The 57,671-nt window shown below is 57.3% G+C and carries 47 protein-coding genes (2 of these 47 running past the window's edge); 25 read left to right on the top strand and 22 right to left on the bottom strand.

The window, feature by feature from the left end; translation table 11 throughout:
• On the top strand, positions 1 to 482 hold the final stretch of the coding sequence (locus tag MUN80_RS24545) for a T9SS type A sorting domain-containing protein (protein ID WP_244717352.1). It extends 1,195 nt beyond the left edge of the window; the window shows 482 of its 1,677 coding nt (coding positions 1,196–1,677); the start codon falls outside the window, past its left edge; its stop codon occupies positions 480 to 482.
• A gap of 110 nt (positions 483 to 592) precedes the next feature.
• Here MUN80_RS24545 and MUN80_RS24540 read toward each other — a convergent pair whose 3' ends face one another.
• Together MUN80_RS24540 and MUN80_RS24535 are read right to left on the bottom strand one after the other, a co-directional pair.
• Positions 593 to 1,921, bottom strand: a complete 1,329-nt coding sequence (locus MUN80_RS24540; RefSeq protein ID WP_244717349.1) for a T9SS type A sorting domain-containing protein — start codon at positions 1,919 to 1,921, stop codon at positions 593 to 595.
• Positions 1,922 to 2,117: 196 nt separating this feature from the next.
• Entirely contained in the window at positions 2,118 to 2,405 is a 288-nt protein-coding gene (locus tag MUN80_RS24535; RefSeq protein WP_244717346.1) for a hypothetical protein, read from the bottom strand.
• Between the two features lie 178 nt (positions 2,406 to 2,583).
• On the opposite strand from MUN80_RS24535, the gene MUN80_RS24530 reads away from it, so the two are divergent.
• Complete coding sequence (locus MUN80_RS24530) at positions 2,584 to 4,251, top strand: T9SS type A sorting domain-containing protein (RefSeq protein WP_244717343.1); 1,668 nt, start codon at positions 2,584 to 2,586, stop codon at positions 4,249 to 4,251.
• Positions 4,252 to 4,329: 78 nt separating this feature from the next.
• Here the strand turns inward: MUN80_RS24530 and MUN80_RS24525 are convergent, their stop codons facing one another.
• On the bottom strand, positions 4,330 to 4,773 hold the full coding sequence (locus MUN80_RS24525) for a hypothetical protein (RefSeq protein WP_244717340.1): 444 nt from the start codon (positions 4,771 to 4,773) through the stop codon (positions 4,330 to 4,332).
• Between the two features lie 81 nt (positions 4,774 to 4,854).
• Positions 4,855 to 5,193 carry a winged helix-turn-helix transcriptional regulator gene (locus tag MUN80_RS24520; RefSeq protein ID WP_244717338.1) on the bottom strand — a complete coding sequence of 113 codons (339 nt, stop codon included), beginning with the start codon at positions 5,191 to 5,193 and terminating at the stop codon, positions 4,855 to 4,857.
• 149 nt (positions 5,194 to 5,342) lie between these two features.
• Between MUN80_RS24520 and MUN80_RS24515 the strand changes: the two genes are divergently transcribed.
• Entirely contained in the window at positions 5,343 to 6,104 is a 762-nt protein-coding gene (locus MUN80_RS24515; RefSeq protein WP_244717336.1) for an MBL fold metallo-hydrolase, read from the top strand.
• Between the two features lie 243 nt (positions 6,105 to 6,347).
• Here the strand turns inward: MUN80_RS24515 and MUN80_RS24510 are convergent, their stop codons facing one another.
• On the bottom strand, positions 6,348 to 6,650 hold the full coding sequence (locus MUN80_RS24510; protein WP_244717334.1) for a GIY-YIG nuclease family protein: 303 nt from the start codon (positions 6,648 to 6,650) through the stop codon (positions 6,348 to 6,350).
• A gap of 128 nt (positions 6,651 to 6,778) precedes the next feature.
• Positions 6,779 to 7,492, bottom strand: coding sequence for a hypothetical protein (locus MUN80_RS24505; RefSeq protein WP_244717332.1), 714 nt, complete (start codon positions 7,490 to 7,492; stop codon positions 6,779 to 6,781).
• Positions 7,493 to 7,807: 315 nt separating this feature from the next.
• Here MUN80_RS24505 and MUN80_RS24500 point away from each other — a divergent pair, with 315 nt between their 5' ends.
• Positions 7,808 to 8,488, top strand: a complete 681-nt coding sequence (locus MUN80_RS24500) for a hypothetical protein (RefSeq protein ID WP_244717330.1) — start codon at positions 7,808 to 7,810, stop codon at positions 8,486 to 8,488.
• Positions 8,489 to 8,710: 222 nt separating this feature from the next.
• Here the strand turns inward: MUN80_RS24500 and MUN80_RS24495 are convergent, their stop codons facing one another.
• Together MUN80_RS24495 and scpA are read right to left on the bottom strand one after the other, a co-directional pair.
• Positions 8,711 to 9,286, bottom strand: a complete 576-nt coding sequence (locus tag MUN80_RS24495) for a hypothetical protein (RefSeq protein WP_244717328.1) — start codon at positions 9,284 to 9,286, stop codon at positions 8,711 to 8,713.
• A 68-nt stretch (positions 9,287 to 9,354) separates the two neighbouring features.
• Positions 9,355 to 11,511 carry a methylmalonyl-CoA mutase gene (gene scpA, locus MUN80_RS24490; RefSeq protein ID WP_244717326.1) on the bottom strand — a complete coding sequence of 719 codons (2,157 nt, stop codon included), beginning with the start codon at positions 11,509 to 11,511 and terminating at the stop codon, positions 9,355 to 9,357.
• 192 nt (positions 11,512 to 11,703) lie between these two features.
• On the opposite strand from scpA, the gene MUN80_RS24485 reads away from it, so the two are divergent.
• Positions 11,704 to 12,933, top strand: coding sequence for an outer membrane beta-barrel protein (locus MUN80_RS24485; protein WP_244717324.1), 1,230 nt, complete (start codon positions 11,704 to 11,706; stop codon positions 12,931 to 12,933).
• 58 nt (positions 12,934 to 12,991) lie between these two features.
• On the opposite strand, the gene MUN80_RS24480 is transcribed toward MUN80_RS24485, so the two are convergent.
• Positions 12,992 to 14,770 carry a methylmalonyl-CoA mutase family protein gene (locus MUN80_RS24480; RefSeq protein WP_244717322.1) on the bottom strand — a complete coding sequence of 593 codons (1,779 nt, stop codon included), beginning with the start codon at positions 14,768 to 14,770 and terminating at the stop codon, positions 12,992 to 12,994.
• A 178-nt stretch (positions 14,771 to 14,948) separates the two neighbouring features.
• On the opposite strand from MUN80_RS24480, the gene MUN80_RS24475 reads away from it, so the two are divergent.
• The 4 genes from MUN80_RS24475 to dnaA all read left to right on the top strand — a co-directional run bounded on the left by MUN80_RS24475 (position 14,949) and on the right by dnaA (position 18,712).
• Positions 14,949 to 15,197 (top strand): hypothetical protein, encoded by a 249-nt coding sequence (locus MUN80_RS24475; RefSeq protein WP_244717319.1) that lies wholly within the window; start codon positions 14,949 to 14,951, stop codon positions 15,195 to 15,197.
• Positions 15,198 to 15,239: 42 nt separating this feature from the next.
• Positions 15,240 to 15,998, top strand: a complete 759-nt coding sequence (locus MUN80_RS24470) for a 5'-nucleotidase C-terminal domain-containing protein (protein ID WP_244717316.1) — start codon at positions 15,240 to 15,242, stop codon at positions 15,996 to 15,998.
• A 150-nt stretch (positions 15,999 to 16,148) separates the two neighbouring features.
• Complete coding sequence (locus MUN80_RS24465) at positions 16,149 to 17,075, top strand: bifunctional metallophosphatase/5'-nucleotidase (protein WP_244717313.1); 927 nt, start codon at positions 16,149 to 16,151, stop codon at positions 17,073 to 17,075.
• A gap of 143 nt (positions 17,076 to 17,218) precedes the next feature.
• Positions 17,219 to 18,712, top strand: a complete 1,494-nt coding sequence (gene dnaA / locus MUN80_RS24460) for a chromosomal replication initiator protein DnaA (protein ID WP_244717310.1) — start codon at positions 17,219 to 17,221, stop codon at positions 18,710 to 18,712.
• Between the two features lie 72 nt (positions 18,713 to 18,784).
• Here the strand turns inward: dnaA and MUN80_RS24455 are convergent, their stop codons facing one another.
• Positions 18,785 to 19,285: a hypothetical protein gene (locus tag MUN80_RS24455; protein ID WP_244717307.1), complete on the bottom strand. Its 501-nt coding sequence runs from the start codon at positions 19,283 to 19,285 to the stop codon at positions 18,785 to 18,787.
• A gap of 142 nt (positions 19,286 to 19,427) precedes the next feature.
• A complete protein-coding gene (locus MUN80_RS24450; protein ID WP_244717304.1) occupies positions 19,428 to 19,856 on the bottom strand; it encodes an OsmC family peroxiredoxin in 429 nt (142 codons plus the stop codon).
• 167 nt (positions 19,857 to 20,023) lie between these two features.
• Between MUN80_RS24450 and MUN80_RS24445 the strand changes: the two genes are divergently transcribed.
• The 9 genes from MUN80_RS24445 to MUN80_RS24405 all read left to right on the top strand — a co-directional run bounded on the left by MUN80_RS24445 (position 20,024) and on the right by MUN80_RS24405 (position 28,033).
• Positions 20,024 to 21,520, top strand: coding sequence for a GH3 family acyl-acid amido synthetase (locus MUN80_RS24445; RefSeq protein ID WP_244717301.1), 1,497 nt, complete (start codon positions 20,024 to 20,026; stop codon positions 21,518 to 21,520).
• Between the two features lie 16 nt (positions 21,521 to 21,536).
• On the top strand, positions 21,537 to 22,163 hold the full coding sequence (locus MUN80_RS24440) for a DUF6915 family protein (RefSeq protein ID WP_244717299.1): 627 nt from the start codon (positions 21,537 to 21,539) through the stop codon (positions 22,161 to 22,163).
• Between the two features lie 44 nt (positions 22,164 to 22,207).
• The gene (locus MUN80_RS24435; RefSeq protein ID WP_244717297.1) at positions 22,208 to 22,726 is read left to right on the top strand and encodes a hypothetical protein; all 519 of its coding nucleotides are present in this window, start codon (positions 22,208 to 22,210) and stop codon (positions 22,724 to 22,726) included.
• An 81-nt stretch (positions 22,727 to 22,807) separates the two neighbouring features.
• Positions 22,808 to 23,251 (top strand): hypothetical protein, encoded by a 444-nt coding sequence (locus MUN80_RS24430; protein WP_244717293.1) that lies wholly within the window; start codon positions 22,808 to 22,810, stop codon positions 23,249 to 23,251.
• A 118-nt stretch (positions 23,252 to 23,369) separates the two neighbouring features.
• A complete protein-coding gene (locus tag MUN80_RS24425; RefSeq protein ID WP_244717290.1) occupies positions 23,370 to 23,960 on the top strand; it encodes an SMI1/KNR4 family protein in 591 nt (196 codons plus the stop codon).
• Positions 23,961 to 24,012: 52 nt separating this feature from the next.
• Positions 24,013 to 24,378, top strand: a complete 366-nt coding sequence (locus tag MUN80_RS24420) for a hypothetical protein (RefSeq protein ID WP_244717287.1) — start codon at positions 24,013 to 24,015, stop codon at positions 24,376 to 24,378.
• A 54-nt stretch (positions 24,379 to 24,432) separates the two neighbouring features.
• On the top strand, positions 24,433 to 24,894 hold the full coding sequence (locus MUN80_RS24415; protein ID WP_244717284.1) for a 3-oxoacyl-ACP synthase: 462 nt from the start codon (positions 24,433 to 24,435) through the stop codon (positions 24,892 to 24,894).
• Between the two features lie 4 nt (positions 24,895 to 24,898).
• Positions 24,899 to 25,585 (top strand): hypothetical protein, encoded by a 687-nt coding sequence (locus tag MUN80_RS24410; RefSeq protein WP_244717281.1) that lies wholly within the window; start codon positions 24,899 to 24,901, stop codon positions 25,583 to 25,585.
• A 159-nt stretch (positions 25,586 to 25,744) separates the two neighbouring features.
• Positions 25,745 to 28,033: a GH92 family glycosyl hydrolase gene (locus MUN80_RS24405; protein ID WP_244717278.1), complete on the top strand. Its 2,289-nt coding sequence runs from the start codon at positions 25,745 to 25,747 to the stop codon at positions 28,031 to 28,033.
• 27 nt (positions 28,034 to 28,060) lie between these two features.
• Here MUN80_RS24405 and MUN80_RS24400 read toward each other — a convergent pair whose 3' ends face one another.
• Positions 28,061 to 28,543, bottom strand: coding sequence for a hypothetical protein (locus MUN80_RS24400; protein ID WP_244717275.1), 483 nt, complete (start codon positions 28,541 to 28,543; stop codon positions 28,061 to 28,063).
• 135 nt (positions 28,544 to 28,678) lie between these two features.
• Here MUN80_RS24400 and MUN80_RS24395 point away from each other — a divergent pair, with 135 nt between their 5' ends.
• From MUN80_RS24395 to MUN80_RS24385, 3 genes are all read left to right on the top strand, one after another.
• Positions 28,679 to 29,845: a 1-deoxy-D-xylulose-5-phosphate reductoisomerase gene (locus MUN80_RS24395; RefSeq protein ID WP_244717272.1), complete on the top strand. Its 1,167-nt coding sequence runs from the start codon at positions 28,679 to 28,681 to the stop codon at positions 29,843 to 29,845.
• A 158-nt stretch (positions 29,846 to 30,003) separates the two neighbouring features.
• Positions 30,004 to 31,344 (top strand): RIP metalloprotease RseP, encoded by a 1,341-nt coding sequence (gene rseP, locus MUN80_RS24390; RefSeq protein ID WP_244717269.1) that lies wholly within the window; start codon positions 30,004 to 30,006, stop codon positions 31,342 to 31,344.
• 95 nt (positions 31,345 to 31,439) lie between these two features.
• A complete protein-coding gene (locus MUN80_RS24385; protein WP_244717266.1) occupies positions 31,440 to 31,958 on the top strand; it encodes a DUF6702 family protein in 519 nt (172 codons plus the stop codon).
• Between the two features lie 233 nt (positions 31,959 to 32,191).
• Here the strand turns inward: MUN80_RS24385 and MUN80_RS24380 are convergent, their stop codons facing one another.
• Entirely contained in the window at positions 32,192 to 34,219 is a 2,028-nt protein-coding gene (locus MUN80_RS24380) for an OmpA family protein (RefSeq protein WP_244717263.1), read from the bottom strand.
• A 269-nt stretch (positions 34,220 to 34,488) separates the two neighbouring features.
• Between MUN80_RS24380 and lon the strand changes: the two genes are divergently transcribed.
• From lon to MUN80_RS24360, 4 genes are all read left to right on the top strand, one after another.
• Entirely contained in the window at positions 34,489 to 36,990 is a 2,502-nt protein-coding gene (gene lon, locus MUN80_RS24375) for an endopeptidase La (protein ID WP_244717260.1), read from the top strand.
• A gap of 328 nt (positions 36,991 to 37,318) precedes the next feature.
• A complete protein-coding gene (porQ, locus tag MUN80_RS24370) occupies positions 37,319 to 38,383 on the top strand; it encodes a type IX secretion system protein PorQ (RefSeq protein ID WP_244717257.1) in 1,065 nt (354 codons plus the stop codon).
• A 117-nt stretch (positions 38,384 to 38,500) separates the two neighbouring features.
• Positions 38,501 to 39,913, top strand: coding sequence for an ATP-dependent protease ATPase subunit HslU (hslU, locus tag MUN80_RS24365; protein WP_244717255.1), 1,413 nt, complete (start codon positions 38,501 to 38,503; stop codon positions 39,911 to 39,913).
• 117 nt (positions 39,914 to 40,030) lie between these two features.
• Entirely contained in the window at positions 40,031 to 40,759 is a 729-nt protein-coding gene (locus MUN80_RS24360; RefSeq protein ID WP_244717253.1) for an SDR family NAD(P)-dependent oxidoreductase, read from the top strand.
• A gap of 57 nt (positions 40,760 to 40,816) precedes the next feature.
• Here MUN80_RS24360 and MUN80_RS24355 read toward each other — a convergent pair whose 3' ends face one another.
• The 9 genes from MUN80_RS24355 to prfB all read right to left on the bottom strand — a co-directional run.
• The gene (locus MUN80_RS24355; protein WP_244717251.1) at positions 40,817 to 42,508 is read right to left on the bottom strand and encodes a RagB/SusD family nutrient uptake outer membrane protein; all 1,692 of its coding nucleotides are present in this window, start codon (positions 42,506 to 42,508) and stop codon (positions 40,817 to 40,819) included.
• A gap of 20 nt (positions 42,509 to 42,528) precedes the next feature.
• Complete coding sequence (locus MUN80_RS24350; protein ID WP_244717249.1) at positions 42,529 to 45,687, bottom strand: SusC/RagA family TonB-linked outer membrane protein; 3,159 nt, start codon at positions 45,685 to 45,687, stop codon at positions 42,529 to 42,531.
• Positions 45,688 to 46,005: 318 nt separating this feature from the next.
• Positions 46,006 to 46,596 (bottom strand): hypothetical protein, encoded by a 591-nt coding sequence (locus MUN80_RS24345; RefSeq protein WP_244717247.1) that lies wholly within the window; start codon positions 46,594 to 46,596, stop codon positions 46,006 to 46,008.
• A gap of 39 nt (positions 46,597 to 46,635) precedes the next feature.
• Complete coding sequence (locus tag MUN80_RS24340) at positions 46,636 to 48,261, bottom strand: SusD/RagB family nutrient-binding outer membrane lipoprotein (protein ID WP_244717245.1); 1,626 nt, start codon at positions 48,259 to 48,261, stop codon at positions 46,636 to 46,638.
• Between the two features lie 22 nt (positions 48,262 to 48,283).
• Positions 48,284 to 50,233 (bottom strand): outer membrane beta-barrel protein, encoded by a 1,950-nt coding sequence (locus MUN80_RS24335; RefSeq protein ID WP_244717243.1) that lies wholly within the window; start codon positions 50,231 to 50,233, stop codon positions 48,284 to 48,286.
• Positions 50,212 to 51,522 carry a carboxypeptidase-like regulatory domain-containing protein gene (locus MUN80_RS24330; RefSeq protein ID WP_244717241.1) on the bottom strand — a complete coding sequence of 437 codons (1,311 nt, stop codon included), beginning with the start codon at positions 51,520 to 51,522 and terminating at the stop codon, positions 50,212 to 50,214. Before MUN80_RS24330 ends, MUN80_RS24335 begins: the two co-directional genes overlap by 22 nt.
• A gap of 267 nt (positions 51,523 to 51,789) precedes the next feature.
• Positions 51,790 to 53,232, bottom strand: a complete 1,443-nt coding sequence (locus MUN80_RS24325; protein ID WP_244717238.1) for a SusD/RagB family nutrient-binding outer membrane lipoprotein — start codon at positions 53,230 to 53,232, stop codon at positions 51,790 to 51,792.
• A 12-nt stretch (positions 53,233 to 53,244) separates the two neighbouring features.
• Positions 53,245 to 56,487 carry a SusC/RagA family TonB-linked outer membrane protein gene (locus MUN80_RS24320; RefSeq protein WP_244717235.1) on the bottom strand — a complete coding sequence of 1,081 codons (3,243 nt, stop codon included), beginning with the start codon at positions 56,485 to 56,487 and terminating at the stop codon, positions 53,245 to 53,247.
• Positions 56,488 to 56,766: 279 nt separating this feature from the next.
• Positions 56,767 to 57,671, bottom strand: a protein-coding gene (gene prfB / locus MUN80_RS24315) for a peptide chain release factor 2 (RefSeq protein WP_244717232.1) (it continues 173 nt past the right edge of the window). Within the gene, positions 56,767 to 57,671 belong to an annotated coding region that runs on past the window's edge; the region does not span the whole gene.

The raw sequence follows: 57,671 nt of genomic DNA, 5'->3' as shown, positions 1-57,671 counted from the left end.
TTGATGCGGCCGGTAACGTGCTGTGGGCCGACCAGGTAGGGGGCCCTGCTGAGGATGCTGCCAGCAATAGCTCGGATGTCGCCACAGACGCTGCTGGCAATATTTTCGTGACCGGAGCCGTGGGCGGTACCGTTAGCTTTGGAGGCATTACCTCCGTCCGGCAAGGCACGTTCAATGGGAGTCCTATGGTTCCGTACGTGGCCCGACTTACAGCTGGTGTGCCTCTGAGTACTGCCCGCTTCGTCGGCGCTGCGCTAGCCTTATACCCTAATCCCGCTTCTGCATACACGCAACTAGTGCTGCCCGCCGGCGCGCAGGTAACGATAACCGATGCCCTGGGCCGACAGGTGCGCGAGCAAACCTTTGCTGCCACTACCCAGCCTCAGTTATTATCGGTAGCAGGTCTCACGCCGGGGCTATACCAGGTGCGCGCCACGCTCACCACCGGCGAAGTAGCCCAGGCGGCCCTCACGGTCCGCTAGTCACGGCTCGCAAGGTTGATGGTAAGAAAAGAGCCCGGCTACACAGCCGGGCTCTTTTGTTGCTAAGGAAGTAGTCGGACCAAAAGGCTGCTGACCAAGACCGAGGTTGCTTATTGCTTAACCAGGCGCTGGGTGGCGGTACCGGCCGCAGTTTGCAGACGAATCGAGTAAACGCCGGCGGGCAGCGCACTCATATCGAAGGTGTGGGTCGTGGTGCTAGCGGGCAGCTGTACGGTGCGCACCGTCTGGCCCATTGGGTTGAGCACGGCCGCGGTGCGGGCCGCTCCGTCCCAGCGTAGCGTCACCGAGCCGGTGGTGGGGTTGGGGTAAGCCTCGGCAACTAGGGCCTTAGCCGTTTGGCGCTTATTGCTCAGTAGCACGAAGGCCGAGTAGGTGTACAGGTTGGAGTTGACGTAGGTAGTGGCGCGGCTGGGCTCATATACCTGCGTTAGCAGGCGCAGCACTTCGCCCGTGGCCGCGTAGCGCAGCATCGAACGTTGGCCATATTCCAGGCTCCAGGCATTGTTGCGCCACTCCTCGGAGAGGTATTCCGTGTTGTTGCCCTGGGCGTCGAAAGTGTGCTTTTCGCGGACGGAGTTCTGCCAGTTCCCCGACGCAAGCGCCTCTTCGCCCGTTGCGACGAAGCTGCCATTGGCTCCGAATACGTAGGTGTAGCGTGCCTCTGGCTCCCATTGGCTCTGTGACTTATACTCCACAAGGAGCGTAGCGTACAGGCGCTTGCTCCAGTCGTACCAAGTGTAGGTGTAGCGGGCTGCATCCTGCCACGCGCCTTGCTCCCAGTCCTGCCGTACCATCGAGGTCCACTCATTGGTCGTAGCCGATACGGTGTACGTCAGCTTCTGGGAGTTGACAAAATTTCCCGTGTCGAAGTCCTGCACCACTTCAGTAAGGAGCACGCCCGCCGAGTTATACGTCAGCAGGTAGCGGTGTCCGTCGTTGGTAGCCCAGGCCGAGCCGAGCCAGTCCTGGTACAGACGCTCGGTGATATTGCCGTAGGCGTCGTAAGTAGCCGCGAAGCGGCCGGTATTAACCCAGCCGGTGCCGCTCCAGCTCTGGTACACTTCCTCGGTGTTCAGGCCCTGGGCGTCATAGCTGTAAAGGCTGCGGTACAGGGGAGTCTGGGTGGCGGAGTCAGCCACTGTTTCCTGGGTCAGGTGGCCCTGGGTGTCGTAGCCGTAGGTTTCTACGGTAGCCTTGGTCCAGCTGTTGGAGCTTGAGTCCCAGGTGTGGTGCACGGCCCGGCCTGCCTTCGAGGCGCTGGTCGGGCGGCGGGCTACTGCCGGGGCAGCGGGCTGGCCAGGCTGCGGGTACGTATGGTGACGGGCCGGGCCGGCGGGCGAAGCAGACCACGACGTTTGGGCTGCCGATTCGAAAGCGGCGCTGAGGAATAGCCCGGTAAGAAGAGTAATAAGGCGCATAAAAAGAATAAGTGAAAAAGGAAAGTGGGGCAAGGTACCACCATTCGGTGGTGCTGGTGGGAGCCTAATGCGCCCCCAAAGGTTGCTTGGCTGCTGGTGCTGGTTGCTGGCGCTAAAAAAAGGCCTAGCTAAGCAGCCAGGCCTTTTTAGGAGTGTGGAAGAAGGAAATACGTAACAGTAAAATAATGTGGCCCTGCTAGTCCCAGATAGGCTGCCAGGTTTGCTCGGCCACGGCGGCAGTGTTAGTAGAGAGGTAGTCGTTGTAGAGCTGCTCGGCCCGGCCTTGGCTGATGATGGGTGGGCCTTCGATGGGCAGCACCAGCAGCGCTGCCTCGGGACCGAGCTGCAGGGCCGAGCTGAGCTCCTGCTGCAAGTGCGCAACATCGCCCGGGTAGGCTTCCTGTATTTTGACTACGGTCAGGTGCTGGCCTTGGTGCTCGATACGGGCAAACACGCCGGCCGGAATAATAGGGTTGGGTTCCATTGCGAGTGGTTCGAAAAGAAGTAACTAGTAGACTCCCGTACGCAGAACCGGCCCGGCGTGGCCGGATTGATTCCGTCTGCTCCCACCCACAAGGAAAAAGGGGTAGCCTGATGCAACGAAAAAGCCCTGCGCGGACCCTTACCTTTACAGCCCTCTTTGTACCTCTAGCTTCGCGACTATGCGTTTTTCTACTGTTCCCTCCATTTTTCTAGCATCCCTCGCCGCGCTGAGCCTGGCCCCGCAGGCCGTGCAGGCCCAGGTAGCCCCAGCCTGGAGCAGCGTGGTGCGCGCCGTAGCGCCGAGCGCCAGCCCTAGCCTGGGCAGCCAGGGAGCCAAGGTAGTCGTGGCCCCCGACGGCAGCCAGATTGTCAGCGGCTATTTCCGCGGCGACTTCACGCTGGGGGGTGTCACGCTGGTTGGCTCCGCCGTGGCCAATGCCGTAAACGTATTTGTGGCCAAGTTTAACCCCGATGGCTCGGTGGCCTGGGTTCGGCAGGGCACCAGCAATTCCAGCCAGGCCAACCAGCGGGCTTATACCTCGGTGGATGCCGCCGGCAACGTGTACCTCAGTGGCAGCTTCAGCAACCAGCTGCAGTTTGGTACCACCACCCTGACCGCACCCGCCGACGTCACCGATGCCTACCTGGTGAAGTACGACCCCCAGGGCACCCTGCTCTGGATTCGCCGCGGTGGCATGCAAACCGGCAGCGTGCTAATGGAAGTGAACACCGGCACCGATGCCGCCGGCAACGTTTACCTGTCCGGTGGCTTCTCCGGGGGCAGCCTGAACTTTGGCTCGACCACCGTTGTCCGGGCCTTTGCGTCGAGTGCTTACCTGGCCAAGTTTGATGCGGCCGGCACCTTGCAGTGGCTGCGCCAGGACGGCGGCAACGACAGTGGCGGCGCCAACGGACGGGGCATCAGCGTCGATGCGGCCGGCAACGCCTTCGTAACGGGTACCCAACGGGGCATCAGCACCTTTGGCACGTTCACGCTAAACTCCGGCGCCACGCCCAACGACAATCTCTACCTGGTGAAGTACAGCCCCCAGGGCACCCCGCTATGGGCCCGCTCGGCCGGTGGCGCCGGCGCCGAATCCGGGGCCGACGTGGCCCTCGATGCGGCCGGTAACATTGCCGTCGTGGGCATCAGCCAGCAGCAAGCGTCCAGTATGTACCTGCTGCGCTTCGATGTCCAGGGTACTTTACTGTGGGAGCGGTTCGTAGAGCCCGTCGGCCCGACCTTCCTCATGGGCAGCGGCGTAGCCTTCGATAACCGGGGTGGCCTCTACGTTACGGGTACGTTCCAGTCGTCCATCCGCTTCGGTACCACGACCCTGACGGCACCTTCTGGGGCCTACAACCTGTTTCTGGTGCGCTACGACCAGCAGGCCAGCGTGGCCTGGGCCGGCAGCGTAACTGGTCCCACCTTCAACGATGGCGGCAGCGGCTCCGACGTGGCAACCGACGCGGCCGGCAACGTCTTCCTAACCGGCGCGGTGGGCGGCAACGTGACGTTCGGCCCCATCAGCTCGCCCAACACCGGCACCAACGTCTTTCTGGCCCGCCTCACGGCTGGCAGCATCCTAAGCCGTACGGCCGCCGCGCGCACCAGCCTGGCCTTGTATCCCAACCCGGCCACAGGCACGACTACCCTCACGCTGCCTGTTGGTGGCGGCCACCTCGTGCTCAGCGACGCGCTGGGCCGCCCCGTGCGCGAGCAGGTGCTGCCCGCCGTAGCCGGCACCTGCCCCGTCGCCCTCGACGGGCTTGCGCCCGGCGTTTATCAGCTGCGCGCCACGCTCGGCAACGGCACCATGGCTACGGCCCCGCTGCTGGTTCGCTAAGACGACCCTTACCTAACTCTGGCCCGGCCCGCCTACCTGCAACTCCTGAAAAGGGTTGGAGCTAGGCGGGTCGACTGGTTATAGCAGGGCTGCGGCGTCGAGGGTGCGCAGCATGGCCACGCTGCCCGGCAGCTGGGTGCGGGCCAGCAGCTGCGCCAGGCGTTTGGGCAGCTGTTGTATGGTAAGGGGCAGCAGGGGCCGGGCAACCAGATGGTAGCGCGTGTCGGCCCGCTCGTGCAGGCGGGTTTTCTCGAATGAAAATAGGCCACGCTGGGCGTAGCGGGCAAAACTCTGGTAGCCGCCTGCTTCCTCGGCCCCGTCTTCCACTTCAGCGGCCTCAGCCGTGGTAGCGTTGGGCAACGTCAGGAAGTACTGGTGCAGCTCCAGCAGCACCTCCTGGGACGCCGCCACCGATTCGGGCAGGATGCCACCTCCCGAGGCCACGTGCAGGATGTGGCCCTGGCCGTCCACAGCAAACCAATCAATGTCGGCGTCTTCCTGATCTAGTTCGTCGATGCGCATAGGGAGCAGAAGGGTAGTTGAGCGAGCAAAAGTAGCCCGAAAATTTGGCCGCGGGGCTGGTTCGGCGCAGGGTCGTGGCGCTTACGAAATCTGCACCACTCCCTCGATGTGCTTGACGGCCCACTGGTCGAGGCGGTGCAGAATGGGGCCCAGCTCAGCGCCCTTGGCCGAGAGCTGGTAGCTGACTTCGGGCGGGAAGCCGTTGTGCACGGTTCGCTCCACCAGGCCCGCCGCTTCCAGCTGCCGCAGCTGCTCCAGCAGCACTTTCTTCGACACCCTTGGGATGTCGCGCCACAGCTCGGTAAAGCGCCGCGGGCCGGCAAACAGGTGGAAGAAGAGGATGGGCTTCCATTTGCCCGCCAGCATACCCAGGGCCACGCGGGTGGCGCAAAATTCGACGTCGTGGTAGGTATGGCGCATGGCTGGCAAAGGAAGTAGGAAACAAAAAGGTGAACAGGTTACCAGCAGGTAACCTTCTTGGGCGGCGGGCCGGGGCCGGGTACTTTTGACTTGTTCGGAAGAAGCTGGTTCCGACTGGTCCCGTAACTGCAACTTAACCCGCTTTTCACATGCAAGTTCAATTAATTCGCAATGCCACGCTGCTGCTCCAAGTAGCCGGCAAAACCCTGCTCGTCGACCCGCTGCTGGCGCCCCGCGCCCAGTACGACCCGATACCGCAGACGGCCAACGCCGTGCGCAACCCCACCGCCGACCTGCCCTTTGCCGCCACTGAGCTGCCCGCCCTGCTGGCTTCCCTCGACGCGGTGCTGCTCACCCATACCCACCTCGACCACTGGGACACGGTAGCCCAACAGCTGCTGCCCAAGGACCTGCCCATCCTCTGCCAGCCCGCCGACGTGGAAACCCTGCAAGCGGCAGGCTTTACCCAGGTGCGGCACATCGACACCCAGCTCGACTGGGAAGGCATCCGCTTCTTCCGCACCGGCGGCCAGCACGGCACCGGCGAAATTGGCAAGATGATGGGCACCGTGTCGGGCTTCGTGGTGGAAGCCCAGGGGCAGCGCCTCTACATCGCCGGCGACACCATCTGGTGCGAAGAAGTGCAGCAGGCCCTCGACCTCTACCACCCCAATTCTATCATCGTCAACGCCGGCGCCGCCCAGTTCCTGCAAGGCGGCCCCATCGTCATGACCGCCGCCGACGTAGCCCAGGTGGCCCGCCACGCCCCGCAAGCCACCGTGTACGCCGTACACCTGGAAGCCGTGAACCACTGCGCCGAAGACCGCGCTACCACCCGCGCCTACCTGGCCCAGCAGGGCCTCACCGCCCAAGCCCACGTGCCCAATGATGGCGAGTGGCTGACGGTATAGCCCTGTTATCAATGTACAAAAGCCCTTCACCATCTGCTGGTAAAGGGCTTTTTCACGTTGGCAGTAGCCTTAGTGGGGTAGGCGAGGAAGGTCCTTCGCTGCGCTCAGGATGACAGAAGATTATTTTGATATAAAAAAGCCCTTGGTAGTGAATCACAAAGGTCCCTCCCTCGTCTGTCATCCTGAGCGCAGCGAAGGACCTTCCTCCTCTAAGTGACAAGGCCCATTCAACGCGCAAAAAGCTCACAGCTCCGCATAATTCAGCGTCAGCCACTGCGGATTCGCCACCGCAATCAGCGCATCCTTCTTCGCCCGCGTCCAGCCTTTAATCTCCTTCTGCCGGGCAATAGCACCCTCGACGTGCTCGCAAAACTCCACATACACTAGGTTGTAGCAGAAATAGCGCCCGGCAAACGTGCTCGGGTTGCCCCGGTTGTCGAAGTGCTCCTGCATCCGGCGGCGCACATCATTCGTCACGCCGGTGTAGACCGAGGTCTTGGCCGGATTCGTGACGATGTAGACGTAGTAGCCGTGGGCGTTTAGCACGTTGGCAGTGGCCTTAGTGGGGTATGGGAGGAAGGTCCTTCGGCTGCGCCCCAGGAAGACAGACGAAAAAAGCAGACGGGAAAAGAAAGCCAGAGAAGCCGGGGAAAATAGTAGATAGTATGGCCGGGCTACTTGGCGGTCACACCCGGCTTGGGGCCGGCGCTGCCGACTGCTACCTCGGCTTCGGCCAGGCGGTAGCGCTTCTGCTTGAGTGGGTCGGACTCGAAGGCGCGTTTGGCGGCTTTGCTGAGCTGCTGGCCGAAGCTGTAGGCGTGGTTTTGCAGGCGCACGTAGTCGTTCGAGCCTTCCGTATTCGCGCCCTTGCGGATTTCCTGGGCCGTGTCGGCGCGGTCGAGGTCTTTGGTGAGCTGTTCCAGGGCTTCGAGCTTGGCGGCCGTGAAACCGTGCTTGCTCAGCTCGGTCAGGTCGCGGGTGGCGGCGCTGAGGGCGGTGGGCAGCAGGGCCCGCATCTTGTCGTGCTTTTGCCGGGCCTGGGTGTATTGCTTTTTGCCGTACTGGTCGAGGCGGCCGGGGTTCTTGGGAAAGGCCTGCTCCACGTAGTAAAACAGGGCCTGCACCTGGGTTCGGGCCTGTTCCATGAGGCTTTCCACGGTCTGGGTGTCTTCTTTCAGGTCGCCGCGCAGGGTGGTGCCGGAGGTGGCTTGCTCGGCCGCTTCCAGGGCCGCGAGCCACTGCTGCCCGAAGGCGGCGGTAAAGGTGGGATTGAAGGCGGTGAAGGCCGCCAGATCGGTAAGATAATGCCCGTGCATGGTGCGCATATCCTGGCGCATTTTGCTGTCGGTGCTGAGGTACTGCCGCACCTCGGGCTTCTTCTTGCTCATATGATTAGAATAGTGAAAATGGATACTGCACGTAATAGTAAATAAAGCCTGACGCGTCGTCAATAGTCTATAAGCCAACACGGTATGTAGCGGCCTATTGCCACGACAAACAGGAGCAACGCCGGTACAAATCCTCTGCACGGCAGCGTGAATGATCTACTAAGGGCCGTGAACGATCTTCTAAGCAGCGCAAAGGCCTTACTAAGCGGTGTGAACGACCTTCTAACAGGCGTGAATCACGTTCTAAGCGGTGTGAACGACCTTCTAAGACCCGTGAAGCACGTTCTAAGGACCGTGAATGATCTTCTAAGCAGTGTGAAGCAGCTTCAAAGCAGCGTGAGTGGCGTACGAAGCGGCGGGGGCGAGGGTAGAAATGAAACCGGCCCGCTGGTGGGCGGGCTGGGGCAAAGACAATGTGTCGTTTGCGTAACCAGAGCCGTATTCCATCAAGGAAGTTTTGGTTTAGCTTTACCTACACAGTTATTACTCGATAAAGAGGTTTTTATGAATGCGTCACAGTTACTACAGAACTTGAGCTTCTCTTGCGCTATTTTCTTATTTATTGCGGCGTGCGAGTCAAAAGAGTCTTCTCTGCAAATTATCAAGCCGCAACCTTCAGATTTGATAGGTTTATGGCACTATGACTCAACGGGCGGCGACTTTTATAATTCTAACCATAAGTTCATAAGCGGTGGTACTGAACCAATGAAAGCAGGAGCATTCCTTACCATTGGCGAAAAAAGCTGGGTGTATTCAGGCAGTGTACGTGAAATACACGATTACACTTGGACAAACAATCAATTAGTTATTCGGCGTATTATTGACCCTCAGCTGATTAAAATAGGTTATGCCAAGCCGGAAAGCCTTGGAAAGCCATCTGGTTATCCTAATAAAATGGATGTAAGGCTACTGACTCCGCACCAAATGATTCTGCGAGATAGTGCTGCTGATCCCGATGGATGTATTCGTGTGAGTAAATATTACTACTCTCGATAGAGTAAGTCTTTTTTAAAACACCAAGAGCATTAAGTCTTACAGCTGCTGGGATAAATCTGACTACTGCGGCATTCTACCCATTTTCTTGGACTGTATTACTAGTCACCTTTTTTAGAGAAAGGGGTAACTGTTCTAGAAAATGATAGACTAGTCTGGGGTCTTTCAGCAAGCCTGGGTTTTCATCCAAATACGTCATTAGTTTAGGGGAGACGGTTTCTACGCTCATGACAGTTCTATCCCCGGTTTTTTTGTTTTAACTAAGATGATAGCTCCTGTACGAAGAACAATTTCGTCTACATTCTGACAGGCAGCTATCAGTTGCGCCGCTGCAGTTGACAATTGTGAGGTGGCTTCTGCCACTGGCTTTCCTAAGTAGTTAGCTTCTAAAGCAGCTTTGCCTTTAGCATATACTTCTTGAACTTCTTGCTGTGTTTTGGGACTTTTCGTCCAAAAAAATAGCCTCTGAAAAAAAGATCCATAGACTGGCTTTTCCTCGGCTTTATATTCAAAGCCACAAGCATCCATAAATCTTTCAGTGCTTGATAGAATCTCTTCCAGGAATACAGTATCAATATATTCTTGAGGGATATTGATATCAACGGATATTTGCTGTTTGCTGCTTTCCTCTGTGGGAGAGAATCCTAAGTCTAGGCTTTTTATATAAGCATAAAGCATTTCCTCCTTAGGCATTTCACCCTGAGAGGTGTAAATCTTGGCCTCACTTTCGCCTTTACTATTCAGTCTAAACTCGGTTAGAATTTCCTGAACAATACGTTGCGCGGCTACCTCCTTATCCATGACCTTACATAGCTAAACTTGTCTTTAATACAAAAGCCAGGTGAAAGACCCGGCTTTTGTATTCTGTTTTATTCCTCCAGCTTCCGCAGAATCTCCTGGGCCGCCACGGCAATGACCGTTCCCGGTCCATAGACGCCGACGACGCCGGCATTGTAGAGGAAGTCGTAGTCCTGGGCGGGGATGACGCCGCCGGCAATGACGAGGATGTCTTCGCGGCCGAGCTGCCGCAGCTCCTGAATCAGCTGGGGAATCAGGGTTTTGTGGCCGGCAGCGAGGCTGCTCACGCCCACTACGTGCACGTCGTTTTCGGTGGCCTGGCGGGCTACTTCGGCGGGTGTTTGGAACAGGGGCGCGATGTCCACGTCGAAGCCTACGTCGGCAAAGGAGGTGGCAATGATCTTGGAACCCCGGTCGTGGCCGTCCTGGCCCATTTTGGCGACCATCATGCGGGGGCGGCGGCCCTCGGCGGCGGCAAAGGCATCGGCGGCGGCCCGGGCCTTGGCAAACTCCTCGTCGTAGTTCATCTCGGCCGAGTACACGCCCGAAATAGCCCGGATAGTGGCCTGGTGGCGGCCGTACACGGCTTCCAGGGCGTCGGAAATCTCGCCCAGCGTGGCGCGCAGCCGGGCGGCATTTACGGCTAGCTCCAGTAAGTTGCTAGTTGTTGGTTGTTCGTTGTTAGTTCCCTGGCGGGCCGCATCCGTCAGGGCTTGCAGGGCAGCTTTTACCGCCTCATTATCCCGCTCGGCTTTGATCTTGGTGAGGCGGGCAATCTGGGACTCGCGCACGGCGGCGTTATCGATGTCAAGCACGTCGATCTGCTGCTCCTCGCCCAGCTGCCGGTCGGTGAGGCGGTACTTGTTCACGCCCACCACTACTTCCTTGCCCGAGTCGATGCGGGCCTGCTTGCGGGCCGAGGCTTCCTCGATGCGCATCTTGGGCAAACCGGTTTCAATGGCCTTGGCCATGCCGCCCAGGCTTTCCACTTCCTGAATCAGGGCCCAGGCTTTGTCGGCCAGCTCGTGGGTCAGGCTTTCCACGTAGTAGGAGCCGCCCCAGGGGTCTACGACGCGGGTAATGTCGGTTTCGTGCTGGAGGTAGAGCTGGGTGTTGCGGGCAATGCGGGCCGAGAAGTCGGTGGGCAGGGCAATAGCCTCGTCGAGGGCGTTGGTGTGCAGGCTCTGGGTGCCGCCCAGGGCCGCGGCCAGGGCCTCGATGGCGGTGCGGGCCACGTTGTTGAAGGGGTCCTGCTCGGTAAGCGAGTAGCCCGAGGTCTGGCAGTGGGTGCGCAGGGCCAGGCTTTTGGGGTTCTGGGGGTTGAACTGCTGCATGAGCTTGGCCCACAGCAGGCGGCCGGCCCGCAGCTTGGCAATTTCCATGAAGTGATTCATGCCGATGGCCCAGAAGAAGGAGAGGCGGGGCGCAAACTGGTCCACGTCCATGCCCACGGCCAGGCCGGCGCGCACGTACTCTAGGCCGTCGGCCAGGGTGTAGGCCAGCTCAATATCGGCCGTGGCCCCAGCTTCCTGCATGTGGTAGCCCGAGATACTGATGGAGTTGAACTTGGGCATGTACTTCGCCGTGTAGGCGAAGATGTCGGCAATGATGCGCATGCTCGGCTCGGGCGGATAGATATAGGTGTTGCGCACCATGAACTCCTTCAGAATGTCGTTCTGAATGGTGCCCGCCAGCTTGTCGGGCGTTACGCCCTGCTCCTCAGCGGCGGTAATGTAAAAGGCCATAATCGGCAGTACCGCCCCGTTCATGGTCATCGACACCGACATCTGGTCCAGCGGAATCTGGTCGAACAAGATCTTCATGTCCTCCACCGAGTCGATGGCCACGCCGGCCTTGCCCACATCGCCTTCCACGCGGGGGTGGTCGGAGTCGTAGCCCCGGTGGGTAGCCAGGTCAAAGGCTACCGACAGGCCCTTTTGGCCCCCGGCCAGGTTGCGGCGGTAGAAAGCGTTGGATTCCTCGGCCGTGCTGAAGCCCGCGTACTGCCGGATGGTCCAGGGGTTCTGCACGTACATCGTGGCATAGGGGCCGCGCAGATAAGGCGCCGTGCCCGCCCCGAAACCCAGGTGGTCGAGGCCGGCCACATCCTCGGCCGCGTAGTGACTTTTCACCGTGATACCCTCGGGCGTAGGAGTGCCTTCCGTAGCGGAAGCCAACGGGGGCAGGGGAGCGGCGTTATAAGGAATGTGGGCGAAGTCGGGTTTCATCGGGGCAAGCGGTAAGCCGGGTGGTCGGAAGCGAAATGTGGCAGGAAAGATACTGGGTTTAGACGGAAAGAATATTTCCAATCCTATTAGCAACCACAGGAATTTATTCTATATTTGACTATTGGTATTACTCACATATTATTCAATAATTGAATGATAAAAACCCTACTTTCTCAATATACGTGTACTTTCTTGTTGTTAGCAGCAGCCCCAGTACTTACTCCGCATGCTGTTCAGGCCCAAGGCGGCCCGCAGAAAGGCTACATCGTACCCCTAGTCGGCGACACGGTACGGGGCACTATCGTGTTGGGTCGGGCCCAGCGCAATGCTCTGCAGTGCGAGTTTAAAGCCACCGGCCAAACCGAAACAAAAACCTATAAGGTTGGAGAGCTACGGGGGTACGGCTCCCCGTTTTTAACCTATGAAAACCAGCTGGTGCCTCGCTCCGCAGATACAGCCACGGTGCTGGTGCCCCGTTACTTAGAGGTGGTTACTCGGGGCCCGCTGACTTTGTATGCGCTGAGCTACGAGGGTAAGCCTCGGTTCTTTATTAGTGGCTACCGACCCGGCAAAATGGTCGAGCTAATTCAGCGCACGAACACGGTGCGACGGGGAGAGCAGCAGTTTGTAGTTACTCAGCGCCTCTACCAAGACACGCTAGCCAAGGCGTTTCAGAGCTGTCCGGAGCAAGCCCGCAAGGCCAAATATGTTGGGTTCGGGGTCAATGAACTGGGGAAGATTGTGCTCAAGTACAATGCTTGTGTGGCGCCTGGAGCAGCCATTAAAGCCAATTCCCAGCACGGCAACCTCGCCCTGGGCGTCGTAGGTGGAGTGTCAGTGGTTAACCAGTTAATACTGGGAAAAAACACCGGAGAAGATGAAGTACACTGGAAGTATGGCGGCAATGCTTATATCTCCGCCGGCTTGGCAGCCGTGTTTACGCCTGGTTTCAAAGGAGCCCCGTTTACTATTCACTCGGGTCTGATCTATGAACGGAGCCGTACGTTCACTTCTGATCATAATTTCTTCCCGACAATAGCCAGCAAGCAGTCAACGGAGCTGCAGCTTAATTATCTGGTAGTGCCAGCAATGGTGCGCTACTCGGTCGGGCACGGCGTGGTGCGCCCCTATGCCGAGGTCGGCCCTTCTGTCCGTTTCTTGCTGCATGTAGGCAAGGACGAAAAGGTCTATACGCTAAGCTCGGGCTCCACCCAGCTGCCTGTTGTCAGTCCCTTACTGGGTGAGTACAACAACTTTAACTTTGGCATAGGTGGTGGGCTAGGTGCAGAAATGCACCTGCCCAACGGGCAGCAGATTGGCCTGGGAATTCGGGCCGAGAATGTTTTTGGCCCCTCAACCTATACTTCTGGCTCTTCGGTACGCAGCGCCGTGGTGGTGCTGGAGTACATCTTCACAAAGTAACCCGGCCTCGTCCCTACCAAAAGGTCCGGTAGCAAGCTTGCTACCGGACCTTTTGGGTTTAGCGCCGGCCCTGCAAGCGGGCCAAAACGTCTTCGGTACTATAACCCTCCACGTTGAACTCCTTGAACCCAAACAGCGACACGGCTTCCTGCATGGTGTCCAGATCGGCGGTGAGCAGGGTGGGAGGGATAAAGTCGGGCTCATCTACGGGCACCCGGCATACCACCCGGGCAAAGTGGCCAAACTGGTCGGGGGTGGCGTACATGAGCGTGGCGGCTTCGGGCGTCGAGAACAGTACCGAGAGCGTGCCTTCGGGGTGGCTGGCCTTCAATGCCAGCCGTTCCTGCTGCGGCAGCAGGCGCAGAAACGACTCCAGAATGTGCTGATTGGTGTGGGTGCCCAGCAGCACTACGGCCGCGCGGCGGCGCTTTTTCTCCCGGCGCTGGAAGTGCAGGGCCGTAGCCAGCCGCAGCACTTCCGACGGATACGCGGCCCGGGTCGAGTCGAAATCTTTGCTGCGCAGCAGGCGCTTGGGGTTGTAGTCGAACTGCTCCTGAGGGTTCTGAAACCGGTTGGTACCCACAATAACCTGCTCCCCGGAGGCAATGCGCTGAAATTGGCTTTGGGCCACCAAGTGCAGCTCCTGCAGCACCATGCCCAGGGCGCTAGGTAGCCCACCGGCAGCTTCTACCCGCTGAAACAACGCCCAGGCCTCCCGGGCCAGTTGGTCGGTAATCGTTTCCAGATAATACGAGCCGGCGGCCGGGTCGGCCACGCGGTTCAGGCCGGCTTCTTCACGCAGAATTACGGGCAGGTTGCGGGCCAAACGACTCGAAAACTCATTGGGTCCCTGGTACAGCCGGTCAAACGGCGCCACACTGACGGCCGTAGCGCCACCCAGTACGGCGGCCATGGTTTCGGTCGTGACGCGCAGCAGATTGGTGTGCGGGTCCAGCGTGGTCTGCGACCAAGTGGAAGTAACGGCGAAAATGGGTAGGGCCGGAGCCAGGTCGGCTGGCAGCTCAAAGGCGTGCAGCAGCGTGGCCCACAGGCGTCGTAGGGCCCGCAACTTCGCTATTTCAAAGAAGTAATTCGGATTCAGGGCCACCTGCACCTGTAGGGCTGCCGCTACTTGCGCCGCCGTCACGTCGGCCGATGGCAGCTGCTCCAGATACGTAGCAGCGGCGGCCAGCACAAACCCGATTTGCTGGGTAACAGTACCACCACGGTTGGCAAAGAAGGCTCCGTTGAGCGTCAGAGCTCGAAAGTCAGGCATGTGTTGGGTGAGTCCCAGTACCGTGCGCAGCTCAGCCAACTGGTGGGGCAAGTCAGGCGCGTGGTCCGTCACGGGGTCGAAGCGCAGGAAGCCGCGTAGCGTGGGCGTGCCCGTGGCCAACAGGCGTTCCACAAAGCTGGCTGAGCCCAGCCGGATGGAATAGCCAACGTAGGTAGTGGCCAGGGGCAGCTTATCGTGCAGGTAGGTTACATCGAAAGCCGCCGCGTCGGTTAGTTCAAAATAAGCCCCGTCGGCCCCACGCTGCAAAGCGTCGGCAGCCCGGTCGATGGCCGCGTGGCCCTTGTCGGCAGCGCCTACGGCGTAAGTGGGCACATTTAGCCAATCGGTGCTGGTGCTGGTAATAACTCCGGGGGCCGGCAGCGCCTCCAGGGCTTCGCGGTGATAAAAAGGCTGCACCACCAAGCCGTCCGGCGTGTGCCATTCCAGCGTCGCCGGGTCGGCGCCCTTCAGGTCACGGCTGATGCGCTGCTGCCAGGCCGCGGTGCTGATGGGGGCAAATTCGGGAAAGGAAACGGGCGTAGCGTGCGGAGTATCGGCCATGGGAAGGGTGATGTTGCCAGAAAAAGGAGCTGGCGGATCGGACGGGTTAAAGATACCGGATTGGGCTTAGAACGGCCACCACGCAACGGAATTGGCCGCCATTGTTTTCGCCGTAGCGTTACCAGCTTGGGAGTACTCCAATACCTGAGGGTGTATGCATCTGCCGGTTTTTGCGCTCATGTCAAGGTCTTTAGCCTGGCTGAAGCTGTGGCTGGCCGCTATTTCATTTGGGGCCCAGGTCCGAACGGATTTCCACTCCCGCTACCTCATGCAGCTTTCCGACGATACCCTGCAGCACCAAATCGACAACCGCTGCCCTGTGCGCAATGCTATGCCGAGGCGCTTGCCCGGCTTTCTTGCCGTTGCCAGAATTGACTATAACCGCTGGCACTACCCCGTTATGTTCGGCGTTATCCTCACCAAATAAGCGCCGCCGCCGTACCTTTGCCCTCCGTATATTCCAACCCGCATGTCTTTTCCTCGCCCTAACGTCTCGGCTCTGAGCATTCTGCTGGCGGCCTCGCTTACCTTCGGCTGCCAGCGTGGCGCCTACCAGGCCACGCCCGCCCTGGCGCCCGTCACCGGCCAGCCCGTCACTAAAGCGCTGCCCGAAGACCCCAAAGCTACTGCCACTATTGAGCCCTACAAGCAGCGCGTCACCCAGCAGATGACCGAAGTGCTGGGCGTGGCGCCGGTGGCCATTACCAAGAATGGTGGAGAGTCGCCGCTGGCTAACCTGGTGGCCGATGTGCAGCGGGAGCGGGCCAGTCAGGCCCTGGGCCAACCCATCGACGCGGGCGTGATGACCAACGGCGGCCTGCGCGCGGCCCTGCCCGCCGGCCCCATTACCATGGGCTCTATCTTCGAGCTGATGCCGTTTGAAAACGAGTTGGTCGTGCTCGACACGCCTGGCCCCGTAATGCAGGAAATGCTCAACTACGCCGCCCGTATCAAGATGGCGCTGTCGAACGTGACGTATACCGTGGCCGACGGCAAGCCCACCAACGTGCTTATCGGCGGCAAGCCCTTCGACCCGACTCGCACCTACACCATTGCCATTTCCGATTATTTGGCTGGCGGCGGCGACCAGATGGTGTTCTTCAAAGCCATCAAGCCCCGCAGCACCGGTGTGCTCCTGCGCACGGCCATCGTCGACCATATCCGCAGCCTGACTAAAGCCGGCAAACCAGTAGAAGCCAAAGTCGAAGGCAGAGTGAAAGTAATGTGAGGCTAATGTGCCCATGTGAAAATGTGCTGATGGGAGGTTCGTAAACCACCCACGATACTCATTAAAAGGGTGACACCAGCTCATTTTTACATTTCTCACATTCAAACCACGTTAGCACAGCAGCACATTAACAACTAGCACATTAACACCATGAATCGTCGCGATTTTCTCAAGCATACGTCGTTGGGGGCTGCGGGCCTGGGCCTGATGGGCCTGAGTTTGCCCGCGGTAGGCCGCGATACCAAAAACGTGCGCCTGACCATTCTGCACACCAACGACATGCATTCGCGCATCGAGCCGTTTCCGGAAGGCAGTGCGCAGTGGGCCGGTATGGGGGGCATGGCCCGGCGTGCTACCCTGATTGAGCAGATTCGCAAGCAGGAGCCCAACGTACTGCTGCTCGACTCGGGCGACATCTGGCAGGGCACGCCTTACTTCAACTTCTTCAACGGGGAGCTGGAGTACAAGCTCATGACCCAGATGGCCTACGACGCTAGCACCCTGGGCAACCACGACTTTGACAACGGCCTGGAAGGGTTGAAAAAGCAGTTGCCCAACGCCGGTTTTCCCTTCCTGATTGCCAACTACGACTTTTCTCAGACTATTCTGGCTGGGCAGTTCAAGCCCTACAAAGTGTTCGAAAAGGCCGGAATGCGCATCGGCGTATTCGGTATCGGCATCGAAATGCAGGGCCTGATTTCGGACCGCAACATCGGTGGCACCAAGTACCTCGACCCCGTGGCCGTGTCGCAGACCATGGTAGCTACGCTGCGCGGCGCCGAGCGGTGCGACATGGTTATCTGCCTTTCCCACCTGGGCTACAAGTACGAAAGCGCCAAAATCGACGACCACAAGCTGGCGGCCCAGGTGCCCGGCATCGACCTGATTTTGGGCGGGCACACCCATACCTTTTTGGAGAAGCCTGACGTAATCCTGGGTTCCGGTGGCCACCAAACCCTGATTAATCAGGTGGGCTGGTCGGGCATCCACCTCGGCCGCCTCGACTATAGCTTCGAGCACGGGGCCAAACGCCTGGCCGTAGCCAACTCAGCCGTAGTGCCTGTGACGGTGGCGTGAGAAAAGCAAGAAAAACAGCGTTTTTTTGTGTCCTGACTTTTCCACATTTTTGTCTCCCCCTAGAAAAAACGGCTCTGAAAAGGACCGTTTCTGACCCTATTGTCCGCCCGCTAAGCACTTGTTGCTTTTGTCTTAACTAATTGATGCTGAAGGATTGCCGAACTGTATGGGCCAACTGTCTTCGCGTCATCAAGGCTAATATTGGTGAGCAGAGCTTCCGCACGTGGTTTGAGCCAATCGTGCCGGTGCAGCTCCACAATAACGTTTTGATCATCCAGGTGCCCAGCCAGTTTTTCTACGAATGGCTGGAGGAGCACTATGTCGATGTATTAAAGAAAGGCATCTACCAGGAACTCGGGCCGGAAGGGCGGCTGGAGTACTCTATTGTCGTGGACCAGGGCAACAGTCAGAACAAGCCCCGTACGGTCAATATCCCGACGGCCCGCAAGGCAGCCGCGCCTACCCAGGCCGCGACACCCGCCGCGGCCATTGCCGCCAGTGCCCTGACAGGCTCGGCCCGTAACGTAGCTGCTGCCGCCGCGGCTCCGGCTAATCCCGATATGCTGCGCAACCCGTTCGAAGCCACCAAGGCCATCGACCGGAACTACGTTAAATCCCAGCTCAACAACACGTACTCGTTTGAGAACTACGTGGAGGGGGACTGCAACCGCCTGGCCCGCTCGGCCGGTCTTGCCGTGGCCAACAAGCCGGGCACGACCAGCTTTAACCCGCTGATGATCTATGGCGGCGTGGGCTTGGGCAAAACGCATTTGGTGCAGGCCATTGGCAACCACATCAAGGCCACTTCGCCCGATAAGTTTGTGCTCTACGTCTCGGCCGAGAAGTTCACCAACCAGTTTATCGAGAGCCTGCGCAATAATGGGGTGCAGGATTTTGCCAACTTCTACCTGCTGGTCGATATTCTGATTCTGGACGACGTGCAGTTTCTTTCGGGCAAGGACAAAACCCAGGAGATGTTCTTCCACATCTTCAACCACCTGCACCAGGCCGGCAAGCAAATCGTGATGACCTCCGATAGGCCGCCGCGCGATTTGAACGGGTTGGAAGACCGACTCCTGTCGCGCTTTAAGTGGGGTTTGACCGCCGACTTGCAGAGTCCCGACTTCGAGACCCGTATGGCCATCATCCAGAACAAGATGGAGCAGGATGGCATCGACATTCCGCCGCAGGTGGTGGAGTACCTGGCCCACTCGGTGAATACCAACGTGCGGGAGCTGGAAGGCGTGCTGATTTCGCTCGTGGCCCAGAGTAGCCTGAACCGCCGGGAAATTGACCTGGAAATGGCCAAGCAGGCTTTGCGCCACATCATCGAAGAGGTAGAGGCCGAGGTCAACCTGGACTTCATCCAGAAAACCGTGGCCGAGTACTTCGGGATTTCCCTGGATTTGCTCAAGGCCAAAACCCGCAAGAAGGAAGTCGTGACGGCGCGGCAGGTGGCCATGTACTTCGCCAAGGAACACACCAGCCACTCGCTCAAAAGCATTGGTTTCCACTTCGGCGGCCGCGACCATAGCACCGTCATCCATTCCGTGCAGACCGTTTCAGACCTGATTGACTCCGACAAAAACTTCCGCAACACGATAGTGGACCTGCGCAAGAAGTTTGCGGGTAAGTAACCTCGCCCTTATTGCTAAGTCATAAAAAAAGCCCGCTCGAAGCGGGCTTTTTACATTGTACTTGGGCAGCAATTAAATCCGGGGAGCCGGGGCGGTTTCGCGCAGCAGGATGTTGTACTGGGCGGCAAACTGCCGGATTTCGTTGCGGAAGTTTTCCCGGCGCTTAGGGCCTTTGACTTCCCGCAGGTTCAAGGTGTACAGATCATTGGAACGCAGGCGGATGCGCAGCTGCATGGGAGCCAAGTCAATGGCTTCGATTTCTTCGGCGGCAAATACCTGCTTAGGCCGGAATAGGCCCCCCTTATGCACGATATAGCCGGGGGTAAACTCCAGGTAGCTCTGGGTCCCGAAAATAGGCGCGTTATGGACCAGTACGTAGCCGATATACACCAGGCTGAAAACCAGAAACACGTAGTGCAGGAAGTGGTAATCCTGCTCACCCTGGCCGGCGACAATCAGAAAAACGGTGTAGGCAATCCAGAGGAAGCCGATGAGCAGCTGGCCCCAGAACGGAACCTTGGACGTGTCGGCGGGCCGCAGCCGGATGCGGGTGGTTTTGGTAGCGCGGGGCATAGAGAGTAGAGGTCTGACCACAAAGTAAACGAAAAACCGGCAAGGCACGGGGCGCTGCCGGTTTCTAGTTGTCAGTTGGTCGTTGTCAGTTGTTCGTAACAACGAGCTAACAACTGACAGCGACCAACTGACAACTAGAAACCTACTTCAGCGTGGCTGAGGCCAGTTCCATTTCCGGTACGGCACTCAGCAGCTGCGAAATGGGGCAGTGCAGCTTGGCATTTTCGGCCTGCTGCTGGAATTCCTCCTGGGTAATGCCTTCCACCTCGCCTTCGGTGGTCAGCGTAATTTTAACCACTTTGGGCACGTCGCCAGAGGTGTCGAGCGTCACTTTCGACTCGGTCCGTATTTGCTTGACCTGGGCTCCGGCTTTGGTCAGCTGCCCGGTCAGGAACATGGTGTAGCAGCCGGCGTGGGCCGCCCCGATGAGCTCCTCGGGGTTGGTGCCTTTCTGGCCCTCAAACCGGGCACCGACCGAATACGGGGCTTTTACCGTGCCGCTCTGGGTCGAGATTTCGCCGCTGCCTTTGATGTCGCCGTTCCAAACGGCATTTCCGCGCTGATTAATCATGATAAGGAGATTGTAAGGGGTGAAGTTGGTTAAACTCGTCTATTAGGTACGGCGGAACCAGGGAAAGGATAAGCAGTACCGATTTGGCGGGAAGTGTACCTTTGGCAACCTGAATTGCCGTGCAAGTGGTGAGAACTCACCATTTCACCACCTCACCATTTCACCGCATGGGTCTAAAATCTGCCCTGAGCCGCCCGCTGGCCGCCTTTATTACCAGCCGTTACCACAAGTGGCAGCAAGACCCCGTCGCTACCCAGCAGCGCGTATTTCGGGAGCTGATTGCCAAAGGCCGGAATACTGCCTTTGGGCGCGACCATGACTTTGCTGCCATCCAGACGCCCGCCGACCTGGCCCGGCTGGTGCCCGTGCGCGACTATGAAGCCCTGGCTCCGTACTTCGAGCGGGTGAAAGCCGGCGAGGCCGATGTACTCTGGCCCGGCAAACCCGAATACCTGGCCAAAACCTCGGGCACCACGTCCGGCGCCAAGTACATTCCCCTGACCAAGGACAGCATCCCCAACCACATCAATGGGGCCCGGGATGCGCTGTTTCACTACATCCACGCCACGGGCAAAAGCCGCTTTCTAGACGGTAAGCTCATGTTTTTGTCGGGCAGTCCGGAGCTGGAAAAGGTGGGCGGCATTCATACCGGGCGGCTGTCAGGCATCGTGAACCACCACGTGCCGGCCTATTTGCGCCGCAACCAACTGCCCAGCTATTCTACCAACATTATCGAGGACTGGGAGACCAAGCTCGACCATATTGTGGAAGAAACCTTGCCCGAAAACATGACGTTGATTTCGGGGATTCCGCCCTGGGTGCAGATGTACTTCGACAAGCTGGTGCAGATTACGGGCAAGCCGGTAAAGGACATTTTTCCGCAGTTTGACTTGTTCGTCTACGGCGGCGTCAACTTTGAGCCCTACCGGGCCAAACTGTTTGAAACCATCGGCCGGCCCGTGGACAGTATCGAGCTGTTTCCGGCCTCGGAAGGGTTTCTCGCTTTCCAGGACGAGCCCGGTAACTCTGGCCTGCTACTCCTGCTCGACGCGGGTATTTTCTACGAATTCATTCCTGCCGAGCAGTTTTTCGAGCCCAACCCGCCCCGCCTCACCATCGGGGAAGTGGAGCTGGACCGGCAATACGCTTTGGTGCTCAACTCCAACGCCGGCCTATGGGGCTACAGCCTCGGCGACACGGTGCGCTTTGTGAGTCTAAGTCCGTACCGCGTCGTGGTCAGTGGGCGCATCAAGCACTTCCTGTCGGCTTTCGGCGAGCATGTCATCGGCGAGGAAGTAGAGCAGACGTTGCGCGCGGCCATGAACCAGTTTCCCGAGGTGGAAGTGGTCGAGTTTACCGTGGCCCCGCGCGTGAGCTCCGACCCGCAGGAACCCAGCCGGCACGAGTGGCTGGTCGAGTTTGCCCGCCCGCCCCACGATGCTGCCGCCTTTGCCACCGCCCTGGACGCCGGGTTGCGCCGCCGCAATGTGTACTACGACGACTTGCTGGCGGGCAGCATTCTGGCCCCGCTGCAGCTCACCCAGCTGCCGGCCGGGGCGTTTCAGCGCTACATGAAAAGTCTGGGCAAGCTCGGTGGGCAAAACAAAGTGCCGCGCCTGAGCAACGACCGGAAGGTAGCCGAAGGCTTGGTGGCCGCCGGGTAGCCGCTTACTTACGAGTATGAATATCTGGAAACACTGCCTGCTCTCGGCGCATAAGTTTGGGGGCCTGCCCGCCGATTACCTGCCAGTTCACCGCTTTCTGGACAGTAGTAAGCTGTTTTGCTTTCATCCCCGGCACCGGCTTTTGCTGCATCACACCACCGGCATTGAGTGGGCCACCGAGCTGCTGGGCCACGTTCTGATTACGGCCGATAACCGGCAGGTGCTGGTGCGCGACGTGGCCGCAGCCCACTGCCAGGAAGATCTGTCGGGCCGGGTTCCGACCCTGCACGACTGGCTGCTGGGCATAGAGCCCGAAGTGGTAGCCGTGTTGCCGGTCACCACGCCGGAGCAACTTTCGGCCGGTTTGCCCGAGTCTGTGCGGAGCCTGGTGCTGCGCCCTTACCTGCGCACCGGGCTGCCGGCGGCCTTCTTACTGACTACTACCACCTTTGGCCTCTATCTGGCTGAGCAGCTTCTCGGGCTGTCGGCGGCCGAAGCGCTCCTGCAGCAGCTGCCGCGGGTAGTGCCCGTCGCTGAGCCGCTGGGGTATGTCACGCTGCGTCAGCCCTGGCAATACCGTCCCGATCCTAGGGCGCTGGCGTGGCTGCAGGAACAGGAAAAGCAGGCGGCAAGCCGCGTCTGAAGCTCGGGCACTTATTTCCTTTTCTTTGCAAAAAACCATTATCTATGCCATCTACCCTGAAGCCGCTAGAACTCCAAATTTTATCTATCCTGCAAAGCGGGCAAACCCTCACCGTGCGCTGGGACTGCGGCGGCGACGAAGGTTTTGTGTACACGGAAGTAAATGGCCAAGAGCAGGAGTTCAACTACGAAGCGCCTAATGACCTGGCGTATGGCATGGAGCGCTACCTGGCCGGGCTACTGGAGCTTCCCAGCGCCGGCGAGTTTCAAATGAGTGGTACAGGCCGCATTTTCCAGCAGGGTCCGGAAGTCATTCTTGACTACGAGTCGAAAGCCTACAGCTATGAGGATGACTCCTGGATGGAAGGCTTCAGCGACGAGGACTTGGCCGATATGGGCTACACCCGGCCCACGCCCAAAGAAGCTGATGAAACGGAGCCGGGAGCGGAAGCAGAAACAGAAACAGAAACAGAAACAGAAACGGAAGATGACGATGCTGAGTACCTGGATCAGGAAATGAGCGACGAATACAGCGGCCGCCGGGTATTGTTCCGGGTCGAGTAAGAAAGCGGCGGAGCAAGGTAAGCCCACACGCCCCGTTTGGGCCGGGCGTATTGCCGCTGCGCTTTTTCTCGTTTAGAAGCCATGCGCATTGCCTTCGACCTCGACAACACCCTCATCCGCTGTGCCCATAACTTCCCGTTGGAGCGGCCCATATGCCCCGTCTGGGCCCGGCTGCTGGGCGGGGAGCCGCTCCGGCAGGGCATTATTGGGCTTCACGACTTTTGCCGGAAACAGGGTTGGGAAGTATGGGTGTATACCACTTCGTACCGCCGTTCCTGGTATATCCGCAAGCTGTTCTGGCGGTACGGCCTGCGGCTGGATGGCGTCGTGAACCAAGAGCGTCACCAGCGCGAGGTCAGGGTACGCTGCACCAAGCACCCGCCCAGCTTCGGCATCGACTGGCTGGTGGATGATGCGCCGGGCGTGGGAATTGAAGCGCAGCGGCATACCTTTCGGGTCGTTCTTATTCCGCCCGAAGCCGATGACTGGGTCGACTTAGTAAAGGCGGCCCTGCTGGAAAAATAGGCCGGTGGTGCCCAAGCCGCGCCCATTGCGGGGCTGGTGCCCAGCTCCATCAGCTGGGAGAAGTGCATAGCAGGTTTAAGCAAGTACCAATATGTCAAATGCCTTAAACTGGCCGGATATGCTGCACCAAATCAGCCGGGAAATTCTAGCTGATCCGGCCTTTAGCAGTGGGAGTCTGGCCGACCGGCTGACGGCGGAGCAGCGCCAAAGTCAGTGGCTTGGGGCCCCGGGCGCTACGGAAGCCGAGTTGGACGCCATGGAAGAGCGGCTGCACATCACGCTGCCGCCTTCGTACCGGGCGTTTTTGCAAGCTTCTAACGGTTTCGGCCCGCTCAACCGGTTTATCTGGCGACTCAAGCCCTGCGCGGAAGTCGATTGGCTGGTAAAAACCGAGGCTGAACTGGTAGAAATGTGGGAAGTTGACGTCGAAACCGTGCCGAGCGTGCCGGACGAGGAGTATTTCATTTACGGCAAGAAGCAAAACAGCGTGCAGGTGCGCGGGGAGTATTTCCGAGGCCTGCTGCTCGTCTCGGACTGGGGCGACGCCGGTTTTCTGGCCCTCAACCCCGATGTCCACCACCAGGGCGAATGGGAAGCCTGGCATTTTGCCAACTGGATTCCCGGCGCCGTGCGCTACCGTTCGTTTGCTGAGCTGGTGCAGGCCCATCTGGCGGCTTATCAGGCTATAAAAAATGGGGCTAGGCAGTAAAGGAAGTTATAAAAGTGCAACTCCGGACTGGAGTTGGTAAGCCGGCTGCTGTATGTCTGAAGAAACAATAGTCCTTACTATTTTCTCCCTTATTGGCAGTGCCTTGTTCTTTTTGCACTATCGGTATAGCAGGGCCTTGGTGGCCGATATTCTCAAACACGGCTACCATACCGAGGCAGTTGTTACGGCGTATCGGGAAGATGTGGTACGAGTAGCGGGTAGCTGGACCTCGTTAGAGTACCCCTACTTAACCTATATCAGCGAAGCGGGTGAAGTAAAGTGTGGGCGGCTGAAATATGCCTCCAGCCGTGGCCGACTGCTGTGGATTGACCAGGAAGTTGAAATTGTAGTGTACCAACAGAAGCTATTTTATCTTCCCGAACTCAAGCAAAGCTTCTGGGCCAGGCTTCTGACCTGAATAGGCAAACAGAAGGTGCTGGTCCACTCATGGGCCAGGTAATTATTAAACGTAATGAACGATACTTCCCTCATCAAACTCCAACTCTATACGCTCTGCGAGCAGTACGTTCAGGACCGTCTCAGCGCGGTGCAGGCCGCCGTACAGGCCGCCCAGGAATCGGCCAACAGTGAAACCAAGAGCAGCGCCGGCGACAAGTACGAAACCGGCCGCGCCATGGCCCAGAACGAGCGGGACCGAAACCTGGTGCAGCTCCAGCAGGCCCGGCAACTGCAAGCCGAACTCCAGCGCATCGACCCCACCAAGTCCTGCGACACGGTGCGGCCCGGTGCCCTGGTGCAGACGAGCATGGGCTGGTTTTTTATCAGCATCAGCGCCGGCAAGCTTACGGCCGGCGGCACCGACTACTTTGCTGTATCGGCGGCGGCACCGGTAGCGGCGGCCCTGAGCGGCAAGCGGACAGGGGAGGAGGCCGGGTTTAATGGCAAGCCTGTGCGTATCCTTTCCGTTGCCTAGCCTGATGAAAACTCCCAGCTGGCTTTTACTCGGAGTGTGCGCCGCCTGTGGCCCGGCCCAGCCGCCGGAAAATCCCGCTTCACCGGCCGGCACCGACTCTGTGGCCGCCGTAGCGCCGCCCGCCCCGGCCCCCGTCGACGATTTCCTGAACCCGGCCTGGTTTAAGATGGCCCGGCAGGATACGTTCCGCGTGACGACGCGCACGGGACCGGAAGGCGGCTTTGACCTGGGTACGGGGAAGCTGATAAAGCTCACGGCCAGCCAGGAAAAGCGGTATTTACAGGGCAAGACCCGGCCCCGAGCCCAGCGCGAAATAGCACCCTACTATTTTTACTCCTTGCAGCAAAATACGCCCCAGCGCCAGGAAATAACCATTCTCCACGACGACGGGGAGTTCTTGTTTGAGCTGCTGCGCCTGGTGTACGACGCCCGTCACCAGCTCATCAGTCGGGAAACTGTGGCTCACTTCGGGGCCGATGGTGGTGAGCTGACCCGGGCTTATGGCGTGTTTGAAACGCCCACCCAGTTTCGCCTGACTGCCCTGCACGAAGGCGTAACGGGTGAGGACAGTGTAGCCACCCAGTCCGAAATTGATTCGGTGGTGACGCTCTATGCGGTGGAGGCTGACAAGTTTCGGCAGGTGGGCCGCAGCCGCTACCAACGGCATAAAACAAAGCCCCTTGGCCAGTAGCCGCTAACTACTGGCAACACAAGGGGCTCCCGATGTAGAGTTGCTAAAATGTTTAAGCAAGCTTGGGGAGGTCCGATAAATCCGGATATTGCTGCTCTATGAGCGGCTGTACTGGCCGCTTACAGCTTTGCGTTTACCCGTATCCTTACCTCTGCGCACATGCAAAAAACGTTTTTCGTGCTGGCAGCAGCTTGGCTGGCCGTGACTAGCCCAGCCCGCGCCCAATCGGTGAGCTCCGACCTGGCGCAGTGGATTAACCCGCTAATGGGAACCGATTCCAAGCCCGAACTATCGAATGGCAACACCTACCCGGCCATTGCCTTGCCCTGGGGCATGAACTTCTGGATGCCGCAAACCGGCAAAATGGGCAATGGCTGGGCTTACCAGTATTCGGCCGACAAGCTGCGGGGCTTCAAGCAAACTCACCAGCCCTCACCCTGGATGAACGACTACGGGCAGTTTGCCCTGATGCCTATTACCGGGCAGCGCGTATTTGATGAGGATGCCCGGGCTAGCTGGTTTTCGCACAAAGCCGAGGTGGCCGAGCCCAACTACTACCGCGTGTATTTGGCCGACCACGACGTGGTAACCGAAATAGCACCGACGGAGCGCGCCGCCCGCTTCCGCTTCACTTTCCCCCAAACCGACAGCGCCTACGTCGTAATTGATGCCCTCGATAAGGGCTCCTTCGTGAAGGTTCTACCCCAGCAGCGCAAAGTCGTTGGCTATACTACCCGCAACCGAGGCGGGGTGCCCAAGAACTTCAAAAACTACTTCGTGCTGGAATTCGACCACGATTTCACCAGCACGGCCCTCTATCAGGACAAAAAGTTGGCTAGTGGAGTGCTGGAAGTAACCGCCGTCCACGCTGGTGCTGTCGTCGGCTTCAAGACCCGCAAGGGAGAAAAGGTGAATGCTCGGGTGGCTTCCTCGTTTATCAGCCCCGAGCAGGCTGAGCTCAACCTGCGCGAAATTGGCGACCGAGACTTCGAAACGGTGCGCCAGCAGGGCCGGGCCGCTTGGAATAAGGTGTTAGGCCGCATTGAGTTGGAAGGCGGTACCACCGACCAGCGCCGTACGTTCTACTCCTGCCTGTACCGCTCGTTGTTGTTTCCGCGCAAGCTTTACGAACTGGACGCCAACGGTAAGGTGATGCACTACAGCCCCTTCAACGGGCAGGTGCTGCCGGGGTATATGTATACCGATACCGGCTTTTGGGACACCTTCCGGGCCCTGTTTCCCTTTCTGAACCTGCTGTATCCGGAAGTAAGCACCGAAGTTCAGCAGGGCTTGGTCAACGATTATCGGGAAAGCGGCTGGCTGCCGGAATGGGCCAGTCCGGGCCTGCGCAACGTGATGGTGGGCAACAACTCAGCCTCGGTGGTGGCCGATGCCTACCTGAAAGGCATTCGGGGGCAAGACATGAACGTGCTCTACGAAGCCCTGACCCACGGGGCTAACAACGCCGGCCCGCTGACGGCCGTGGGCCGCGCCGGCGTCGACTATTACAACAAGCTCGGTTATGTGCCCTACGACGTTAAAATCAACGAAAACGCGGCCCGTACCCTCGAATACGCCTACGACGACTTTACCATTTATCAGCTGGCCAAGGCGCTGAACCGGCCGAAAAAGGAAATTAACCTCTACGCCAAGCGCAGCCAGAACTACCGCAACCTTTTCGACAAGCAAACCGGCCTGATGCGGGGCCGTAACCAGGACGGCACTTTCCAGACGCCGTTTAACCCCTTCAAATGGGGCGACGCTTTCACCGAAGGCAACAGCTGGCACTACACCTGGTCGGTATTTCACGACGTGCAGGGCCTGATTGATTTGATGGGCGGCAAGCAAAAGTTTGTGGCTACTCTGGACACCGTCTTTACCCTGCCGCCGGTGTTTGACGAGTCGTACTACGGCGAGGTCATCCACGAAATCCGGGAAATGCAGATTGCCAATATGGGCAACTACGCTCACGGCAACCAGCCCATTCAGCACATGCCTTACCTGTACAACTACGCCGGCCAGCCCTGGAAAACCCAGTATTGGGTGCGCGAGGCCCTTAACCGTCTCTACCTGCCCACAGCCGACGGCTACTGCGGCGACGAGGACAACGGGCAAACCTCGGCCTGGTACGTGTTTTCGGCCCTGGGCTTTTACCCCGTGTGCCCGGCTACCAATCAGTACGTGCTTGGCGCCCCGCTTTTCCCTAAGGCCACGCTACACCTGCCTTCGGGCAAGGACGTGGTGCTGAGCGCGCCCCGGAACTCGGCCGAAAACCGGTATGTGAACAAGCTCACGCTCAACGGCCGGGAATACGACAATAACTGGCTTAGCCACGAGGAACTCCTGCAAGGCGCGGTTCTCAACTTCGACATGAGCCCTACGCCCAACCAGAGCCGCGGCACGCAGGCCGCCGCCGCGCCCTACTCTTTTTCGCCAGCTAAAAAGTAAGTGTTAAGCAGGCTGCTCTAAACAGCCTTACAGCTTGGGCAGCAGCCCCGAAATGCCCTTAATATTAAGCCGCACAAAGTTCTTAACCCGCTCAAACTTGGCGGTGGTTTCTTCCAGCTCCTCATCTTTGTCGAGCTTGCTGGGGCGGTGGGTGTCGAGCAAACCAAAGATGCTGTCGGCAATATCGATATAGCCCAGAATCATGAGCAGCAGCAGCTTTTTCTCGTCTTCCTGGTAGCTTTTGGTGCGCACGGCCTTCACCAGGCTGTCGAGCTGGTTGGTTTCGTCAATGAACAGGTCGCGCAGAAACAGGCGCTGCTGCTGGTAGTCGGCTAGCTGCTCGGGCTCGGTTTGGGCGGCTGAGAAGGGGAAGGAAGTGGTAAAGGCGGTAGCGGCGCGGAAGCTTCTTTCCGCTTCGTACACGGTTTCGAGGTGCTTTTGCAGGCTGGTCCAGAGGCCGTTGCGGGCTTTGTCGAAGGCGGAAAGCGGGGCAGGAGTGGGGGTGTTCATCGGGCTATAGAATACGGTAAAGGCAAAAGTACGCCGTTCCGCGCCGCTTCGCCGCGGCTTTGTACCCACGAACCCAAAGTTCGGCTTACTTTTGTCCTAGGGCAACCCCACCATGCCCGTAGCCTTGCACTCTCCATGTCCTCTCCTTTGAAACGCGTCACGCTGCTGGGCTCTACCGGCTCCATCGGCACCCAGGCCCTCGACGTTATCCGCGCAAACCCCGGCCGCTTTCAGGTCACGGCGCTGTCGGCCCACTCCAATGCCGAGCTGCTGATTCAGCAGGCCCGGGAGTTTCGGCCGGCCGTGGTAGTCATCGGCGACGAGGCAAAGTACGAGACCGTAAAAACCGCTCTGGCCGGGCAAGCCACCGAAGTGCTGGCCGGCATTGCTGCCCTGACCGAAGTAGCCGGCCGCCCCGACACCGACATCGTGCTGACGGCTATGGTGGGCTACTCGGGTTTGCTGCCCACGGTGGCTGCCATCCGGGCCGGTAAGGACATTGCCCTGGCCAACAAGGAAACCCTGGTCGTGGCGGGCCAGCTGATTACGCGCTTGGTCAAGGAGCACGGCGTGGGCCTCTACCCGGTCGACTCCGAGCATTCGGCCATTTTTCAGTGCCTGGTGGGAGAGGAGCGCAACCCGATTGAGAAAATCATCCTGACGGCTTCAGGAGGGCCCTTCCGAGGCCGCACGGCCGAGCAGCTGGCTTCCGTCACCAAGGCCCAGGCCCTGAAGCACCCCAACTGGGACATGGGCGCCAAAATCACCATCGACTCGGCTTCGCTCATGAACAAGGGGCTGGAAGTTATTGAGGCCAAGTGGCTGTTCGGGCTCAACGACGACCAAATCGACGTGGTGGTGCATCCACAAAGTATCATTCATTCCCTGGTTCAGTTCCAGGATGGCTCCCTGAAGGCCCAGCTGGGCTTACCCGACATGAAGCTGCCGATTCAGTACGCCCTGGGCTACCCCGAGCGACTACCGTCCGATTTTCCCCGCTTCTCCTTCCTGGATTATCCCAACCTCACCTTCGAGCAGCCCGACCGCGCCACCTTCCGCAACCTGCCCCTGGCGTTTGAGGCTATGCGCCAGGGCGGCAACGCACCCTGCGTGCTCAACGCGGCCAATGAAATTGCCGTAGCCGCTTTTCTGCGCGACGAAATCGGGTTTCTCGAAATGCCGAGCTTGGTGGAAAGCTGCCTCACGAAGGTTTCGTACCTTGCCGAACCGTCGCTGGACGACTACGTGCAGACCGATCAGGAAACGCGCCGCGTGGCGCACGAACTGGTTGGCCGCCGATAAGTGTTGTCTGGCAGGTAAGGGTCAAGTCGAGCTCAAGCGAGGCATCTCGCGGGCTGACGTTGCCAAGCTAATTTGATTACCATCGCACGCGAGATGCTTCGGCTGCGCCCCTGCATGACTGTTTATCTTCCCTTTTCTCCTCAATACCAAGTTTCGCTTTGGAAGTATTAATCATGGCCGGCCAGATGTTGCTGGGCCTTTCTATTCTGGTGGGTTTGCACGAGTTCGGGCACTTCGCCGCCGCCAAGTACTTCAAGATTCGCGTCGATAAGTTTTACATCTTCTTCGACTTCCTCTTTCCGATGCCGGGCGTGATGAACTTCGCCCTGTTCAAAAAGAAAATCGGGGAGACGGAGTACGGCCTGGGCTGGTTTCCGCTGGGTGGCTACGTGGCCATCCACGGTATGATCGACGAAACCCAGGACGCGGAAAGCCTTTCGGCCGAGCCCCAGCCCAACGAGTTCCGGGCCAAGCCCGCCTGGCAGCGCCTGATTGTCATGCTGGGTGGCATCATCATGAACGTCATCACTGGTATTATCATCTTCACGGCCCTGACGGCTAACTACGGGGAAAGCTACCTGCCCGCTTCCGAAGTGCGCTACGGCGTGGTGCCCAACAAGCTGGGTGAGGAAATGGGCTTCCGCACCGGCGACAAAATCGTTAAAATCAACGGCCGGCCTTTCACCGAGTTCGACGAGGTGTACAGCCCCGACGTGATGCTGGGCAACAACAGCTATTATACCGTGGACCGCAACGGGCAGCTGCTGGATATTCCGATTCCGAAAAACTTTATGGACCGCCTCTCCGACAAGGACCAGACGCCCTTCGTGCTGCCCCTGAACCCCTTTGTGGTGGGCCAAGTGGTATCAGGGAGTGGAGCGGCCAAGGGGGGCTTGCAAACCAACGACCAGATAGCCACCGTGGCGGGCAAGCCCACCCAGTTTTTCCCCGAACTCCAGGAAGCCCTAAAGGCCAATGCCGGTAAAACCGTACCGGTGCAGGTAACCCGCAACGGGCAGCCCGTGACTCTGCAGATTGCCGTCGACGAAGAAGGCCATATCGGCTTCATGCCCAAATCCTTGCTGAAAGAAGCAACCCGCACCTACGGCCTGGCCGAGTCGTTGCCCGTGGGAACCAAGAAAGCATTTGGCGTAATCACAACCCAGATGAAGGCGTTTGGGAAGATCTTCAGCGGCAACGCGTCGTTCAGCAAGTCGATTGGCGGCCCGGTAGAAATTGCCCAGCAGTACGGCGGGCAGTGGGACTGGCAACGGTTCTGGACCCTGACCGGCATGCTGTCCATGGTGCTGGCCTTTATGAACCTGTTGCCTATTCCAGCTCTCGACGGCGGCCACGTCGTGTTCTTGCTATACGAAATGATTGCCGGCCGCAAGCCCTCCGATACCTTCATGGAAAACGCCCAGAAAGTGGGTATGGTCCTGATTTTGGGGCTAATGGCCTACGTGCTGGTTATTAAGCAGGTCCTCAAGTTCCTGTAGGAGGCGCTGCTACCTTGGAATTTTTTCGCGCAAAGCCGTGCTTCTGCAAAGTGGCACGGCTTTTCCTTTCCACCCCAGGCGTGATTTCCAAACCAATGAACCGACTACTGAATTCCGTGGGCCGCTGGGCATTGCTGGCAGCCCTGCTGGTGCTGCTCCGCCTGCCGGCCCTGGCCCACGCCTACCACGCCAGCATCATGGAAGTGCGCTATAACGCGCCCAAGCAGCAGCTCGAAATAAGCCTGAAAGTCTTCACCGACGACTTCGAAAAGGCCCTGTCGGTGGGACAGCCTAAGGCTATTAGCTTCGAGCAGACGCCGCGGCCCCAGGTAACTCAGCTTACGACTGAGCTGCTGCGCAAATCCCTGACTTTCGGCACCCGGCCCGGTGAGACGTTGCCGCTGCAGCTTCTCGGCTTCGAAAAAGACCACGAAGCCCACTGGCTCTACCTGACCGTGAAGCTGCCCAAGCCCACCAATACCATCGTGCTGCGGCACCGGCTGCTGGTAGATACGTTTAGCGACCAAATGAACATCGTCAACCTCGACGCCGGTGGCAAAAAGCAAAGCGCCCTGTTCCGGGACGGTAATGAGGAACAAAAGCTGAGTTTCTAATGGGACGTAGTGCTAGTGCCGCTTCGTGTCCTTGCGAGGCGTGAGCCAAAGCAATCCGTCCTCTAAAATGTGCCGAGTGTTCTAATGCGAAAAGCCCTTTCCTGCCGCGTGCAGGAAAGGGCTTTCTGATAAAAGAACGTTTGTCACCAGCAGAGGACGGATTGCGTCGATCTGCTCGCAAGGACAAATTTTTCCGCGTTCAGCACATTGCTCCACATTTTCCACATTAGAAATTATTTCCAATCCAACGTGCCATCAGCGGGCTTCTTGTCGTCGCCGGGCTTGGGCTTGTCCTCGTCGGGGCGGATGAGGCGGAATTCTACCCTCCGGTTGATACGGGCATCTTCCTCGGTTACTTCCTCCTTGAGCGGCTGGGTACTGCCGTAGCCCATACTTTCAATCCGGTTGGGCTTGAGCTTGCCCTTCGTTTCAATATAGCGTCGGATGGCCTCGGCCCGGTCCTTCGACAGGTTTTCGTTGAAATCCGGGTCGCCCTTGGAGTCGGTGTGGCCCTTGATGCTGAGGCGGAATGTGGGGTGGTCGACCATGAACAGGGCAATACGGTCCAGAACCGGGTGCATAGTCGGCCGGATGTTGGCCTTATCCTGGTCAAACTCGATGTTCTTAAAAATCAGCGGCAGGCCATAGTCAATGGAGTTGGTTACGAGCTTCATCACCGTGTCGCCTTTGAGCTCCAACTGCTTTTCCACGGTGAAGTAGTCTGGGCTCTGAATCAGAATTACGTAGTGGGAGCCCTCAATCAGGTCGAAGTCGAAGGTGCCGTCGGGGCGCACGTACTTGCTGGCTACCTCAATACCGTTGTCGGTATCAATTACGCTGACGATGCCGTTGAGCGGCTTACTACTTACCGAATCCACCAATGAGCCTTCGATGTGCGTAGTAGCCAAGGGCTGGGCTTCCATCGGCAGGGGGAAAGAATAGAGGTCCAGGTTTTTCATGTCCTTGGCCTCTGAGCGGGCATAAAACAGATTAGTCGACTCCGAGTCAATCGTGAAATAGTACTCCGAGCCCTTGCCATTTACCAGCGGCCCAATGTTGCGTGGTTCCTGCCAGCGGCCCCGCACCCGGTAGGTTTTGTAGATATCGAAGTCGCCGTAGTTGAGTAGCTGCCCACGCGAGGAAAAGTACAGCACGTTGTAGAGCGGGTGGTAGTAGGGGCTCACCTCACTTTCCCGGGTGTTCACCACCGGGCCCAGGTTCTGGGCCTTGGTCCACTGCCCGGCCTTGTTTTTGGCCGTAAACCAGATGTCGGACAAGCCGAAGCCGCCGAGCCGGTCGGAGGCGAAGTAGAGCGTGTCCTCGTTGCGCGACAAGGTCGGCTGCGAGTCCCAGGCCGGGGAGTTGACCGTCGTACCCAGCGTTTTGGGCGTGGTCCACTGTCCGTCCTTGAACGTGGACACATACAGGTCGCAGTTGCCGTGGCAGGTAGGGCACTCGCACCGGGCGAAGTAGAGCGTCTTACCATCCTTGCTGATGCAGGCCGAGCCTTCGTTGTACTGGGAGTTAATCGGCTTGGGCAGGGGCTCGGCATCGGTCCACGACACGCCCTCCTTGTGCGACGTGTACAAATCCTCGTCCACGGCATCCTGAATGCCGCGGGTTTTGCGCTTCGACGAGAAAATCAGCTGGTCGGCGCCGGCGTTCAGCGTGGGGCCGTAGTCTTCCCGCTTCGAGTTGATGGCGTCGCCCATGCTGGTGTATACCCCTTTGGGCGGGTGAAACGTGGCAATGCTCTTGCGATACTCCACGATGTCGTAATACACCTTGAGTGGCACGTAAAGGTCGGCTTCCTTGCGCTCCAGCGAATCGTAGTAGAGCTGAATCTTGCGAATGTCCTGGCGGTGGTGCTTCAGGGCCAGGCGGTAGTAGGCTTTAGCTTTTTCCTCGTTGCCGGCCTTCTCCCAGAGCTGAGCCAAGCGCCAGAGCATGGGCGTGTCCTTGGCGAAGTTCTGAATGCCAAACAACGACACGTAGGCTTCGAGCAGGCTGCGGGCCTGGTTGTAGTTGCGGCGCTTCTCGGCCTTCTGAATGGCCTTCAGGGCTTTCTTGTCCTGGAAGTAGGCCAGCTTGTTGATGTTGATAAAGTCGGGCGTGCCGTCGGGGCGCACCCGCAGCTGCCGCGTCACTTTGCCAGTGAGCTTGCGCGTGGCGGGCGCCGTATTTTTCTGCTGGGAATGCCCGGTTCCAAGGAAGCTGAAAAAGAGCAAAAGGGTGAGAAGCGGGCGTAGAGAGCGGGGCATAAATCAATAAAGCACAAGGGCCAGCCCAAACGGCGCGGCACAGGGTCAAAAATAGGGATTTTCTCATCTAAACCGTACGGCCATTTGCTGCCGGACTGGCTGAACTGTGTGCCGCCTTGACCGGTTCAGCTCCCCTAAATTACCTGCTGCCGGCCGTGGCATAGCACTTGACAAAGCCGTATATTCGGAAGCCCACTTGTTTCCGCCCTGCGCGGTGCCGGCTTTTGCTGTCATTCTGGCACCGCCTTCTTTCTCCCGACCCCCGCCTTATGAGTTCATACGATTCGCGCAAGCCCAAACCTAACCTGTTGCTGATGACCGAAGACCCGGCCGAAATGGTGTCCATTGTCGCCTCCGACCCCGACCAGCCCCTGTCGGAGCAGGAGTCGCCGGAGCAGCTGCCGCTGCTGCCCGTGCGCAACACCGTCCTGTTTCCCGGCGTGGTGCTACCTGTCACCGTCACGCGCAAGAAAAGCATCCGGCTGGTACGTAAGGCCTACCGCGGCAACAAGATTGTGGGCGTTGTGGCCCAGAAGAACACCCAGAGCGACGACCCTGCCCTCACCGACCTGTTTGAAGTCGGCACCATGGCCCGCATCCTGAAGCTGTTGGTGCTGCCCGACGGCAACACGACCATTATCATTCAGGGCCAGAGCCGCTTCCGCATTGAGGAGCAAACCCAGGACACGCCCTACCTCACGGCCCGCGTGAGCTACTTCCCCGAAACGTTTCCCAATAAGAGCTCCAAGGAGGTGAAGGGCCTGGTGTCGTCGCTGAAAGACGCGGCGGCCAAGATGCTCAAGCTCAACCCCGAGATTCCGCAGGAAGCCCAGGTCGCCTTGGATAATATTGAGTCGCCGGCCTTCCTCACCCACTTTCTCTCGTCCAACATCAACGTGGAAGTGGGCCTCAAGCAGAAGCTGCTCGAAATCAACGACGGTGTGGAGCGTGGCACCATGCTGCTGGAGATGATGATGAAGGAGATTCAGCTCCTGGAAATCAAGCACGAAATCCAGACCAAGGTTCACACCGATATCGACCAGCAGCAGCGCGACTATTTCCTGCGTCAGCAAATCAAGGTGCTGCAGGATGAACTCGGCTTCGACGGGCCCGACCAGGAAATCGACAAGCTGCGCCAGCGGGCCAAGGACAAGAAGTGGCCCGAAGCCGTAGCCAAGCACTTCCAAAAGGAGCTGGAGAAGCTGGCCCGCGTCAATCCGCAGGCCGCTGAGTTTCCGATCAGCGTCAACTACGTGGAGTTTCTGCTCGATTTGCCCTGGGCCGAATTCACCAAGGACAACTTCAACCTGAAGCGCACCAAGAAAATCCTCGACCAGGACCACTACGGCCTGGAAAAGGTGAAGGAGCGCATCATTGAGTACCTGGCTGTGCTCAAGCTCAAACAGGATATGAAGGCCCCGATTCTGTGCCTCTACGGTCCGCCCGGCGTGGGCAAGACTTCCCTGGGCCGCTCTATTGCCAAGTCGCTCGGCCGCAAATACGTGCGCATGAGCCTGGGCGGCGTGCGCGACGAGGCCGAAATCCGCGGGCACCGCAAAACCTACGTGGGGGCCATGCCCGGCCGCATCATTGCCCAGATCAAGAAGGCCGGCGCTTCGAACCCGGTTATTGTCCTCGACGAAATCGACAAGATTGCCTCCGACTTCCGCGGCGACCCAAGCTCGGCATTGCTCGAAGTGCTGGACCCCGAGCAGAACTCGACCTTCACCGACAACTACCTGGAGGTGGAGTACGACCTCTCGAAAGTCCTCTTCATTGCCACGGCCAACTCCCTGGACACCATTCAGCCCGCCCTGCGCGACCGGATGGAAATCATCGACCTGACCGGCTACACGCTGGAGGAGAAAACCCAGATTGCCAAAAAGCACCTCTGGCCCAAGCAGCTCACCGAGCACGGCTTGAGCCAGAAGGATGTGGCCATCACCACGCCCGCTCTGCAGCGCGTCATTGATGATTATACCCGCGAATCGGGGGTGCGGAGCCTGGAGCGCAAGCTCGGAGCGGTGGCTCGCAACATTGCCAAGAACAAGGCCATGAAGGAGCCCTTCCCCGAAACGCTGGAGCCCAAGGACGTGAGCAAAATCCTGGGCGCGGCCATCTTCGACCGGGACCTGTACCAGGACAACGAAACCGCCGGCGTGGTTACGGGCCTGGCCTGGACCTCAGTGGGCGGCGACATACTCTTCATCGAAAGCCTGCTCAGCCGGGGCCGGGGCAAACTCACGCTGAGCGGGCAGCTCGGCGACGTGATGAAGGAGTCGGCCATAACGGCCCTTTCGTATTTGCGCAGCCGGGCCGAGGAGCTGGACATCGACTACCGCCTCTTCGACCAGTACGACCTGCACATTCACTTCCCCGAGGGCGCCGTTCCCAAGGACGGCCCCAGTGCCGGCATTGCCATCTTCACCAGCATTGCCTCGGTGTTTACCCAGCGCAAAATCCGCAGCCACCTGGCCATGACCGGCGAAATCACCCTGCGCGGTAAGGTGCTGCCGGTGGGCGGCATCAAGGAAAAGATTCTGGCGGCCAAGCGTGCCGGTATTAAGGACGTTATCCTCTGCGAGAAGAACCGCAAAGACATCCTCGAAATCCCGGCCGACTACCTCAAGGACCTGACCGTGCACTACGCCGATCGGGTCGACGACGTGCTCAAGGTGGCTTTGCTCGACGAAAAGGTGGCTCACCCCATCAAGCTCGTGGTGCGCGACGAGCCGGCCGTAGCTCCGGCGCCCAGCGTGGAAGTGGCGTAAGCCGCCATCTGAGCCGACTGCATTGGTGGGAAGGTTGGGAAATTCGTCCCGGCCTTCCCACGGTTGTTTTCGTGCCAGTGGGAGGTCTCCAGAGCCCGGAAACAATTGTTTTCATGCTCTGGGGGAGTAGATGAACCGGGAAATAAAAAAATACAGACTCATCTACTCCCCCTGGGTCTTCCAACGAATGTTTCTAAGCTTCGGGGGAGCAGATGAGCCCTGAAACATTTGTTTCCGGGCTCGGGGGACTTATTCGGCCCACCAAACAATAAAACCAGCCGTTCGGGCGTCTTACCCAGGATGCTTTCCAATCACCTATCTTAGAGGTATGAATCGACTGCTACACCGTTCGGCTTTGGTGCGGATTATTGTCTTAGGCTTAGGTGGCTTGCTAGCCCGGCCGGCCGCCGCCCAGATTGGCGGGCAGCAGGCCTTTTCCTTTCTCAACCTGCCGCCCAGCGCCAAGCTGGCTGGGTTGGGTGGCGTCAACGTCTCCTCGCGCGACGCCGACGGCACAATGCTCTACGGCAACCCCGCCCTGCTCAACAAGGAAATGGACGGCCGCCTGGCCCTGGGCTACGTTGACTTTCTTTCCGACATCAAGCAAAGCACCGCCTCCTACGTGTTCAATACGGAGCGCGCCGGTCGTTTTGGCGTAGGCCTGACGTACCTGGACTATGGTCAGTTTGAACAAGTCGATGCGGCTGGCAACAGCCTCGGGCAGTTTTCGGTCAATGAGTATGCTGTTGGCGTGTCTAACGCCTACACCAGCGGCAACTTCACCCTGGCTGGTACCCTGAAGCTGGCCGTGTCGGGCATAGCCGGCAACCACTCGGTGGCCACGCTGGCCGACGTGGGCGCCTTGTTCAAGCACCCAACCCAAGACTTCAACGTGGGCCTGGTGGTGCGCAATGCCGGCATTCAGCTCAAGCCCTACGCCGGCGCCGAGCGGGAGCCCATGCCGCTCGACGTGCAGATTGGCACCTCGTTCAAGCCCGAGCACATGCCGCTGCGCATTTCTATTTCGGCCCACCACCTGCAGCAGCTCGACATTGTATACCTCGACCCCACCGTGCGCGGGCAGCTTGATGACGAGGGCAATGAAGTGAAACCCAAGAAAAGCCTGGGCGACAAAATTGCCCGCCACTTTGTGGTTGGCGGCGAGCTGATTCTGGGCAAAAATCTGAACGTGCGCCTGGGCTACAACCACTTGCAGCGCCGGGAGCTCCGCCTCGACAATACCGCGGGCGGGGCCGGTATCAGCTTCGGCGTGATGCTGCGCATCAGCCAGTTTCAGCTTGATTATACCCGAGCCGGCTACCATGCCTCCGGGGCGGCCAACTACTTTACCGTAGCCCGCAACATCGACACGCTGTTCAAGAAAAACGACTAGCTCCCAACTTTCGTAGCGCGAACTTTGTAGTTCGCGTCCCCGCGCCGTATAGAATGACGGTCAGCCGGAGACGCGAGCTACAAAGTTCGCGCTACTGCCTTTCCCTACCTTCTCTCCATGCTAGATTCCAACACCTTCCTGACCCCGGCTCAAATTGTGGCCGAACTGGACAAGTACATCATCGGCCAGCACGACGCCAAGCGCCACGTGGCCATTGCCCTGCGCAACCGGTGGCGCCGCCTGCACGCGCCCCTGGAAATGCAGCGCGAAATCGTGCCCAACAATATCCTGATGATTGGCTCCACCGGAGTGGGCAAAACCGAAATTGCCCGCCGCTTGGCCAGCATTGCCGGGGCACCTTTCACTAAAGTTGAAGCGTCCAAGTTCACCGAGGTTGGTTACGTGGGCCGCGACGTGGAAAGCATGGTCCGCGACTTGGTCGAGCAGTCGGTCAACATGGTCAAGCAGCGCCGCAAGGAGGAAGTCAAGAGCCGGGCTGCTCAAGCAGTAGAAGACATTATCCTCGACGCCCTTATTCCGCCCGTCAGCGGCAGTGGCCTGGCACCCACCAAACCTTCCGTGGGCTTTGCCGCCGATGGCTCCGTGCCCGACTCCGATTACGAGCTCAATGAGCGGACCCGGGAGAAGTTTCGCCTCAAAATCCGTAATGGGGAACTCGAAGACCGCAAGATTGACATTCAGGTGCAGCAAAACAGTGCACCTGGGATTGGCGTAGTCGGCGGCCCGGCCGGTCTGGACGAGGCTTCGCTCTCGGGCTTGCAGGATATGCTGGGTAGCATGATTCCCAAGAAAACCCGGAAGCGCAAAGTCACCATCGCCGAAGCCCGCAAAATCCTGCTCGATGAGGAAGCTGCCAAGCTCATCGACATGGACGAGGTGAAAGACGAAGCCATCCGGCAGGCCGAAAATGCCGGCATCATCTTTATCGACGAGATTGACAAAGTTGCCAGCCGCGCTGGCAAGGGCGGGGGAGGTGGCCCCGATGTGAGCCGGGAAGGCGTGCAGCGCGACCTGCTACCCATCGTGGAAGGCAGCGCCGTGAGCACCAAGTACGGCATCATCCACACCGACCACATCCTGTTCATTGCTGCCGGTGCCTTCCACGTCGCCAAGCCCAGCGACCTGATTCCTGAGCTGCAGGGCCGCTTCCCCATCCGGGTAGAGCTGCAAAGTCTGACCAAGGATGACTTTTTCAAGATCCTGAAGGACCCCAAGAACGCGCTGACCAAGCAGTACGAAGCCCTGCTGCAGGCCGAGGAAGTAGAGCTTTCCTTCGACGACGCGGCCCTGGAGCGCCTGGCCGAAATTGCCTTCGAGGTCAACGCCGAAGTCGAGAACATCGGGGCCCGCCGCCTGCACACCGTCATGAGCCGCCTGCTCAACGACATCCTCTTCGACGTGCCCGACGTAATTGGAGCCCACGCCCGGATCCAGATTACCCGTGAGTTGGTCGAAGAACGCCTGAGCGACATGGTCCGCAACCGCGACCTAAGCCAGTATATTCTCTGAGATAGTACAGGCAGGAAATAGTGAGTGCCGTTCAACGGCCGTCAGGTGCTTACGTAGGTAGGTGCTGATGATGGCCGTTGAACGGCACTCACTATTTCACCATCTCACCATTTTCCGATGCATTATTATATCATCACGGGTGCCAGCCGCGGCCTGGGCAAGGCGCTGGCCGAAGCCGTACTGCACCAGCCCGGCACGACCGTCGTTGGCGTGTCGCGCCACGCTACCATCGAGCACGAGCGGTACCTGCACCAGCCTCTGGACCTCTCCGATATTGCTGCCGTCGAAAACAACCTGCACAAAGTATTCCCACGCTGGACGGATGCCGCCAGCGTTACGCTCATCAACAATGCTGCCGTAGTGGGCGACATCGGCTACGTTGGTGAACAGCCCAACGAGCATTACAACTTTGTCTTCGACGTCAATCTGGTGGCACCGGCCATGCTGATGAATACGTTTTTGAGCGCCTACTCCGGTCTGACCGTGCCACGCACGGTACTTAATATCAGCAGCGGCGCCGCCCAGCGCCCCGTTGATGGCTGGGCAGCTTATTGTGCCTCCAAAGCCGCCCTCGAAGCCCTGACCACTACGGCCCAGAAAGAGCAGGAGCTGCGCGGCTCGGGTGTGCGCATCCGCAGCCTGTCACCCGGTGTCATCGATACGGGTATGCAGGAGCATATCCGTGCCGCCGACCCCGGCAGCTTCAGTGAGGCTGCCCGCTTCGTCGATTACCATGCACAGGGCCAGCTAGCCTCGGCCGACCACGTAGCGGGCAAAATTATGGCTTGGCTGCAACGCCCGGTCACCAAGTCGGAATCGGCAGTGCTCCGGTTGGCCGATTTGTAAGGTCATAAAAAAAGCCCCGACCATACGGCCGGGGCTTTTTTATGTATTGAATCCTGATTAGTAACCAGGGTTCTGCTGAGCAGCCAATACTGGGTTGTTAGCCGTTTCCAGGGAAGGAATAGGCCACAAGAACAGGAAAGAGCTTTGGTCACCAGTCATCGGAACTGCCTTGGTACCAGGCGTAGCGGTGGGCGTGTTGCAAGCATAAGCAGCGGCCGTTACTTGCGCCGTGGAGAACTTAGCTGGAATACCACCACCGGGCACGGTGCTGAAGGTTTTCTCGCCCGACAGGCGGTGGATATCATCCCAGCGGAAGCCTTCGGCTACGAACTCGATCCGACGCTCGTTCAGGATAGCCTGAATCAAGGCATTACCCGTCAGCGCAGCAGTGTATTGCTCTGCTACGTTGGTTACTGCACGGTTACGTACGGCGTTCAGTTGAGCCAGTGCCAGCAGAGGGTTACCCGTGCGGGCGTTAGCCTCAGCTTGGTTCAGAATCACTTCCGCGTAACGAATGATCGGAGCATAGTCTGCACCGGTAGCTGCCTCTTTGTACTTACGTGTTACGTAGCGAGGACCGGTACCGGGGTCCAGCTGCATCAGCTGCGTACGACGCAAGTCGTCGCAGGTGAAGAACGGGGCATTGAACAGAATGGGGCTGATAGCCAGCAGACCACGACCCGTACCGTTGGTCATCTGAGCAGCCGAACGGGAACCGTATACGCTAGGCAGAGCACCGTTTACGCTGGGGTTGTCGTCCGAGCTGTTCTCGATGGAGAAGATGTTTTCTGCTACTATAGTAGCACCACCTGGGAATGCTGCCTGGGGCGTAGGTGCCAATGCATATGGGCCTAAAGGACCAGCAGCAATAGTAGTCGGACTTGTAAATGGAGCAGTGACACCGGAAATTAGTTTATTGCCTTCCTCAATCACCTTAGCCCAGTTACCCTGGTGCTGACGCAGGCGCTGCTTCAAGGCGATTGCCGCTCCTTTTGTGGCACGTGTTACCCGTGTGTTAGTAGCACGACTGCCAGTTCCAGCGATAGGCAGCTTAGATTCGGCGGCGTCCAGGTCGGCCAGCATTTTGTCGTACACGTTGGCCACGGTGCCGCGGTCTACGGCACGAGCCAGCGTTACGGCCTCTTCCGTGTTGATAGCAATATCACGGTACGGTACGCCTGGGCTAGTGCCACCGTTCAACGTGTAGGGCTGGGAGAAGTGAATTACCAGCTCGTGGTGAGCCAAAGCCCGCAGGAAGAGCAATTCGCCTTCGTAGATCGTAGCTTGGTCAGCCGTGATAATCCCGCTGGCAGCTGCCTGGCGCACGCCGGCCAGCGTTACGTTGGCCTGGTTGATAACTGAATAGCAACCGCTCCACATGTTTACCAGGTTGGGGCTCGACGGAGTGATGGAGTTGCCATACACGATACCGAAGAAGCCCGCCATATCTACCACATCTTCGCCGCGGGCGTCATCCAGTTCGGAAGACGCTGCGCCGAAAGGATAGCCCCGGGTTGCGAGAGCACCACCGTTCAGCGGATCGTAGAAGCCCGACTGGGCAGCGTTGTATACGCCGGTTACGGCCAGTGCCACACGAGCCGGGTCACTAAATACCGTAGCTTCCGACAGGGCGTTCTGAGGAGTTAGGTCAGTTACTTCGCAAGAGCTCAAGCCCAGCGTCACGGTCAGGCTAGTAGCCAGCGCCAGTGAGCGGAAAGGAGTGCTTCTTAGTGAAAAAAGATTATTCATGTCTGTTTAGTAAAGAGAGCTTAGAACGACACGTTTAACCCGGCCATAACGATGCGCTGCTGCGGGTTGCTGTTGTTGTCGATACCCGACTGGTTGTTTGCGGTAGAGCCCTGTGTGGAAGTGATGTTGGAGTTTACTTCTGGGTCAACACCTTTGTACTTGGTGAAAGTTGCAGCATTCTGGATCTGGCCGTATACGCGTACCCGGTTCAGGCCCGTGATACCCATTACCGACTTAGGCAGGGTGTAGCCCAGGGTGATGTTCTGGATACGGATGAAGTCACCTTTCTCTACGAAGCGCGAGGTAGCTTCCCCGTTCTTGTTGGTGAAGTCCGAGTTGTTCAGCGTTACACGAGGAGTGTTCGTGTTGGTGTTCGTGGGAGTCCAGCGGTCCAGAATCTCGGTGCTGTTGTTTACGAAGTCCATGCGCAGCAATTGCTGACGCGTAACGTTCATAATCTTGTTGCCACCCGAGTAGCGAGCGAAGATTTCGAAGTCGAAGCCTTTGTAGGTGAGCGTGTTGGTCAAGCCACCAAAGAAAGTCGGGTTCGAGTTGCCCAGAACTTTACGGTCCGTTGCAGCGCTCAGCGTTGCAGCTTTGCTCACGTCGCCGGGGTTCGATGGGTCGTAGAGCACGTAGCTACGGGTGTCCAGGTTGCCCTGTACCAGCGTGCCAGCGGCATCCTGCTTGCGGTAGATCGGGTTACCATTGGCGGGGTTTACACCCTCGTACTGGTAGCCGTAGATAGCACCGATAGGCTCACCTAAGCGCGTTACGTTGTAGGGGTTCAGGATATCCTCGTTGCCGTTAGCCAAACGAGTGATTTTGGTGTTGTTGGTCGAGAAGTTGAAGTTGGTGCTCCACGAGAAGTCTTCCGTGCGGACGTTCTGCGTGTTTACCGTCAATTCGAAACCTTTGCTGGTCATAGCACCTACGTTGGCGCTGTAGCCGTTCAGCGGAACACCGAGGCTAACAGGAGTACGCACGAAGAGGATCAGGTCGTCGTTGTTGTTCTCGTAGTAGTCGGCCGTTACCGTGAAGCGGTTGTCGAGGAAGCCCAGGTCGATACCGAAGTCGGTCTTCTTGGAGTTTTCCCACTTCAGGTTAGCGTTGCCGAACTGGCCGCTGGTGTTGTAGCCAATACCAGCCTGCGTACCATATTTACCAGCACCGAACAAGCCAGCGTAAGGATAGTCACCGATTTCGGTGTTACCTACTACGGCGTACGAACCACGGAGCTTCAGGTCAGAAATGAAGCTGATACCAGCGCTTTTGAAGAAAGGTTCTTCCGATACACGCCAGCCCAGCGAACCACCGGGGAAGTAACCCAGACGGTTATTAGTTGGCAGCGACGAAATTTTGTCGGCACGTACCGTAGCCGTCAACAGGTAGCGGTCTTTGAACGAGTAGTTAGCCCGGCCGAAGTACGACTGATAGCCACGCTCGGCGAAGTCACCGAAGATGTTAGGCGTGGTGATGGTGTTCGAGATGATGTTGTTTTTGCCGAAGTACAGGTCCGACAGGCCCTGGCCTTGAGCATAGAAGTACTGCTGACGCGACTTCTGCCACTCACCACCAGCTACGATGTTAATCTTGTGGTCGGTACCGAGCGTGCTCTGGTAGGTAGCCGTAGCCTGCGAGTTCCAACGCACGTTGGGCGCCTGGCTCTGTACTACGAGACCGTTGGAGCTGCGGCCGTCACCCTGACGGGGGTCCAGGTACTGGAAGTCATCATTGAGGTTGGTGTCGGTACCGAACTGACCACGCAGACGCAGGCCTTTTACCGGCTCAACTTCACCGTAGACGTTACCCAGCAAGCGGTAGCTCTGGTTGCGGAAGATGTTATTGTCCAGCTGGAAAATAATGTTCGGGTAAGCGAAGGAAATAGGCTGGGTGTTGTTACCCTGGCCCAGCGTGCCCGAGGTGGGGTCAACATAGGGAGTGCCGTCGGGGTTACGAGCAGGCACGTTCGGGAATGCCGACAGTGCGTTGGTGATGTTGCCCGAAATACCGTTGGTCGACGTGTTCAGACCGCGGGTTTCGGTGCGGCTAGCGCCCAGGTTGAAGCCTACGCGGAACCAATCCTTTACTTGCTGGTCCAGGTTCGAACGGAACGAGAAACGCTGCAGTTCGTTAGAGCGAACAACGCCCGTCTGGTTGGTGTAGCCACCGGAGAAGTAGTAGTTGGTCTTGTCCGTAGCGCCCGATACCGACAGAACGTGGTTCTGCTGGAAGCCCGTGCGGAAGATTTCGTCCTGCCAGTCGGTGCTCACCGGCGAGCCGCCTTCCAGGTAAGGGAAAGCAATACCCGTCGAAGCAGAGTTGGCGTTCTTTGCCTTTTCGTTGCTGATGGTGATGAAGTCATCAGCACCCAGCACTTTGTAACGCTTCAGCGTTTTGGCCCAGCCGAAGTACGTGTCGTAGTTTACCTGAGCACGGCCCAGCTTACCTTTTTTGGTGGTAATCAGGATAACGCCGTTGGCAGCCCGCGAACCGTAGATAGCCGAGGAAGAACCGTCTTTCAGGACTTCGTAGCTCTCAATGTCGTTGGGGTTGATGTCGGCCAGGGGGTTGTTGGTGAAGCCTGAGCCCAGCTGGCTCTGGCTACCGGTGAAGATCGGCACACCGTCAACTACAATCAGAGGAGTCGTACCCGACGAAATCGAGTTAACACCACGGATCAGGATGCGGGGCTGCTGACCCAGCAGACCCGAAGGCGTCGTTACGGTTACACCGGCAGCACGGCCCGAGAGTTGCTGGGCAAAGCTGGGCGTAGCCAGATTGGAGATAGACTCACCCTGTACCGAAGCAATAGAGCCCGTTACGTCACGGCGTTCCTGCGTACCGTAACCCGTTACTACTACTTCGCTCAGCTGCTTGCTGTCACCGGCCAGGCCGATGTTGAGCTGATCTTCCGTGCCAATGGCGCGCTCGGTCTGGATGTAGCCAATAGAGCTAAATACCAGTGTGCCCCCGGCCGATGGAACGCTCAGCGTGTACGTTCCGTCAGAATTCGTAGAAACTCCATTTGTGGTACCTTTCAAAAGTACCGTAACACCCGGCAGGCCTTCCCCTGACTGGCGGTCGGTAACCCGACCGGAAATATTCCGATTCTGGGCGGTCACCTGTTGTAACAGGGTGAACATGAGTAGTAAACTCATGAATAGAATTTTTTTCATGCAGAAAAAAGTTTGGGTTAAAATATAAGCGGGGGCGAAAAAACCGCTTTTACTTCTTAAAAATACTCACAGTTAGCCGAAACTATACTGTCTCGCCACTTTTTTTTCGTCGGCCCATAATTTTCCAGGCCCCTTACAAATAGACATATATACCGTTAGCAATATAACTTTGGCATTTAACAGGGGTGGATTATAATGGATTGTTGGAATTGCCATACGTATTTTAACAGTTTGCTAATTCTTAATTTTTATGGGCAAAAAAAGGGCTGACTTTCCGAGGAAGCCAGCCCTTGCTATTGGTTTAATTACAGACCCAGATTAAGGATTGCGGAAGACGGCAACTGCTGCGTATGGAGCCAAGATCTGAGTTCCACTAGGGATGTTCATAGAGTTTACCGGAGTCAGGACGATCCGGCGGCCACCCTCTACTATATATTCGAAGGTAAAGACGATAGCATCGTTCGGCGAAAGCAGGATGTTGGTTACATCCGGTCCACCGGGGGGGATTACCGACACCAGGGAGGTGCCCGTGTAGCGCTGCAAGTCTTTCAGCGCCTCGGTGCTAGTGAGGCTAACCGTAGCCGGGAACGAACTGTAGTCACCTACCTTCACGCGGGGGCCAAGCAAATCACCACGGCGGAAGCTCTTGTATACCTCGATGGTTTGCAGCTTCAGGTCACGCTGCTGGTTAGGGGCGAGGGTAAACTCAAAGATGGGACGTGTCGGGTTTGTGTTGGTAGCAGCCCGGGCAGCAAGAATGTTGAAAAAGTCTTTTCCGGTAGTAATCTGTGGAAGGACAAGGGGCACACTTTCTACGGCTGGCGCTGGTATGGCACTATCCTCTTTGCAGGAACTCAGAGTTCCGCCGAAGGCAACCAGTAACAACAAGCCAAAAATTATTTTTTTCATGGGAAGTCGAAGTTAGAGGGGTAAGACAGATAGACGAACTCAGCCTCTGTCCCAGAAAATCTTGTCGAGTACCACGTTGGGCTGTTGTTTGGGTGCGTTCGGATTGGACGTCAGGTCATCCTGCCGATAAGGCAGGCGACGTGGGTAGCCCCCCGTCAGGCGAGTATGGGGCTCTAGTAAAATACTAGTACCTGGTCTAACGTCCGTCCCACCAGGTAGCGTAATTTTCGGGAAGCCCGTACGGCGGTAGTCGGTATAAATGTCTTCTCCGAATCCCCAGCCAGCCTTATACTTCTCCAGAATGATATTAGACAAAGTAGTACCCCGACTTAAAGCACTAGTAACGTAAGCATCTCTGGCACTCGTGCTAATGGTTTGGCTACCGTCTTTGCTGGCGATGTCGTTTACTTTGTCAAACGCAGCCTCTATTCCTTTCTTAAAGGCTGCTGTAGCTCCGGCTTGGTCGTTTAGGATCGTCAGGCGTACTTCAGCTTCCGTGAAGTAGCGACTGGCTGAAGTCAGGAAGCGTTGCGCGACTATGCCCTTACCCGAGTTACCATCAGCTTTGCCTCCGAACCCGTTGGGGTCAAACTTTCCGCCTACTGCGTACAGACCGGGAAGAGTAATCTGGTTTGATACCGATTGGTTGGCGTTCGGCCCAATGCTGCCTAATAAAACAGTAGCAAATGGTCCTGCCTGAAAATCGATAGTGGCCTGCGCTGGTGCGCTCTTCGGCAACTGATTGTAAAAATAATATGGCAGACGCGGATCAGCAGTGTTTCCATTGAGGTAACTGGGTGACATCACGTCTACGTAGAAAAACCGGCCAATCGTGTTTTCCCGGCTGGCCGTTACATAGTCGGCAATAAAACCAAGATTACGGTTTTCCGGCGTTGTAGAGGCATTGTAGCGGAACTCGTAGTCGTCGCCTATTGCAGTTATCAGGTCCTGAGTAAGCAGGGCTTGTACCTGAGTGTTCAGCTCGGTGGCACTCATTACCGGTGTGGGATTGAGCCGAATCTGGTTCAGGAGCTTCAACTTCAGCGTCCGGCCCAGGCGAGCCCACTTAGCTTTATCACCGCCGTAAATAAGATCGGCAGAAGGCAACGTAGTGGAAGAGCTAGGCTTCGCCAGATTCTGCAAACCCTCATCAATCAAGACGAACAGGTCCTTATAGATGTCAGAGTCCTTGTCAAACTTGGGTGCCGGATTAGCTATGCCCTGCAAAGCCTGTGAATAGGGAATATCACCCCACATATCCACCATTTGGCTGAATACATACGCCTTTTGGATTTGAGCAATACCCAGATAATCCGAGCTCTGCGAGGCCGTTGCCTGCTTGATGATCTGCTCGGTGTTAACCAAGCAATCAGCATAGAGGCCGCCCCACTGGTTGCTGAACGAGTCGCCATCAGGGGTGTAGGAACCAATGCCGCGGGTGCTGGAGAGCTGGTTGACCAAGGTAGAAGTCGGTTGGCTCAGGCCCAGGGCGCTCAGACCCAGGTAGACGCTCATGGCACCTTGTGAAGCCGGAAGTAATTGTTCCACGCGGGCCGAAGTGGCATTGATGGGGTCTACGTTGACATCGAAGAAGTCTTTGCAGCCCGGCGTGGTTGCCAGCAGGCTTAGGAAGCCTAGCAGAGCAGTCCCTTTACGTAAATTCATATCAGAAACAGGAAAGTCAGAATTAGAAAGTTACCCGCAGGTTAATGCCATACCGCCGCGTCGAGGGCGAGTTGGTGAATTCAATACCCTGAGCGCTCGAAGCCGAGTTATATGTATTTACCTCGGGGTCGAAGTTGGTATACTTCGGAATGTTGGGCGAATACCAGTACAGGTTGCGGCCCGAGAGCGAAACGTTAATCACGCCGAACGGAGTCTTCTCGAGCAACGACTTGGGCAGATCGTAACCTAGGGTCACCTCGCGCAAACGAACCGTAGTAGCGTCGTAGATGGATTGCTCAGCAGTGCCACCGATACCAGCCGAACCCGTACCGAAATAGTAATCATTCAGCGAAATGGCTCTGTTGTTCGGAATCGTATTGCCGTCGGCATCACGCAGGGGAAGGTGGGTAATCGGGTCTCCCTGTACCCCCTTGATGATGTAGAGCTGGTCGCGGTCCTCGGTGTCTCTGGTCACGCCCCGGCCCAGTTCCGACTGCAGCGTGGTGGAATAAATGCTGCCGCCTTTACGGTAGTCGATGAGGGTGTTCAGCGTGATGCCCTTAAACGTGAACTGGTTCACAAAGCCCATCAGGAACTGGGGGTTCGGGTTGCCGATAATCTTCGGGTTCAACGCCGGAATCATTCGGCCCGTAGTGGGGTCAATCAGCACATTGCCCTGGTCATCACGGTCTACATTGGAGCCATACAGCACGCCGAATGGCTGCCCCGGCATCAGGATGGGCTGTACCAGACCCGAGCCGAAACCGGGCGTAATAGCAATTTGATCTACGCCTTCCGTTAGCTTCTCTACAATGTTCTTGTTGTGGGTGAAGTTAAACGTGCTCGACCAGCGGAAGCCCTTTGCGTCGACAGGAACCACGGTAGCGGCCAGCTCCACGCCTTTATTGGAAATCTCGCCAAAGTTGGTGGTCAGCTCGTAGAAGCCCGTGGCAGTCGGCAGGGATACCTGCGCAATCTGGTTGGTCGTTTTGCGGCTGTAGTAGGAAGCAGCAATACTGACGCGGCCTTTAAAGAAGTCTAAGTCGGTACCAACTTCAATTTCATTGGTAAACTCCGGCGTCAGAGCAGGGTTATTAATCCGGAAGCCCAGGGCCTGCGCTGCAATTCCACCAAACGGGAAGTCGGTCGTGCCGACGTTGTTGCCGTAGCTGGGGTTGCTGGTATAAGTTGGCAGCCCCGATTCGTAAGGGCTGGCGTCATTACCAACGCGGGCATAGCCAACACGCACTTTGCCTGAAGAAAGCCACGAGTAATCAAGAGCTAGAGCTTCCGTGAAAACAACGGAGGCGCTACCACTATAATAGAAGAAGCCTTTACCGGAATTGCCTACTACACCGTTTTTGTTCAGGGTAGAAGAGGCGTCGCGGCGGGCCGTACCATTAAGGTATGCCCAGTCTTTGTAGCCCAAGGTCACGTCGCTGAGCAAACCCATCAGGCGGCGCTTGGTAGTAACCGGGCCGTAAGGTTTCACGGCTGTAGCGTTACCGATATTATCAATGCCGAAAACAACGCTACCCGTTCCCAGGAAGGAAGTCGACTCATACTGGCGCTGGTTAAGGTTGTTGCCGATAATGGCTTTGAGGCTGATATCTTCAGTCAGGTTCTTGTCAAATGTCAACAAGATTGTCTGGTCCAGTTCGGTATTGCGGATGTTGTCCTCCACAGTACGGCCCGTAGTATACTTACCAGAGTTGCCAGGACGGATAGTCGAGCGACGAGCATCACTATAGGTGTTGATACCACCGAGGTAGCTCAACGAGAGCCAATCTTTAATGGTATATCCCGCCGTAATGCTACCTACTACCCGGTCAACACGGGAGGTAAAGGAGTTATTTTGGGTTGACCAGATTGGGTTGTCTGCCTGGGAGGTAAGCCAGCCAAAGACCGAGGCGTTGGTCACGGGGTCGGTGTTGGGCAGAGCCTGTAGGTCTAGGTTCCGCGGCAGAAACATAATCCGAGAGAAGGCTGACGCTCCCCCTTGGGCACTGCTGCCCCCACCAGCGGACCACGCTGCTCGGAGTTAGTGTAAGCTACGTTGCCCCCAATGGTGAACTTTTTGTAGGTGCCCGCACCCCCAGCGCTAATGTTGTTGCGCACGAAAGAGGAATTGGGAATAATACCCTTTTGGTCAGCGCGGGAAAGAATGGCACTGAACCTTGCATTATCACCGTTGCTGGTCAAGGAAACCGAATTTTCGAACAGGCTACCCGCGTTGAAGAAGTCCTTCACATTGTTAGGGGCTGCCTGATACGGAATAGTCGTGCCGACAGGTATTTCAGGAAAATTAGGATCGCCAGCCTGGGGATGGGCAATAGTGACCGGCGCTTGTGGGCTGCCAAAGCGAGGACCCCAGGAGCCATTGGTCAGGAAAGGGCCTACGAAGTTTGCGCCCGTGCCGTAGCTATTCTGGTATTCGGGCAAACCGGCAATTTTCTCTACCGAATAGCCCATGTTATAGCCAATCTGGATGCCCTTCGCGCCACCCTGGCGGTTACCGGTTTTGGTCGTAATGACAATAACGCCGCCGGCGGCCCGTGAGCCATATAGAGCCGCTGCGGCAGCCCCTTTCAGCACTGTCATCGACAGCACGTTGTTTGGATCGATGTCAGCGGCGCGGTTAGAGTAGTTGGTGCCCTCCACCAGTGGATCATCCGAGTCGGTCTGCTGGTTATCATAAGGAATACCGTCCACTACGAACAACGGGCCGTTGGCCTTGCTCAACGAGGTATTGCCACGAATGATGATCCGGGTTGATGCACCAGGAGTGCTGCTGGCGTTGGAAACTACCACCCCGGCAACCTTACCCGACAGGGTCCGGATTACATCCGGCTCCGACTTCTGCACCAGTTGCTCTGGTTTGATATCAGCAACCGCATAGCCCAGCGCCCGTTTTTCGCGCGAGATGCCCAAAGCTGTTACAACTACTTCGCCCAACTCTTCAGTGTTTACTGAGAGCGTAACGTCAATCGTATTGCTGTTGGTAATGGCTTGCTCCTGTGAACCGTAGCCTAGCTGCTTGAAAATAAGAGCTGTCGCATCTGTAGGAACTGACAAGGTGTAGTTGCCTTCCGCATTGGTGGCGGTACCGATGCTGGTGCCTTTTACCAAGACGCTTACGCCCGGTAGGCCGTCATTGGTCGTGACATCAAGTACTCGTCCGGAAATAACCCGAGTCTGCGCCCAGGCGCTTCCAATCAAGGTTAAGGACAAGAATAAACTCATTAGTAAGAGTCTTTTCATGAAAGAGGGAAATGAGAATGAAACAAATAAGTGTGCACTGAAACAAAATCGTAATCCTAAAAATAGATATAATTTCTTACTCCTCCGTAGCCTATATAGCCGGGTATTTATATTCTTTTTGTTCTTTAATCCAAGCTATAAAGGCTATCACAAAGGCCACTGGTGTCCATCATCATACCATTGATGATAGGCACCAGTAGGCGTTAACCAGACAAAAAAAGGGCTGCCAAATCTGGCAGCCCTTTTTCAGAAGGATTGTTTGAAGGATTATTTCTTATCCCAGAAAATCCGGTTGGATACCGCATCCCCACCAATGAGAGCCGAAGCCGCATTGTAGTTGGCTTTGTTCAGGTTGCTTTCCGTGGTTGGATACGTAACCCGCAGCGGGATTACGCTCAATGCACCTCTAGCCGGCGTCAGTTTAGGAGTATCCAGACGGCGCCATTCCGTCCAGGCCGTTACGGGCTGGTCGTACAGGGCAATCCACTTCTGGAAGCCAATTTTCTCCAGGTCATTCGTACCGCTAGCGGTAGTGAAGGCAACCGTCGGCTGGTCCAGATAAGCCTGTGCCTGTGCCTCAGTGCCACCCCATTGCGAGATAGAAGCCGTAACACCTGCATTGTAGTGGTCTTCAACGCTGCCACCGCCTACCGCGAATCCACGCGATACAGCTTCTGCCAGCAGGAATTCCACTTCTGGGTAGGAGAGCAGCACACCCGGCAGAGCCGGATTCAGCAGCGCAGCACCAGGCTCCGAAAAGTTGTTGAAGTTGTTGCCAGCACCATTGACACCACCCCTGTAAGTTGGGAAGTTAGGGTTGTTAGGTATTCTGAAGTAGGCACCTACACGTGGGTCCTTCAGCTTCAACAAATTGTCATTGATGAAGAAGTTAGTGCCAACGAAGTCGTGACGACCACTCTGTACCAAGTCTTCAAACAGTGGGTTAGTGTTTGGCGGCGAAGCGACAAAGATGAGCTGAGCCTGGTCACTTAGTGACTCGAACACGTCTTTCGAAGCCTGCTCGGCCAAGGTTTTGGCTTTAGCGGCATCATCATCAGCAATAGTCAAAGCCAGACGCAGCTTCAACGAGTTGCCGAACTTAATCCACTGAGCTACGTCGCCATTGTAGATGGCGTCCTGAGCACCCATGCCTTCTTCCTTTGGATCCAGAGTGGCAATGGCGGCGTCGAGACGCGTAAACAGCGAGTTGTAGATGGTTTTGGCATCGTCATACTTCGGCTGTGACTTGTTGAAGTCAAGTGCTTCCGTGTAGGGTACGTCACCAAAGGTATTTACCAAGGTAGCCCAAGTGTATACCGACAGAATCTCGATGCAAGCCTGCTGGTTGGCTTGTACCTTGGCCGCCACGAACTTGTTGTTGGGAACCAAGTTCTTGGCCTCAACCAGGTTGCGCAGGATGGCATAGTAGCCATCCCACAGCTGACGGTCAATCTGACGGCTTTTGATGTTGTAGCGCGTCTCGTCGAGATAAGTCGTTTCTGCCCAGTACTGAACCCACAGGCGGAAAGGGTTATCGTTAACGTTGGTGCTGACAACTAGCCGGGTGAGGGAACGCTCGGCACCGGCGAAAAGCGACGGGCCCGTTACGTTAGCAGGGTTCTTAGGATCAATGTTGTAATCCGTCAAGCTATCAACGCAGCTTGTAGCAAGCGCAAGCGTTGAGAGAGAGATTAAGATAGTCTTTTTCATGTTTCTTAAAATCTAGAAGCTGAGGCGGAGGTTAGCACCGATCGTGCGGGTGGTAGGATAGGAGCCTACCTGGTAGCCTTGGCCCAGGTTGCCAGAGCCGAGGCTTTCTTCGGGGTCAGCGTCGGGCAGGTTTTTGTGAATAATCCAAAGGTTACGACCGATAACAGAGATATCAGCACCTTTTACGAAGCCCAAACGGGTGGTCAGAGTCTTCGGCAGAGCAAAGCTCAGGGCTACTTCACGGAGCTTCACGAAGCTGGCATCATACACGAAAGCCGAGTTGGGCTGGTACACGTAGCCAAACAGGCCGTAATCCGTGTTGCTTACCCGTACGTTGTTAGGCTGGCCATTCTCAAACACGCCGGGCAGGATTACACCACCACTGTTCGAAGCATAGCTGCCATCAGCGTTCTGCACGATTGGAGCACGTGATTCATTGCCCAAATCGTTGAGATCAGCCGTTTCTGGGGTCAAGCCGGTAGCCTGGCCATAGTAGCGGTCGAGCGAGAACACCTGGCCACCTTTGCGGATGTCAATCAGGAAGTTCAGCGACAAGCCTTTGTACGTAACCGTGTTGGTAATACCACCACGCCACTTCGGGTTCGGATCAGCAATACGGGTGTTAGCGGAGCTCTGGAGGTAGTAACCTTCCTCGTCTACAACTTTTTGACCATTGAGGTAAACGAAATCGGTACCAGTGATAACACCGAAAGCCTCACCAACAGCAGCGTTAGAGGTAACACCACCGTTGTAAGTTGCCAGTACAATATTGTCAACACCTTCGAACAGCGACAATACTTCGTTGCGGTTACGGGTCCAGTTGGCTGCCAGCTTCCAGGTGATGTTGTCGTTGCGTACGGGCATTACATAACCCGTCAATTCTACACCGCGGTTGCGTACTTCACCCGAGTTTACATAACGAGCATTGTAGCCAGTGGCCGTGGAGATACGCAATGGAATGATCTGGTTAACCGTGTTCGTTTGGTAGAAGGCGCCTTCGATACCCAGACGATTTTCCAGGAAAGACAGTTCCAAACCTACTTCACCGCTACGGGTACGCTCAGGCACCAGATCCTCGTTGTTTTTGGTGCGGGGCAGATACGAAATAGCAGCGTTGCCCAGAGCAGCGTTCTGGCGGTAGCTATCATAGATGTTCAGCGCGCTTGTACCAGCACCTACTTCAGCATAGCTGATACGGGCTTTACCGTACGACAACCAAGGAGCCGTTTCACGGAAGGTTTCCGAGAATACGTAACCCAGCGAGGCAGAAGGATATACGAACGTGTTGTTGCCTTTGCGCAGAGTAGTCGACTTGTCGCGACGGGCAGTCAGGTCCAGGAAGATGCGGTCACGGTAGCCGAGCGTGGCGCTTGCGAAAATACCATCAACCCCAACACTGGTTTGGGTTTCGGTCGGAGCTTCCAGCGGGCTTACTGTGTTCGTCAGAGCATATACTTCGGGCAGAGCCAGGCCACCGTTGGTGATAGCGAAGATAGAGGAACGGTACTGACGACGCAGGTTAGCACCGATCAGGCCTTGGAAGCTGAAGTCTTCGTTGAAGTTCTTGGTGAAGTTACCGATCAGGTCGTAGTTGAACTCGCGGTACGTGTTGTTGTAACGTGAGTAGAACGGTACGTAGCTGGCCTGGGTACTACCTACAGCCGAACGCTCTTCCTGCATTTCGTCGTAGGAGTCAACCGTTACGCGGCCCAGAACATTGAACCAATCAGCAAATTTGTACGTGGCGGCTACGTTGCCGAACGTGCGGTAACGCTCGTCGTTTTCGTAGTTCTTGTAGCGAACAAAGTAGGGGTTGTTCCAGAAGATAGGCGAGAAGTCATCATTCTCGGGGCTGGCGTAGTTCCAGGTGGCGTTGGTCTGGTCGCGCTCATAGGCTTCCTTCTGCTCCTTGATATCTACGTTGGTCTGCCACCACTGACGGAAGTTCGTCATGATGTTCTCCGAGCCATAACCCGAGCCGTAACGGCCCAGGCCAGTCAAACGAGTGAAGTTCACCGTCGTGCTCACGGTCAGCTTCGAGTTCATGTTCATCGAACCAGCGAAGTTGACGATATCCTTATTGATGCGGCTGTTAGGCAGGATACCACGCTCTACGTTGTTGGAGTAGCCAATCTTGAAGCTACCCATATCGTTGCCACCATCAAGGGAGATGCTGTTCAACGTAGAAACGGCAGTTTCAAAAAAGTCGATAGGGCCATTGGCTGCAGCTACCCAAGGAGTAGCACGGCCAAACGTAGGCGAACCAGGCGTGTAAGAGCCCCACTGACGAACCAGCAGGTTTGGATTGAAACGGCCACCATACGAAGCGTCTTCCGAGGTCGGGGCTACCAGGTTGTCATCGGCGTCTAGGTTGAAGAACCCATCATCAGAGGAGTAGTACTGACCGTAGCCGGCACCGTACTTGTCCTGGTATTTGATGAACGTGCTTTTGTCGATTTTGCCAGCCGTTACACCCGTATTCAGGGTCACGTTGAAGCCACGACGGCCTTTTTTGGTCGTAATCAGAATTACACCGTTAGAGCCCCGCTCGCCATAGAGAGCAGTGGCAGCAGCACCTTTCAGTACGGTAGTAGAAGCAATATCGTCGGGGTTAAGGTCGCCGGCAGCGTTACCGTAGTCATAACCACCCCGACCCGTTGCCTGGTCCGTAGAGTTCGTGTTCAAGTTACTGATTGGCACACCGTCTACTACGAACAGCGCTTGGTTGCTACCGAACAGCGACTTGGTACCACGGATAACCACGTTGCTCGAACCGCCGGGCGTGTTGGGCTGCGTGATAGCCAGACCAGCAACTTTGCCCGAAAGCGAGTTGATGGCGTTGGGGTTACGCGCTACCGTGATATCGCTAGATTCGATCTGCGTAGCCGAGTAAGCCAGCGAGTTCCGGGTTCTTTCAACACCCAGAGCCGTTACTACTACTTCGCCTAGCGTCTTAGTGTCGGTACCAAGGGCTACGTCAATAGAAGTGCTAGCACCAATAGGCCGCTCAATGGCCGTGTAGCCAATCGAAGTAAAAGAAAGCGTAGTAGCTGAAGCCGGTACACTCAGTGAGTAGGAGCCATCCGCGCCAGTAGAAGCACCAATCGTGGTGCCCTTCACCAGCACGGTAACCCCGGGCAATCCCTGACCGTTGGCCTGGTCAGTGACCCGTCCCGAAATGGTCCGATCCTGCGCGATGGCCTGCTGCAACAGGCTAGTCATCAGCAGGATGACCATAAATAAGAGTTTTTTCATTTGACTTTTGGTTTGGTGAGTGAAAAGGTAAAAGAGATAGTTGTGAAAGTGGGCGAATAGGGCAAGTATAGCGGGAAAAACGGCATTTCGCAACTTTTAGGAAACATAGGGAAGATGCTAGTTATGACTAGTTTTCCTGCTCAACCGCCTCATCCAACTCTTCCCGGGTGCTATCGTAGCCCACACCGGATATGTACAAGTTACTAATTCCAGCCTACAAAAGCTGGTATTGGGGTGTAGCTTGTTAGTATATTTGCTTTCAGCGATATAACGCTAAAATTAGTTTTGCATTAAAAAACCTTTGATGTATTCATCAAGGTCGCCGTCCAATACAGCCTGTACATCGGTACGCTCTATTCCGGTACGCAGATCCTTTATCAGCTTGTAAGGATGCAATACATAATTGCGGATCTGGGAGCCGAAGTCGATACGCTTCTTGCCCGCTTCGATCTTGTCGCGCTCAGCGTGTCGCTTGTCCATCTCGATCTGGTAGAGCCGCGACTTGAGCATGCGTAAAGCGTGTTCCTTGTTCATGAGCTGGCTCCGCTCGATCTGGACGGCGATGATGATGCCCGATGGCGCGTGGGTGAGGCGCACGGCAGTTTCTACCTTGTTCACATTCTGTCCCCCGGCTCCCCCAGCCCGGTACGTGTCCCAGGTAATGTCGGCCGGATTGATCTGAATATTGATGGTTTCGTCGACTACCGGGTAGGCGAAAACCGAGGCAAAGGACGTGTGGCGGCGCCCACTGCTGTCGAAAGGGGAGATGCGCACGAGGCGGTGCACGCCGATTTCGCTTTTGAGGTAGCCGTAGGCAAAGTCGCCGTCGATTTCCAGCGAGGCCGACTTGATACCGGCACCTTCCCCGGGCTGGTAGCTGAGCTGGCGCACGCTGAAGCCGTGCTTTTCACCCCACATGATGTACATGCGCATCAGCATCTCGGCCCAGTCCTGGCTTTCGGTACCGCCCGCGCCGGGGTTAATGTCGATAATGGCCGAAAGCTGGTCTTCCTCGTCGGAGAGCATGCGCTTAAACTCAAGCTGTTCCACGAGTTGCTGCGTAGAATCGAACTCCTGCTGAATCTCAGCTTCCGTAACGTCGCCTTCGCGGTAAAAGTCAAATAAGACTTCTAGTTCGCCAACGGCCTTATCTACTTTTTCGAAGTCGTCGGTCCAGACTTTAA

This window comes from Hymenobacter cellulosivorans (assembly GCF_022919135.1).
GTDB classification, from domain to species: Bacteria; Bacteroidota; Bacteroidia; order Cytophagales; family Hymenobacteraceae; genus Hymenobacter; species Hymenobacter cellulosivorans.
The sequence above is the reverse complement of the archived record's forward strand: the minus strand, read 5'-3'. Positions and strand labels throughout refer to the sequence as shown.

What these genes read in the sequence shown, in the direction of transcription:
- MUN80_RS24540 (WP_244717349.1), bottom strand. Translation starts at nt 1,921, where the DNA reads ATGCGCCTTATTACTCTTCTTACCGGGCTATTCCTCAGCGCCGCTTTC.
- MUN80_RS24535 (WP_244717346.1), bottom strand. Translation starts at nt 2,405, where the DNA reads ATGGAACCCAACCCTATTATTCCGGCCGGCGTGTTTGCCCGTATCGAG.
- MUN80_RS24530 (WP_244717343.1), top strand. Translation starts at nt 2,584, where the DNA reads ATGCGTTTTTCTACTGTTCCCTCCATTTTTCTAGCATCCCTCGCCGCG.
- MUN80_RS24525 (WP_244717340.1), bottom strand. Translation starts at nt 4,773, where the DNA reads ATGCGCATCGACGAACTAGATCAGGAAGACGCCGACATTGATTGGTTT.
- MUN80_RS24520 (WP_244717338.1), bottom strand. Translation starts at nt 5,193, where the DNA reads ATGCGCCATACCTACCACGACGTCGAATTTTGCGCCACCCGCGTGGCC.
- MUN80_RS24515 (WP_244717336.1), top strand. Translation starts at nt 5,343, where the DNA reads ATGCAAGTTCAATTAATTCGCAATGCCACGCTGCTGCTCCAAGTAGCC.
- MUN80_RS24505 (WP_244717332.1), bottom strand. Translation starts at nt 7,492, where the DNA reads ATGAGCAAGAAGAAGCCCGAGGTGCGGCAGTACCTCAGCACCGACAGC.
- MUN80_RS24495 (WP_244717328.1), bottom strand. Translation starts at nt 9,286, where the DNA reads ATGGATAAGGAGGTAGCCGCGCAACGTATTGTTCAGGAAATTCTAACC.
- scpA (WP_244717326.1), bottom strand. Translation starts at nt 11,511, where the DNA reads ATGAAACCCGACTTCGCCCACATTCCTTATAACGCCGCTCCCCTGCCC.
- MUN80_RS24480 (WP_244717322.1), bottom strand. Translation starts at nt 14,770, where the DNA reads ATGGCCGATACTCCGCACGCTACGCCCGTTTCCTTTCCCGAATTTGCC.
- MUN80_RS24475 (WP_244717319.1), top strand. Translation starts at nt 14,949, where the DNA reads ATGTCAAGGTCTTTAGCCTGGCTGAAGCTGTGGCTGGCCGCTATTTCA.
- MUN80_RS24470 (WP_244717316.1), top strand. Translation starts at nt 15,240, where the DNA reads ATGTCTTTTCCTCGCCCTAACGTCTCGGCTCTGAGCATTCTGCTGGCG.
- MUN80_RS24465 (WP_244717313.1), top strand. Translation starts at nt 16,149, where the DNA reads ATGAATCGTCGCGATTTTCTCAAGCATACGTCGTTGGGGGCTGCGGGC.
- dnaA (WP_244717310.1), top strand. Translation starts at nt 17,219, where the DNA reads ATGCTGAAGGATTGCCGAACTGTATGGGCCAACTGTCTTCGCGTCATC.
- MUN80_RS24455 (WP_244717307.1), bottom strand. Translation starts at nt 19,285, where the DNA reads ATGCCCCGCGCTACCAAAACCACCCGCATCCGGCTGCGGCCCGCCGAC.
- MUN80_RS24450 (WP_244717304.1), bottom strand. Translation starts at nt 19,856, where the DNA reads ATGATTAATCAGCGCGGAAATGCCGTTTGGAACGGCGACATCAAAGGC.
- MUN80_RS24445 (WP_244717301.1), top strand. Translation starts at nt 20,024, where the DNA reads ATGGGTCTAAAATCTGCCCTGAGCCGCCCGCTGGCCGCCTTTATTACC.
- MUN80_RS24440 (WP_244717299.1), top strand. Translation starts at nt 21,537, where the DNA reads ATGAATATCTGGAAACACTGCCTGCTCTCGGCGCATAAGTTTGGGGGC.
- MUN80_RS24435 (WP_244717297.1), top strand. Translation starts at nt 22,208, where the DNA reads ATGCCATCTACCCTGAAGCCGCTAGAACTCCAAATTTTATCTATCCTG.
- MUN80_RS24430 (WP_244717293.1), top strand. Translation starts at nt 22,808, where the DNA reads ATGCGCATTGCCTTCGACCTCGACAACACCCTCATCCGCTGTGCCCAT.
- MUN80_RS24425 (WP_244717290.1), top strand. Translation starts at nt 23,370, where the DNA reads ATGCTGCACCAAATCAGCCGGGAAATTCTAGCTGATCCGGCCTTTAGC.
- MUN80_RS24420 (WP_244717287.1), top strand. Translation starts at nt 24,013, where the DNA reads ATGTCTGAAGAAACAATAGTCCTTACTATTTTCTCCCTTATTGGCAGT.
- MUN80_RS24415 (WP_244717284.1), top strand. Translation starts at nt 24,433, where the DNA reads ATGAACGATACTTCCCTCATCAAACTCCAACTCTATACGCTCTGCGAG.
- MUN80_RS24410 (WP_244717281.1), top strand. Translation starts at nt 24,899, where the DNA reads ATGAAAACTCCCAGCTGGCTTTTACTCGGAGTGTGCGCCGCCTGTGGC.
- MUN80_RS24405 (WP_244717278.1), top strand. Translation starts at nt 25,745, where the DNA reads ATGCAAAAAACGTTTTTCGTGCTGGCAGCAGCTTGGCTGGCCGTGACT.
- MUN80_RS24400 (WP_244717275.1), bottom strand. Translation starts at nt 28,543, where the DNA reads ATGAACACCCCCACTCCTGCCCCGCTTTCCGCCTTCGACAAAGCCCGC.
- MUN80_RS24395 (WP_244717272.1), top strand. Translation starts at nt 28,679, where the DNA reads ATGTCCTCTCCTTTGAAACGCGTCACGCTGCTGGGCTCTACCGGCTCC.
- MUN80_RS24385 (WP_244717266.1), top strand. Translation starts at nt 31,440, where the DNA reads ATGAACCGACTACTGAATTCCGTGGGCCGCTGGGCATTGCTGGCAGCC.
- MUN80_RS24380 (WP_244717263.1), bottom strand. Translation starts at nt 34,219, where the DNA reads ATGCCCCGCTCTCTACGCCCGCTTCTCACCCTTTTGCTCTTTTTCAGC.
- lon (WP_244717260.1), top strand. Translation starts at nt 34,489, where the DNA reads ATGAGTTCATACGATTCGCGCAAGCCCAAACCTAACCTGTTGCTGATG.
- porQ (WP_244717257.1), top strand. Translation starts at nt 37,319, where the DNA reads ATGAATCGACTGCTACACCGTTCGGCTTTGGTGCGGATTATTGTCTTA.
- hslU (WP_244717255.1), top strand. Translation starts at nt 38,501, where the DNA reads ATGCTAGATTCCAACACCTTCCTGACCCCGGCTCAAATTGTGGCCGAA.
- MUN80_RS24360 (WP_244717253.1), top strand. Translation starts at nt 40,031, where the DNA reads ATGCATTATTATATCATCACGGGTGCCAGCCGCGGCCTGGGCAAGGCG.
- MUN80_RS24355 (WP_244717251.1), bottom strand. Translation starts at nt 42,508, where the DNA reads ATGAATAATCTTTTTTCACTAAGAAGCACTCCTTTCCGCTCACTGGCG.
- MUN80_RS24350 (WP_244717249.1), bottom strand. Translation starts at nt 45,687, where the DNA reads ATGAAAAAAATTCTATTCATGAGTTTACTACTCATGTTCACCCTGTTA.
- MUN80_RS24345 (WP_244717247.1), bottom strand. Translation starts at nt 46,596, where the DNA reads ATGAAAAAAATAATTTTTGGCTTGTTGTTACTGGTTGCCTTCGGCGGA.
- MUN80_RS24340 (WP_244717245.1), bottom strand. Translation starts at nt 48,261, where the DNA reads ATGAATTTACGTAAAGGGACTGCTCTGCTAGGCTTCCTAAGCCTGCTG.
- MUN80_RS24335 (WP_244717243.1), bottom strand. Translation starts at nt 50,233, where the DNA reads ATGTTTCTGCCGCGGAACCTAGACCTACAGGCTCTGCCCAACACCGAC.
- MUN80_RS24330 (WP_244717241.1), bottom strand. Translation starts at nt 51,522, where the DNA reads ATGAAAAGACTCTTACTAATGAGTTTATTCTTGTCCTTAACCTTGATT.
- MUN80_RS24325 (WP_244717238.1), bottom strand. Translation starts at nt 53,232, where the DNA reads ATGAAAAAGACTATCTTAATCTCTCTCTCAACGCTTGCGCTTGCTACA.
- MUN80_RS24320 (WP_244717235.1), bottom strand. Translation starts at nt 56,487, where the DNA reads ATGAAAAAACTCTTATTTATGGTCATCCTGCTGATGACTAGCCTGTTG.